We start from the raw sequence: 56,264 nt of genomic DNA on the forward strand, positions 1-56,264 counted from the left end.
TGTGGCTGAGCCAGGACACGGTCAACGACGTGACCCCGGCCATGCCGTGGGGCGCCCGGGACATGGAGCGGGTGAACTACGTGCCGACCCTGGCACCCGTCGACCCGGTGCTGGTGTCCGGGCTGGTCAAGGCGCTCAAGGACGCGGGCCCGAACTCGTATCTGATGATCAACGAGAGTCAGGTCACCTATCTGGAGCTGGACGCGGGCTACTCGGCGACCTGGAAGTCCCGGCTGATCCACAACCTGGACAACCGGCAGGAGCTGACGCAGGTCCTGGTCAACGACGACGTCACCGTGTACGCGCTGCGCAAGCAGCCGGCGGGCCCGGTGCCGGAGCCGAACCCGGGCCGGATCGGGCCGCAGGTGACGTGGACGTCGTGGTCGGTGGTCGGCGCACTGGCCGCCGTCGCGCTGGTCCTGCTGCTCACCGCGCGCGAGGTGGTCCGGGTCGCGGCGCGGCCGAGCACCAGGCAACTGCGCCGGCTGCAGGGCAGCTTCTGGTTCTCGCTGCCGCTGCTGGCGGTGCTGCTGGCCTCGCTGGTGCAGCGGTTCCTGACGATGAAGTGACGGGTACGGGGTGGTGGCTCAGCGGTCGAGCCACCGCACCTCGTACGCGTGCATGTCGAACCGCTTCCCGTCGACCTGGGCGCTGATCGTCCGGTCGAGGGTGTTGACCACGAGGACCGTCCTGCTGGTGGCCAGCACGCGCACGTTGGGCACGTCGTCCTGGGCGACGGACACCGTCTCGTACCGGGTGCCCGGCGGGAACGCCCGGTCGAACCGGGACACCAGGTCGTACATGGGGAGTTCTCTGCCCCCGTCGGGCGTGTCGGTCGGCGTCCACAGGCAGCCGGGGCAGTCGGTGCCCGTCTTCTCCTCCGGGTTCCAGTAGAAGCCGGAGTCGGCGCCGCCCTTGACCATGGCGATCATCCCGGTGGCGTGCACCGCGAGGCGGTGCGCCTCGGACCAGGTCCTGCGTTCGTCCTTGCCGTCGGCGGGCTCGACGTAGTACTCGGCCCACCACAGGGGCAGGTCATGGGTCTGCTGCCGTACCCACTCGCCCACCGCGGTGAGCTTGTCGGTGGCCGCGAACCCGTCGGGCAGCAGGTCGTCGTCGTTGGTGTAGCTGGAGCCGTCTACGACCACGAAGTCGGCGCCGGTCCTGTGGCTGTTCCAGTACGCGAAGGCGTCGAGGACCCGCTGGTCCAGGGCGCCCCAAGGGCCCTTCAGCGCGGTGGAGGCCTTCTGGTCGCGCGGGTCGAGGCTGTCCATGACCAGGTACGGGCCGCCGACCATGATGTCCTTGTCGACCTTCTTCAGCGCCTTGTAGACGAGGTTGTACATCGTCGTGTAGCCCTCGTAGTCCCAGCGGCCCTCGGCGTTGTTCCAGAAGCCCTTGAACTCGTTCCACACGATGAAGTGGCGTACGTCGGGATAGCGCCTGGCGACGGTTGCGGCGAGGTCGGCGAAGTCCTGGTAGTGGTCCGGGGTGGGCGCGGTCTCCAGGGCGGCCTGGCTCCAGTCGGTGTTGTCGACGCCGGCCCTGCCGCCCTTCATCCAGTCCGGCGAGCAGCACAGCGTGACCACGGGGGTGCCGCCGGACCTGCGGATGAAGTCGATCCGGCGGTCCATGGCACCGAAGTCGTAATGGCCCTTCACCGGCTCGGGGTTGTCGGCGCCCCAGCCCATGAGGGCCTGGTCCTGCGGCAGCCCGCCGTTCTGCGCGAGCAGCGCGGCGACCCGGTCGGTGGCCGCGTCGCTGCCCTGGTCGGCGCTGTACTGGGTGTGGGTGAAGCCCCAGCCCACGTACGGCTCCAGGCGCCCCGGCGGGATGGCGGGCGTGCCGTGGACCTTGTCGCCGTCGCGCGAGGTACCGGCGGTGCTTGCGCCGCCGGGCAGCGTGTTGATCAGGGTGACGATCAGGGCCACAGCGGCCACGCCCACCCCGAGCAGGGCGGTGAGCCGCCACCGCCGAGTCCCCGTATACCACTCATGACGTCCCATCACGGACAACAGTAACGGCGCAGACCACGTACGGGGCAGGTCTTGGGAACACCCGGGACAAGGGGTGGAAATGCCGTGCGCGGAGGGCATCGGTGCCGGATCATGGCGGCATGGCCGCGAACCCGCACGACGCTCTGCCGATCCGGCTCCACGTCGATGACTCCGACTCTCCGTCCGACGTCGTCGACGCGCTGTTCCTCGGCCGCTTCGCGACGGGCGAGCAGCCGTACTCGCACGCGGCGAACATCGACCGCGTGCGCTCCGGCGCGACCTTGCTGCCGGAGGGCGCCCGGGTGCTGCGGATCGCCCGCGACGACGACCGCAGCGCGACCCTCGCGGAGGGCGAGGGCTGGACCCTGCTGGTCTCCCGCTGGAACCGCGGTGCGGACGTCACGGTGACCGCGACCAGCGCCGAGCTGGCGAAGACGGTTCTCGACCGGGCCACCGACGGCGCGGCCGACGAGCCGGAACCGCAGCCGGAGAACGTGACCATGGGCTTCTGGTACGTCTCCCCGCGGCGCGGCCCGCACCGCACCACCCGCCAGATCTCCGCGGGCACCTGGGACGAGGTGCGTCCCAACTACACGGCCCCCGTGGCGGACGCGATGGACCGCCTGATGAAGACGACCCCGGAGGACATCGCGGGCCGGCTGCTCCTGCTGCACGGCCCGCCCGGGACCGGCAAGACCTCCGCGCTGCGCACGCTCGCCCGCTCCTGGCGCGACTGGTGCCAGGTGGACTGTGTGCTGGACCCGGAGCGGCTCTTCTCCGACGTCGGCTACCTGATGGACATCGCGATCGGCGAGGAGGACAGCGCGGGCAAGGGCCGCTGGCGGCTGCTCCTGCTGGAGGACTGCGACGAGCTGATCCGCGGCGAGGCCAGGCACACCGCCGGCCAGGCCCTGTCCCGGCTGCTCAACCTCACCGACGGCCTGCTCGGCCAGGGCCGCAACGTCCTGGTCGGCGTCACCACCAACGAGGACCTGGAGCGTCTGCACCCGGCCGTGGTCCGCCCCGGCCGCTGCCTGGCCCGCATCGAGGTGGGCCCGCTGACCCGCCGCGAGGCGGTGAACTGGCTCGGCACCGAGGAGGGCGTCGGCCGCGAGGGCGCGACCCTGGCCGAGCTGTTCGCACTGCGCCGGGGCACGGCACCGACGTCGGTCCCGGGGGCCCGGGACGGCGCGGACGCGGGGCTGTACCTGTAGCCGATCGCTTTCGGTGCTTTGATGGACGTATGACCCTGTTCGTCGGCACGTCCGGGTGGCAGTACAAGGACTGGCGGGGGGTCCTGTACCCGGGCGACTGTCCGACCCGGCTGTGGCTGGAGGAGTACGCGACGCACTTCGCCACGGTGGAGATCAACAACGCCTTCTACCGGCTGCCGACACGGGAGAACTTCGAGGCCTGGCGGGACCGGGTGCCGGACGACTTCGTGGTGGCGGTGAAGGCGAGCCGGTACCTCACGCACATCAAGCGGCTGAAGGACCCCGAGGAGCCGGTCCACCGCCTGATGACCCACGCGGCGGGCCTGGGCACCCGCCTCGGCCCGGTCCTCCTCCAGCTCCCACCCACCCTGCGCGCGGACCCGTCCCTGCTGGACACCTGCCTGGCCTGCTTCCCCTCCGGCACGAGAGTCGCGGTCGAGCCGCGCCACGACTCGTGGTGGACCCCCGAGGTGCGCAAGGTCCTGGAGTCCCGGGGCGCGGCCCTGTGCTGGGCGGACGTCCAGGCCCACCCGGTGACCCCGCTGTGGCGCACCAGCGACTGGGGCTACGTCCGCTTCCACGAGGGCCGGGCCCAGCCTTGGCCGCGCTACGGCAAACAGTCCCTGGAGACCTGGGTGGATCGCATCGCGACCACCTGGTCCGACGCATGTGAGGTCTATACGTACTTCAACAACGACCCCGGTGGGGCGGCGGTGGAGGACGCGGTGACGTTCGGGAGGGCGGCGACGAGAGCGAGCCTGACGGTGACACGAACGCCGGGCGCCCTCTCATCGCGCCGTTAGGCGATGTCCGCCGCAACGGTGCTCAGCCACGGCGGCCCTTCCCGGCGGTGCCGAATCCTGCTCAGCCCTCCCCGTAAGCCGCCCGCAGGGCGTCCCGCACCGCGGCCAACGCCTCGTCCTCGGTGAGCCCGAGCCGCCGAACCCGCTCCACGTAGGCCTGAGCGGCCAGCGACGCCTCACGCACCGCGGCCGAGCCGGCGGCTGCCACGAACGTGCCGTTGCGCCCCCGCGTCTCGATCACCCCGTCGCCCTCCAGCGCCCGGTACGCCTTGGCGACCGTGTTCACCGCGAGCCCCAGCGACTCGGCCAGCCCCCGCACGGTCGGCAGCCGGTACCCCACCGGCAGCACCCCGGACCGCGCCTGCTCGGAAATCTGCGCCCGCACCTGCTCGTACGGCGGCGCGCTGTCATCGATGCTGATCTTCAGGCTCACAAGGCCGATTGTCCCGTACCCACCGGAAAATCAGAGGCATCCCCCGCACATCTCCCCGTACGGTCCCTCCTCATGACTGTGATCGTGCGCGACCTGCAGCCCGACGTCCGAGCCGACGCCGAGGGCTATACCCGGGTGCGCCATCTCGCCCTGCCGTACATCCTGTTCACCCCGGAGTCCGTCCGCCACACCCTCGCCCACAGCCACCCCGACGCCCACTTCCGCGCGCTGGTCGCGGTCGAGGACGGTGAGGTGATCGGCACGGCCGGGGTCTCCCTGGCGCACGACAGCACGGAGCCGGGCCAGGGGTACCTCAACATCTACGTACGCCCGGACCGCGTCCACCGCGGTGCCGGCGGGCTCCTCGCCCGGACCGCCGAGGAGCATCTCGCCACCGTGGGCGCGACCAAGCTGTACACCTGGGTCCTCGACGAGCCGGCCCATCGCGCCTTCGCCGAACGGCGCGGCTACACCCGGGGCCGCCCCGCGCACTTCCTCCGTCTGGACCTGGCGCACGGCACCCTCCCGCCGCTCCCGGAGATCCCGCCGGGCGTGGAGCTGCGCACGGCCGCCGACTTCGCGGACGACCCACGGCCGCTGTTCGAGCTGGACGCGGAGACGGTGTCGGACGAACCCGGCGAGGTCAACGTCGAGTTCACGGACTACGACGCCTGGCTGGAGCAGACGTGGCAGCATCCGCTGCTGCACCCCGAACTGACCATGGCCGCGGTCGTCGACGGCCGCCCGGTGGCCTTCAGCGTGGCCTACACCGACGGCGCAACCCGGTACACCACCGCGATGACCGGCACCGCCCGGACCCACCGCGGCCGTGGCCTGGCCAAGCTCGCCAAGATCCACTCCCTGTACCGGGCGCGTGCCGCCGGCCTCACCGAGGCCTTCACGGGCAACGACGCCGGCAACGACCCGATGATCGCGATCAACAAGTGGCTCGGGTACGAGATCTGCGCGACGGAGGTGCGCTATGTCCGTGAACTCGGCTGAGACCGCTGCCCGGGTGGAGGTCGTCCTGGTCAAGGGCGGCCGTACGAAGATCCGTTATCCGGCGGAGCTGCTGGCCGACGACGGCGTCCGCGTCTCGGTCCGCGCCCCGTGGGCAGGTGGGGGCGTGCGCGACTTCGGCTTCGTGCGGTTCGAGGCGGGCGACGTGTTCACCGAGCACTACTGGCGGGACCGCTGGTACTCGGTGAAGGAGGTCCGGGCCGGGGACGGCACCCTCAAGGGCTGGTACTGCGACATCACCCGCCCGGCCGTCCTGTCCGGCACCGAGCTGGTCGTCGAGGACCTCGACCTGGACCTGTGGCGCTCCGCCGACGGCACGGACGTACGACGCCTGGACGAGGACGAGTTCGCCGAGAGCGGGCTGGCGGAGACGGACCCCGAGGCCGCGTCCGCCGCCGTGGCCGCCCTGGACGAACTGGAGGCACTGGCCCGCGGGGGCGGCTTCGAGAAGCTGCTCGCCTGACGCCCGCAGACCCCGCCGGCCCCGGCTGCACCGGTCTGCACCGTCTACACGGTCGCGACCACCGCATACCGCTCGTCGTCCACGACCTTCCCCCACAACACGGGATCGCCGGACAGTCGCTCCACGCGCACGTGCCCGGCAACGGGCGCCAGCAGGGCGGTGAGCCGGTCGGCGGGTATGCCGACCGGGGTGAGGGTCCCCCAGACGCCCTCGACCAGCACGAACCGGCCTCCGGGCCGCAGCAGGGTGCGCCAGTGCCGCAGGACGCGCGCGGGGTCGGGCAGCGTCCACAGCACATGCCGGACGAGGACGACGTCGTACCGCCGCTCCCCCACCGGCGGCGCGGCAGCGTCCCCGTGCAGGACCGTCGCGTCCCGTCCGGCGAGCTTGGCCCGGGCCCGCTCGACCATGGCCGGCGCGCTGTCGACCCCGGTCACCCGATGTCCCTGCTCGGTGGCGAGCAGCGACAGGCTGCCGGTGCCGCAGCCGAGGTCCAGCACGTCGGCGGGGTGCTCGGGCAGCCAGGACCGGAGCAGGGCCGCCCAGCCGGCCCGCACCTCGGGTGCGCGCAGGCCGTGGTCCGGCTCGTCGTCGAACGCGGTGGCCGCCGCGTCCCAGTCCACCTCGGCACCCACCGCAACCATGTGCTCACTCTCGTTCGTCATTCCCCCAGAGTGACACCCGCCACTGACAGTCCCGACGTGACAGCCGCCACTGACAGACCGGCACCGATGAGGAACTCTCGCCCGAAGGGTCTACCTCCGTGACGCCGCGGATCCAGGTGGGCACTGAAGGAGGCAGCCATGCGCCGAGTGACCGTGCAGAAGCCCCTGAAGAGGACGGACGGCCGCCGGATCCGCGAAGAGGCGGAGGAGCGCCCCGCGGGGCGTCCGGAGGTGCGCAAGGACATCGCACGCACCTGGTGGCCGGACAGCTGACCGGGCCGGCAGATTCCGGCGCCCGGTGTCAGACCAGTCGTTTCCGGTAGTGGATGCGGTCGTACGGCCCGTCCACGCGCCGCTCCACGACCTCGTAGCCGAACCTCGGATAGATCTTCTGGTTCTCCCACATCAGCGCGTTCGTGTAGAGCCTGACCTCGGGCAGACCGAGCGCACGCGCGCGTGCGTCCACGAACTCCAGCAGGCGCCGCCCCGCCCCCTTGCCGTGCGCGTCGGGATGGACGGCGATGCTGTCGAGAAACAGGTGGTCGTCGTGAGCGTCGACCACGACGAGCCCGACCACCGGCTCCCCGAACACGAACACCCGGCCCGCGGCCACGTCCGCCGCATGGTCCGCCTCCATGGGCTGCGGCACCACCCCGATGCGCTCGATGTAGCGGTGGTACGCCGCATCCGTCACGGCCTTCACGGCCGGCACGTCGGCAGCCCGGGCGGGCCGGATCTCGTCGTTCGTCATGGCGGGAACGCTATCCCGCCTCTCGCGACGGTACCGCCCGGCATTCACCCCTGAAGGGTGATGCTCACGGCCCGAAGCGGCGACGAACGTGGTTGGAGTAAGGCCGGCCAGACGTTCGGCAGGGAGTATCGGATGTCAACTACCCACGAGACCAGGCAGCTCGACGGGGTCCGCAACGCCCGCTACGGAGAGATCATCCTGATCAGCCCTGGGGAACGGGGAGAGCTTCGGGCCGAGGTGTACAACACCATGGGTCTCAACGACTGCCCGCCGGAGAAGTGGTCGGCTCTGGATGCAGTCAGCGTCGCCCGTGAAGCCGAGGTGCCTGCCGCTTGGTTGAACGGTCCACGGTTCTGGCTGATGGACCGCATCACCGCGTCCGGGGCCGGCGACATCCGCTCGTTCCAGGGGCTGGAGGCACGCCGGGTCGCCGAACTGGAGATTCCCGCGGGCTTGGACCTCAACAGCAGGGGAAATGAACGCTTCTACAAGGACCTGGTGGTCAACCGGGACAACGAATGGCTGTTCGCCGCGGGCAAGCCCGTCTATCAACTGCTCGATGCCGATGGCCGTACGTACGTGATGCAGGCGTACTCACACATCGTGGACGACACCCTCACCACGGACGCGCTTCCCAGGCTGGCGCACCGGCTACAACTCCCGGATGGATGGACGTACCGCGAGGACACCCCGGCACGCGACCTCTCGCTGCGTACCGTGAACGGAGAGGCGCACGTCCTGCAGGACGAGCTCGAGAACACCTACATGCTCTTGACACAGTGAGGTCCCCCCTCCTTCCTGAGCCCCCGGTTAGGCCCGCCTTAACGGCACCATAAGGATCTCCATCACCTGCCCCAGACAGGCGATTTCACGGTTTCTTGGGGCTAGCTTCTGATCGCCCCCACGGGATTCACCCCCACCCCCGAGGACCGTTCCTAGGAGTTCCCCATGCCCTTCCCCAAGCTCTCGACTTCGCTCGAGCAGGGGATACCCCAACGCCGTAAGGCTGCCCTCGTCGCCGCCCTCGGCAGCGCCGCGCTCGCGCTGTCCGCCGCGCCCGCCTCCGCGCACGGTTCGATGGGCGACCCGGTCAGCAGGGTGTCGCAGTGCTACGCGGAGGGACCGGAGAGCCCCGAGTCGGCCGCGTGCAGGGCCGCGGTCGCGGCGGGCGGTACGCAGGCGCTGTACGACTGGAACGGCATCCGCATCGGCGACGCAGCCGGACGGCACCAGGAGCTGATCCCGGACGGCAAGCTGTGCAGCGCGAACAACGAGGAGTTCAAGGGGCTGGACCTGGCCCGCGCGGACTGGCCGGCGACGAGCGTGCGCAGTGGGTCGTACACCTTCAAGTACCGGGTGACCGCCCCGCACAAGGGCACCTTCAAGGTCTACGTCACCAAGCCCGGCTACGACCCGGCGAAGCCGCTGGCCTGGGGAGACCTGGACCTGGAGCACCCGGTCGCGACGGCCACCGACCCGGTCCCCTCGGGCGGCTTCTCCACCTTCACGGGCACCCTTCCCGAGCGCTCGGGCAAGCAGCTGCTGTACGCGGTCTGGCAGCGCTCGGACAGCCCGGAGGCCTTCTACTCCTGCTCCGACGTCGACTTCGGCGGCGGTTCGGCGGGCGGCACCACCCCCGCTCCGAGCGCCTCCGCGCCCTCCGACGGGCAGATCGCGGACGGTGCCGACAAGTCGACGATCGAGCACCACGGGCACGGGGACGACGACGCGAGCACGTCCGCCGAGCCGGCCGCCGCGGCTCCGGCGACCCCGGCCAACGAGCCGAAGGCGGCCGGGACTTCGGAGAACCTCGCCGAGACCGGTGCCTCCACCGGCACCACGTACGTGGCGATCGGCGGCGCGGCGGCGCTGGCGCTGGGTTCGGCGGTGCTGTTCCTGTCGGTGCGACGGCGTGCCGCGGGCGGCCTGCACGGGCGGTGATCCAGGACTCCGGGGCCTGTCCGGCGGCTCAGGTCGGACAGGCCCCGGCGGCGCGTCAGCTGAAGGCCGACGCGCAGGTGGTGGCCTTGGCGTGGGCCGGGTCGAGGGCGTTGGCCACCTCGTGGAAGGCGATCCGGTCGAAGAGCCCGATCGCCACGTGCTCGGAGAGGTCGAGCGGGCACAGGTCCTGGAGCAGGACGTTGTGGACGTCCGAGCCGCTCAGGTACTGGTCGCGCCAGGGTGTGGCCACCTCGTCGTACTTGGTGGCGATGACCGTGTAGTGCACTCCGGGGACGGTGTCGCCGCCCGCGTTGAGCTTGGTGAGGAAGGCGGAGCCGGCGATCTGGTCGGCGAGGCCGGGGGTGGTGGCCTTGATCAGGTCCTCGGCGCCGGGGAAGTACGGCAGCAGGTTGGTGAGGCCGTTCAGGTCGGTGCCGTGGTTGTCGGGGGCGAGGCCGACGAGGGAGTTCACCTTCGCGGATCCGCCGAGGAACTTCAGGTAGTAGCGGGGCATCATGCCGCCCTGCGAGTGCCCGACCAGGTCGGCCTTGGCGGCACCGGTCGCGGAGAGCACCTTGTCGACGAAGGCGGACAGTTGCTCGGCCGACTTGTCGATGGGGCCGAGGCCGTAGAAGAGCGGGACGCCGGGCAGTTGGCCGTAGTCGAGGGAGTAGACGCAGTATCCGCGGGTCTTCAGATACGGTGCGAGGGACAGCCAGTTGTCGATGGAGTTGCCCAGGGTGCCGTGGACCAGGATCACCGGGCGGGGGTGGTCGGCGGAGGGCTTGCAGGAGTAGTTGTTCCAGCCGCTGCTGGGAGCGGCGTCGGCGGCGTGGGCGGTGGCGGCGGGAACGACGGCCACTGCGGCGGTCAGGAGCAGCGCTGCGAGGGGTCTGAACACTCGCGTCCAGGGCAGCATCGTGTGATCTCCTTGCGGCTCAAGGGAGGTGCGACGGCCTAACCCTGTGATCCGGATCACGAGGATGCTGTTCACTCGTCAAGTTACGGGCGAGTAGCGCAGCTGTGAAGTTACGCGTCAGTAAAAACTTCCAGTGATAACCAGCGGCTCGTCCAGCTACCGATGAACCGTCACCAGGCAGGCCTGATCGGACCGTAGGGCGCGATCCGCGTCAAACGCTCCCGCAACGCCCGCACTTCACCCTCGCCCAGCAGTTCGGCCCACGCGCCCACGACCTCGGCGGCCGCCTCCTCCGCGGCCCGGGTGCAGGCCCAGCCCTGCGCGGTGAGCACGATGAGCCGGGCCCGGGCGTCCTCGGGATGCGGGCGCCGCTCGGCGTACCCCTTGCGTACGATCTCGTCCACCAGCTGGCTGGCGGCCTGTTTGGTCACCCCGAGGTGCGCGGCGAGGTCGGTGACGGTGGCGCCGTCCGGCGCGAGCCGCGCGAAGGCGAAGCCATGCGCCGGCCGAATGTCCGTGAAGCCGCGGGCCACGACCCCGTCGTGGATGCGTTGCGTGAGGTCACCCGCGACGGCGAGCAGGGCGGCGGACAGGGCCATGGCTTCGGAGTTGTGCACGGAGGCATTGAAACACCCTTGACGGATCGGTCAAGCAGCTTGACCATGTAGTCAAGCTGCTTGACCAAATGAAACGGAGACCACCGTGCCCGTCGTCCGCTCGTCCGAGGCCGTGACCCATGAGATCCACGGCGCCCGCTTCGTCTCGTACGCGACTCCCCTCGCCGGGAGCAAGGAACTGTGCGCCTGGCGCGGCGAGATCCCGCCCGGCACCAAGGCACCCGCCCACACCGTCAACCGGGAGGAGATCTTCCACCTGCTCATCGGCGAACTGCTGATCACCCTCGACGGCCGCACCGAACGGATCTCCGCCGGCGACACGGTGATCATCAACCCCGGCGCGACCCTGGCCGTCGAGAACCCCACCGACCACACCGCGATCTCCTGGGTCACCACCTCCGTCGGCCTCACGGCGGAGCTGGCCGACGGCACGGTCCTCACCCCGCCGTGGGCCAACTAGTTCGCGTCTTTCGGATCAGGCCGGCTCAGCGGCCCACGGCCAAGCGGCCTCGCGGCCGGCCTCGATGAGGCCGACCATCCGGAACGCGGCGTCCGTGAGGCCGCCGAAGGTGTGCCGGTGGGGGCCCGTGGGGCCGTGGGCGGGCCGGTATCCCGCCAGGTTCCAGGTGTAGACCGGGATGTCGGCCGGGACCGGTTCGGCCGGCCCGCCCGGGCCGTAGGGGGCGGTCTGCTCGTCGGTGACGATCAGGACCCGGTCGTGCTCCCGGTAATGCTTGCGCACCGCCTTCGTGGTGTGGGTGCCTCCGAGACTGTGGAACCGTTTCAGCACCTCGAGCACCGGCTCGCCCGGCTCGAACGGCACCGCTGCGCTGCCCCAGCCGAACTCCACCAGATCCGCCTGCTCCGCACGCAGGGCCAGCGCAGTGCCGAACACGGCCGCCGCGTCCGCCCGAGTCAGCTTGGACCGCTCGGAGACGGTGTCCCAGAACATGGAGTCGGACCGGTCCACCAGGATCAGAGTCCGGCCGGGCAGGGGCGGTACGTTGGCCAGGGAGTGGACCAGCGCCCGTTCCAGCGCGGCCGCCCAGCGCTGCGACGGCGCGTGCTGGTGGGCGGCCAGGTAGCGGAAGGGGAACTGCCGGGACCGGGCGACCTCGGAGGCGTCCGAGAGCCGTGCGGCGACCCGGGCCGCGACTTCGTCCGAGACCCCCGCCTCGTCGAAGTTCCGCAGATTCCGCAGGAGCGCCATCGGCGCCATCGTGGGGATCACGGCTTCCCAGACGGCGGCGTCCATCGGTCCGTGGAGCCAGCCCGCCAAGGCTTCCCACGTCATGCCCGCCGCGGCCAGCCGCTCGGGGCCGCCCGGCCCGGTCACCACCGCCCGCCGCTCGTCCGCAGCCGACTCCATCAACGCCCGGTGGGCGGTCAGCAGGTGGTCGGAGACCGGCGGAACCGCCTGCTCCGGGTGGTGGCGGCGGTCCAGGGCGTACCGGAAGAGCGCGCCCTGCCAGGGCTTGTCCGGGTCGGGGGAGGCATGCACCAGGTTGAGCACATCGCCGAAGCGGAAGCCCTTGGACGCGGTGTCGTACTTGAGCAGGGACCGGGACGTGTACAGCCGGCGTACGCCGTCGGTGATGCCCCGCTTCACGGGCTGCGGCACGTTCCGCCCGTACACCGAGATCCAATAGGCGAGCAGCTCGCCGGGCTCGTCGGCGCGCTGGAGCACCGAGTCGATCACGGACCGATTGGACGGGCCTTGGGACGCCCCGGTCTTGAGCCGGGCCCGCACGTACGCGGCGGCGCCCACCAGGGATGCCGTGCGCATGTTGCCCTCGCCGCGAAGCCAGCGCAGCAGGCCTGCCGTCCACACGGGGTCCTGGACAGCGAGTTCACCGACGAGACGGGCGTACCGGTCGTCCCGCTCCTCACCGTTCTCGTAAAAGGTCCGCTGGGAGACGAAGTTGCCGACCGCAAGGAGGAAGAGTTCCTCGCGGGGCTCCCGGACGAAGGCCGGGCCACCCTCGTAGGTGCGGAAATCCGGCCTGGCGGGCCCGTGGTGGAGCCGTGGTGGGGGCAGGGAGCGGGCGGCCGCCGAGACGTGCGGGGCCACCAGCATCTCGGGCCAGATCTTGGAGACGCGTGGGGTGTGACGAGGCAGCGAATCCCCCCGGATTCAACGGATTGGACGGCCCCGGCCAAAAGGTCCGACGGGGCGAAGACGCCCGCGCCTGCCGAGATCAAAGGGGCGGCGGCGTCACTTGGTTGTCAGAAGGAAGGAGCCGCAGCCGAGCGCATCGGAGGCGCGGTCGCGATGCCAACCTACAAGGGTCACTGGGCCGCACACCAGCGATTAATACAGGCCCGTTCTCGGACTCCGGCATGGCCGCCATCGGCCGAGGGAGAGGTCCTGGCCCTTACCTGAGGGAGGTCACGCCGCCAGCGCCCCCGGCATCACCGCTCGTGGCCCGAACTTCGCCCGGGCCCGGTCCACGACCTCCTCGATGCGGCGGACCTTCTCGTCCACGGGGTCGAAGGTGAGCTGGTAGGAGGCCTGGCCGGCGGGGGTCAGGCCCTCGGCACGCAGGGTGAGCGCGCGGACCCGGGCGCGCTGGAGGCCGAGCGCCTCGTACATGCCGTAGGCCGTCCTCGTCAGGGACGCCGAGTGTGCGGTCGGTTCCTTGAGGGTGCGGCTGCGGGTGGTCGAGGAGCGGTCGGCGTAGCGCACGGTGAGGGTCAGGGTGCGGCAGACCTTCTCCACCGCACGCAGCCGGGCCCCGAGTTCCTCGGCGGCGGACAGCAGTGCCGTGCGGTGCCGGTCGGGGTCCAGCTCGTCCAGGTCGAAGGAGCGGTCGGCGGCGAGGGATCGGGAGACGGCGTTCGGTACGACCCGGCCCCGGTCGATGCCGCTCGCCTTCTCGCGCAGCTCGCGCCCCGCCTTCGCGCCGATCAGCCGCTGCAGCGTGGACAGGGGTGCGGCGGCGACCAGACCCAGCGTGTCCAGGCCGTACTCGCACAGGGTACGGGCGGTCGCCGTACCGACGCCGGGCAGCGCGGACACGGGCCGCTCGGCAAGGAACTCCGCGATGGCGGCCGGCTCCTCGGGCACGGCACAGGTCACCCCGGGACGGGCGTCGCGCAGCGCCACGCGGGCCAGCATCGGTCCCGGTCCGGCGCCGATCACACAGTCGACGCCGTACAGCGCGAGGGCCCGGACCCGGATCACCGAGGCCAGTTCCACACCGCTGCGCCCGAAGTACCGCTCGGCACCCCGGAGATCGGCCAGCGCCGCGTCCGGGGGCAGAGCCTCCACGACCGGGGTGAACTCCTCCAGCAGCCCGAGCAGCCCGGGCAGGGCCGCCTCGTACATCGGCGGCAGCTGGAAACGTACGCAGAGGATGGTCATCCCGCACTCCCCGGACTCTGGTGCCACAACTTCCGTACCGCTGAAGGCCCTTGTGAGGCCTCCTGGCCCGCGGGCCGCAGGTCGGCCCACGGATGCATCTCGTACCCGGTCGGCAGATGGATCCGGCGGCCACCCGTCGGGTCCGCCCCGTCCGCGCCGTCCGGCCCGGCCGCGCCTTCTGTGCCTTCCCGAACGGGCTCCGCCAGCCGGGCGGCCACCTCGTCGAGACCGCCCTCGGCGCGCAGTTCGACCAGTTCGGCGAGGTTCCAGGCGGCGGAGCCCACCACGCTCAGGCTGCGTGGGCCGCGCCGCTGCACCACTCCGCGCACCAGCAGCAGCCAGGAGTGGAAGACGGTGTGCGCGCAGGTGTCGTGCGAGTCGTCGAAGAAGGCGAGGTCGACCAGGCCCGTGCCGTCGTCCAGCGTGCTGAAGATGACCCGCTTGCCGGACCGGATCGGCGGGGTCTGGGTGGCCGCCTTGGCGCCCGCGACCAGCACCGTCTCCCCGTGCCGGGCCTCGCGCAGCCGACGCGCGGACACCACGCCCAGCTCCTTGAGGAACTCCCGGTGGTCGTCCATCAGATTGCGCGAGGCGTCCATGGACAGCACGCCCAGCTCGGCACTGAGCCGCTCCGCCGAGGTCAGGTCGGGCAGCCCGGCCGAGGCCGTCTTCCGGCCACCGGCCAGAGGGAGCTGACCACCGCCCCCGCCTCGGGCGCCCCGGTGCAGCTCGGTCAGATGCAGCTGCAGATCCCGCCGGTTGGCGCCGAAGGCGTCCAACGCGCCCACCTGTGCGAGCCGCTGGGCGAGGGGACGGCTCGGCCGCGCCCGCTCCCAGAAGTCGAGCAGCGAGGCGTACGGCTGCCCGTCCGCGATCCGCTTCGCCTCGGCTTCGCTGATGCCGTACACGTCACAGAGCGCGAGCCGCAGCCCCCACCCCCCGGATTCAGACACCAGTTCGATCCTGTGTGCCACCCCGGACACATTCACGTCCAGCGGCAGGATCGGCACTCCGCGCCGCCGCGCGTCCGCCAGCAGCAGCCGCTTCGGATACATCCCGGGATCATGCGTGAGCAGCCCGGCGTAGAAGGCGGCCGGGTGATGGGCCTTCAGCCACGCCGACTGGTACGTCGGTACGGCGAAGGCGACCGCATGCGCCTTGCAGAAGCCGTACGACCCGAACGCCTCGACGATCTCCCAGGTCCGCTGAATCGTTTCCGCGTCATATCCGTTGGCCGCCGCATGCTGCGCGAACCAGACCCGGATCCGCCCCTGCGACTCCGGATCGGACAGCCCGCGCCGCACCGCGTCCGCCTCGGCCCGGCCGCAGCCGGTCATGATGTCGACGATGTGGATGATCTGCTCGTGGAAGACGACGACCCCGTACGTCTCCTTCAGCGGCCCCTCCAGATCCGGGTGCGGATAGCGGATCGGCGCCCGCCCGTGCCGCGCCTCGATGAACGGCCGCACCATGTCGGCGGCGACCGGCCCCGGCCGGAACAGCGAGATGTCGACGACCAGGTCGTGAAAGGTGGCCGGCTGGAGCCGCCCCACCAGATCCCGCTGCCCGGGCGACTCGATCTGGAAGCAGCCCAAGGTCTCGGCGGACCGGATCAGTTGATACGTCGCCGGGTCACCTCCCTGCACGGCATCCAGATCGATCCGCTCCCCCGTCGCCCGCTCCACCTCGGCGACCGCGTGCGCCATGGCCGACTGCATCCGCACGCCCAGCACATCCAGCTTGAGCAGCCCGAGGTCCTCCACGTCCTCCTTGTCGAACTGCGACATGGGGAACCCCTCGCCGCTGGTCGGCATGACCGGCGTACGGGCGAGCAGCGAGGCATCGGACAGGAGCACCCCGCACGGATGCATGGCGATCCCGCGCGGCAGGGCGTCGAGGCCCTCGACCAGCTCCCACATCCTGCTGTACCTCGTACCTTCCCGCTGAAGCTCCCCCGCGAGCTGCTTCAGCTCGGGCAGCTCCTCCAGCGCGGCTCGGGCGTCCCGGGCCCGGATGTGCGGGAAGGACTTGGCGATGCGGTCGATGTCGGCGGGGTCCATGGACAGGGCGGCCCCGACATCACGAATCGCGTGCCGCACCCGATAGGTCTCCGGCATGGCGACGGTCGCGACCCGCTCGGTGCCGAACCGGCCGATGATCGCGCGGTAGACCTCCAGCCTGCGCGCGGACTCCACGTCGATGTCGATGTCGGGCAGGGCGAGGCGGCGCTTGGACAGGAAGCGCTCCATCAGCAGCCCGTGCTCGATCGGATCGGCGTGCGCGATCCCGAGCAGATGATTGACGAGGGAGCCGGCGCCGGACCCACGGGCGGCCACCCGAATCCCCATGCCCCTTACGTCGTCCACCACTTGGGCAACCGTCAGGAAGTAGGAGGCGAAGCCGTGATGGGCGATGATGTCCAGCTCGTCATGCATCCGCGCCCAGTACTCCCGGCGGTCGGCATAGCCGCGCAGCACCATCCCCGCGGCGGCCCGCGAGGCGAGCGCCCGCTGGGCGGTGCGACGCCCGGCACCGACAAGATGCGCCTCGGGGAAATGAACGCTCCCCATGCCGAGGTCGTCCTCGGGATCGACCAGGCACTCGGCGGCCGTGGCCCGGGTCTGCTCCAGCAGCCGATGAGCGGTGTCGCGCCGATAGCCGGCCGCCTCCACCACCCGCTCGGCGACCCGCAGCATGGCCTGCGCGTCCTTCAGCCAGGCCTCGCCCGAATCCAGCTCCTTGCGAGGATCGATCGGAACCAGACGGCGAGCGGCATCCAGCACGTCGGCGACCGGCCCCTGACCGGGATCGGCGTACCGAACCGCGTTGCTGAGCACGGGCCGGACCCGCTGCTCGGCGGCGAAGCCGACCGTGCGGGCGGCCAGCCGCAGAGAACCGGGCCCCGTACCTTCACGACCGTGCCAGACGGTCTCCAGACGCAGCGCGTCGCCGTAGACCTCACGCCAGGGAACGAGCAGCTTGGCGGCCCGATCGGGACGCCCCGCGGCAAGAGCACGCCCCACATCGGAGCCCGGCCCCAGCAGCACACTCACACCATCGCCGTGATTGCCGTCCCAGGGCAGCAAAGGCGCACCCTCACCCTCATGCGCCGCCGTGACGATCCTGCACAGATCGGCCCAGCCACGGGCGCCGTCCCGGGCAAGGAAGGTCACCCGGGCTGCCGACTCATCGACAAAGGCACCACCGCGCACCGGCGCACGCCGCCGCTCACGCCGCGCGTCCGCCGGCTCACCCACTGCGAGATTCACACCGAACAGCGGACGGACCCCGGCCTTGGTACACGCCTTGGCGAACCGCACCGCGCCCGCAAGGGTGTCGCGATCGGTGAGGGCAAGAGCGTCCATGCCCCGCTCCGAGGCACGCTCGGCCAGCCGCTCCGGGTGTGAGGCTCCATACCGCAGGGAGAACCCGGAGACGGTGTGCAGATGCGCGAAGCCCGGCACACGCACCTCCCGCACTCGTGAGCCCCAAACGACTCTCGAACATCTGTTCCCACCCCCACCATACCCCCATTCCCGAACAAGCGTGCGACATCCGTTCGGGCACCTCTCACCTGCACGGATGCCTGAAACGACGAAGCCCGCCCCACACCCGGGACGGGACTTCGACGAAGCAGGACTGGCTCAGGGAAGCGTCACACCGTAGTAGCTCAGCGCCTCGGTGACCGGCTGGAAGAACGTCGTACCGCCGGAGGTGCAGTTGCCGCTGCCGCCGGAGGTCAGACCGTAGGCCACGCTGCCCGCGTAGAGCGGACCGCCGCTGTCGCCGCCCTCGGCGCAGACCGTGGTCTGGATCAGGCCGCGGACGATGTCACCGCTGCCGTAGTTGACGGTCGCGTTCAGCGCGGTGACCCGGCCGCTGTGGGTGCCGGTGGTGGAGCCGCGCCGGTAGACGGTCGTGCCCACGGACGGGGTGGCCGCGCTGCTGATGGTCTGGTTGCCGACCGCACTCGGGTGCGCGATCGAGGAGTTGGTGTAGCGCACCAGCGCGAAGTCGTTGCCCGGGAAGCTGTAGCCGACGTTCGTGCCCAGCGTCGTGGTGTGGCCGGAGTTGCTGTACCAGGTCGAGGCGACCTCGCCGCAGTGACCGGCGGTCAGGAAGTAGTACGTGCTGCCGCTGCGCACGTTGAAGCCGAGCGAGCAGCGGTAGGAGCCGCCGTAGATGGCGTCGCCGCCGGTGATCAGCTTGTTGAACTTGCCGGACGTGTGCTTGATGGCCAGCGCGCCCGCGTTGCCGCCGGCCTGCCGCTTGATCTTGGCGATCTCGGCCTGGGAGACCGTGCTGTCGACGGTGACGACGACACGGTTGGTCTTGCTGTCCACCGCCCAGGCCGTGCCGGCGATGTCGGCCTTGAGGACGGAGTCGCTCGCCTTGGTGAGCTGGGTGGCGCTGAACGTGTGGGCGTCGCTGGCGTTCGCGGTGGGGGCGGCGAACGCGGCCGCGGCCAGGAAGCCGGTGGCCACGGCGATCAGCCGGGTCCGTCTTGCGATGCCGCTGCGGGGAGTGGTGCGCTTGATCCTCACGTTTCGTTCCCTCCCAGGGGAAGTCGGGGGCCCGCGTGGGGTCGGGGCCCGTGAGGCGCAGCCAGGGGCCGGTCCTGGGTTCCGAACACGTATGCCCCTGACAAGCGCTGAGGGGGAGTATTCGGCCGAACGGCCGGTAGGCACAAGAGTGCCTTTCGGCCGTCAACATTTGAACCACCCCTGCGCACCAGCCCCCTGACGTCAGCTCAGGACGCGTTCCCCCGCCTCGATCGCCACGTCCAGCCGGTTGCCCGGCGGCGGGAAGGGGCAGATGAAGTGATCGGCGAAGGCGCACGGCGGGAGCTGGGCGCGGTTGAAGTCGACCGTGGTACGCCCCTCGGCGTCCGGTGCCTGCGGGAACAGGAACCGGAAGCGGAAGCTGGTGTCGCCGCTGGTGGCGTCGCCGAACACCGCCCACAGCCGGCCGTCGCCCTGCTGCGCGACCTGGAGCGTGAGATCGTTTCCGGCCAGGGAGAAGGCGAGTTCCCCGGCGAGGGCGAGCCCGCGCTCCCGTCCGTCCGCGTTGCCGACCCGCACGGTGCGCGTGTCGTCGTACGGCGTGAAGCGCCCCGGCACCGACCAGCGCGGGTCGTACGGGGTGGCCTCGATGCCCCCGAAGGCGCGGCGGGCCTCGGCGGCGGGGTCGTAGACCCGTACTCCCCACACGTCCTCGCGGACCAGCACGACCAGCCGCTTCTCGCCCAGCGCGACCCGCGACTCGGCCTCCGGCCCGAGGTCGGCGGCGAGGTGGGCCTCCCCGGCGAAGGGCCTGCCGTCCAGGGTCAGCCCGTCGCCCTCGGCGGCCGCGAGCACCACCCCGTCACCATCCGCCACCCACGTCCCGGGAATGTCCGGAAGTCGCCCCTCCGGATGGTCCTCGACCCAGTGGGTGGCGGTCAGCGCGAGCGGCCCATAGGGCGCCGAGATCCTCTCCACGCGCTGCTCGTGCCACTGCTTCCAGGCAGCATCCGGTGCATCGCCGGTCATACGATCCATTCCTCTCCTACGCGCTCGACCCTCCCGCGGCGGGTCGGGCAGCCCGAGGGGTGAGCGCGGAGTTGCGCCCCGGTATTCCGTGCGGAACGAGGCAGGGCACCCGGGTTTCTACCGAACTCCCCCGCCTGTTCCTGCAGTTGTCTGCGCAAGGCGCCGACCTGCGCCGGGATCGGCGACCCGGTCCAGGGCCACATCGGCGGCAGCAGGGTCTGTCCCGGATCAGCCCACCGGAGCTGAAGAACTGACGTTCATTCACCCGTACGCTCCGGGCATCACCCATCCGCCTCCGAACATCATATTTCACTCACAGTCAGCAGCCGTACGAGTCAAGACCCTTGGGGCACAAGGACTCTCGACGGATCGTCTCTGCACCAGTACCGTCACAAACCCCCCGCGCGGCGTCTATCCACTTGGCGCGCCGTCCGCATCATGGATGACCATAGGGATGCGCAAGTAAGAAGGACCGCTGTGAGAGGAGGCGTCCATGGGATCGGTACGCAAGGCGAGTGCGTGGCTCGGCCTCGTCGACGACAACGATGACGAGCGCTACTACGACGACGACTACTCCGAGGGCGCCGAGCCCGCGGACGCCTGGGTCACGGACCCCCGGGTGAAGGTGGCCACGGACACGGCCGAGGAGAAGGGCCGCCGGATCGGCACGGTCACCCCGGACAGCTTCCGGGACGCCCGCGCCATCGGCGAGCTGTTCCGGGACGGGGTCCCGGTCATCATGAACCTCACGGTGATGGAGCCCGCCGACGCCAAGCGCGTGGTGGACTTCGCGGCCGGGCTGACCTTCGGCCTGCGGGGCACGATCGAGCGGGTGGCCAACCGGGTCTTCCTGCTGACGCCCGCGAACACGGAGATCATCAGCGGTGAGCCGGCGGCGCGCCGCGAGGACGGCTTCTTCAACCAGAGCTGAGGCAGGGCCGCTCACCGGCCCTGCCCCGGCCCCAAGGGGTCAGCGGAAGGCGTCGAGCCCGGTGAGCGCCTTGCCCAGCACGAGCTGGTGCATCTCGACGGTGCCCTCGTAGGTGAGCACCGACTCGAGGTTGGTCGCGTGCCGCATCACGGGGTATTCGAGGGAGATCCCGTTGGCACCGAGGATCGTCCGCGCCGTACGGCAGATCTCGATGGCCTCGCGGACGTTGTTGAGCTTGCCGAAGCTGACCTGCTCGGGACGCAGGCGGCCGGCGTCCATCCGCCGCCCCAGATGGTGGGCGAGCAGGATTCCCTTGTGCAGTTCGACCGCCATGTCGGCGAGCTTGGCCTGGGTGAGCTGGAAGCCGCCGATGGGCCGCCCGAACTGCTCCCGCGTCTTCGCGTACTCCAGGGCCGCCTCGAAGCTGCTGCGCGCCGCGCCCATCGCGCCCCAGACGATGCCGTAGCGGGCGTGCGACAGACAGCCGAGCGGTCCGCGCAGCCCGGTGACCTCGGGGAGTACGGCGGTGGCGGGCAGCCGTACGTCGTCCATGACGAGTTCGCTGGTGACCGAGGCGCGCAGGGACCACTTGTGCTTGATCTCGGGCGCCGAGAAGCCGGGGCGGTCGGTCGGTACGACGAACCCGCGGATGCCGTCCTCGGTCTGCGCCCAGACGACGGCCACGCCGGCCACGGAGCCGTTGGTGATCCACATCTTGCGGCCGTTGAGGACCCAGTCGTCGCCGTCGCGCTTGGCGTGGGTGCGCATGGAGGCGGGGTCGGAACCGTGGTCGGGCTCGGTGAGCCCGAAGCAGCCGATCACCTCGCCGGAGGCCATGCGGGGCAGCCACTCCTGTTTCTGCTCCTCGCTGCCGAACCGGTGGATCGCGTACATGGCGAGCGAGCCCTGCACGGAGACGAGGGACCGGATGCCCGAGTCGGCGGCCTCCAGCTCAAGACAGGCGAGGCCGTACTGCACGGCCGACGCGCCCGCGCAGCCGTACCCGGTGAGCGACATGCCGAGGGCGCCGATGCCGCCGAGTTCGCGCGCCAGCTCCCTGATGACGGGCAGCTCGCCCTTCTCGTACCAGTCGGCGACGTAGGGCAGCACGCGGTCGGCCGCCCAGCTGCGGACCGAGTCCCGTACGGCCAGGTCCTCCGGCTCCAGGAGGTCGTCGATCCCGAGCGGGTCGGCGGCGTCGAACGGGGGCAACTTCGCGGACATGGAACACCCTCCGGCACACTGAGGCACGGTGAAAACTAGCAACGCTAGTTACGCTGTGCGGCCGACGTTACGGCGCGACGTCCCGCACGTCCAGAGCCGCCACGGCGACCCTCGGCTTCTCGGCCTCCCGCGGGGACGGCAGCTCCACCTCGGCAGGCTCCTCCCCGCACTGCATGATCCGGGGCAGCCTGAGCGCCATCACCGCGCCCAGCAGCAACAGGCCCGCGCTCACCAGGAGGGTCACATGCAGTCCGTGCACGAAGGAGTCCCGGGCCGCCTGGCGCAGTGCGTCTCCCACGGGCCCGCCGAGCCGCCCGGCGACCTCGTAGGCCTCGCCCAGCGAGTGGCTCGCCGCGTCCGAGGCGTGCGGGGGCACGCCCGGCACCGACGTGAGACCGGGTGCGTAGGCCGCGTTCATCACGCTGCCGAGCAACGCGATCCCGATCCCGGCGCCAAGCTGGTACGACGTCTCGCCGATCGCCGCGGCCCCGCCGGCCTGCTCGGCCGGGGCCTCGCTCAGCATCGACTCGTACGCCCCGAAGAGGGTCGTCTCCAGGCCGAACCCGAGCAGGACGAAGCCGAACAGCAGCAGGCCCGCGTTGTCGGTCGCGCCCATCGCGGTCAGGGTCAGGACCGCCGCGGCGGTGAGGCAGAAGCCGAAGCACACCATCCGGCGCGGTCCGAAGCGGCGCAGCATCCGGGCGCCGGCGAGGCCCGACGCCATCGCCGCGACGGTCAGGGGCAGCAGCCTCAGGCCCGTCTCCAGCGGCGACAGACCGAGCACCAGCTGGAGGTACTGCGCGGCGATCAGCTCCAGGCCGACCAGCGCGAGCATCGCCAGCACGATGCAGCCCACCGAGGTGCTGAACGCCGGCCGCCGGAACATCCGCAGATCCACCAGCGGGTGCGGGCGCCGCCCCTGCCGTCGTACGAAGAGGAAGAGGAGCGCCGCGCCCACCAGCAGCGGCACCACGGTGAACAGGCCGGCGGGCGACTCACCGCCGCCGAGCCGCTTCACGCCCAGCACGACCCCGAACAGGCCGACCGCCGCCATCAGCGCGCCGACCACGTCCCACGGGCCGCTGCGGTCACCGCGCGACTCGGGCAGCAGCATCCGGCCGACCGGCAGGCTCACGAGCATCAGCGGGATGTTGACGAGGAAGACCGCGCCCCACCAGAAGTGCTCCAGCAGGAAGCCGCCGAGCAGCGGACCGACCGCCGCGCCGACGGCCGCGACCGCGCTCCAGATGCCGATGGCCAGCGCGCGCTCGCGCCGGTCCGGGAAGACCTGGCGGAGGATCGACAGGGTCGCGGGCATGATCATCGCGCCGCCGACGCCGAGCAGCGCCCGGGCGAGGATCAGCGTCTCGGCGGTCTGTGCGAAGGCGGCCACGGCGGAGGCGACACCGAAGAGGGCGTAGCCGAGGAGCAGGATGCGCCGGCGGCCGACCCGGTCGCCCAGGGTGCCGAAGAGGATCAAAAGGGAGGCGCAGACCAGCGGGTAGACGTCGACGATCCAGAGCAGCTCTATCGCGCCGGGCCTGAGGTCCTCGGTGACGGCGGGGACCGCCACGTGCAGCACGGTCGCGTCGAGGGCGACGAGCAGCAGGCTGACGCAGAGGACGACGAGGACGACCCAGCGGTTTGCACCGGCCCCGGTCGCCCGACGGCGCGGCCGTACGGCAGCCGTGGTCGTCCCGGACATCTACGTACCTCCCAGATGATCCCTCGCGGGCGGCGGATCGGCGGGGTGGGGACTCCCCGTCGTACGGCCGGAGAGGAGCGGTGTCTCCGGCCCGCGCAAACCCACGCGGGTGACTCGTCAGCGTACGCGAGTTCACTGCGGGGTCACGTGGCGGACCTCTCACACGCAGGACCGAACCCGTGTGGCGTACGCCACTGCGCCCGCTCTTGACCACGCCCCGGCGGGCGGTCCGGTTCCCCGTCCGGTCGATAATCGAGCCCGTGACCGATCTTGACACGCGCGCGGCACCGCCCCGCACCCCCGCTCTGCGCCGGGCGGCGCCGGCCCTCCTCGGGTACGCGGCCGTCCGCGCCCTGGGCCTGGTCGCGCTGGCCGTGTGGAGCGGCGCGCGCGACAAGAGCCCGTACACACTGCTGACCGCGCGCTGGGACTCCCTTTGGTACACCCGGGTCGCCGAGCTGGGCTACGGCTACGAGGTGCGGCTGCCGAACGGCGACATCCACTCCAACCTGGCGTTCTTCCCGCTGCTGCCCTGGCTGGAGCGGCTGCTGCACGCGGTCACGCCGCTGTCGTACGCGGACGCCGGCTTCGCCGTCAGCCTGCTCGCCTCGCTGGCGGCGGCCTGGGGGATCTTCGCGGTCGCGGAGTGGGTGTACGGGCCGAGGGCTGGGGTCTGCGCGGTACTGCTGTGGGCGGTGCTGCCGGTCGGGATCGTGCAGTCGATGGCGTACAGCGAGTCCTTGTTCACGGCGCTGGCCGCGTGGTCGCTGTACGCGGTGCTGACCGGCCGGTGGGTGAGCGCGGGCGCACTGGCCGCGCTTGCCGGGCTGACCCGGCCGGTGGGGCTCGCGGTGGTGGCGGCGGTGTGGGTGGCGGGCGTGATCTCGTTCGTGCAGGACCGAAGCGCGCCGGGCACGTACGGCGCACGCGGTACAACACGCGCCCCCTCTTTCACCACCGGCGCGCCCGTCTGGCAACGCGCCCTCGGCATGCTTCTCGCGCCCCTGGGTGCCGCCGGCTATGTCCTCTGGGTCGGTCACCACACCGGCAAAGGCCCGCTCGGATATCTCGATGTGCAGGCCGGGTGGCGCAACGGGTTCGACGGCGGGTACGCCTTCGCACGCTTCGTAGTCGACAAGTTCACGTCATTTCCGTCGGCTCTCGCCGGCGCGGGCCTGATCATCGGAGTGGCTCTGCTGATCTGGCTCTACGTGACCGGCGTACGCCAGGGCCAGCCCGTCACGCTGCTGGTGTACACGGGCGTCGTGCTGGCCCTCGCCCTGTGCGCGTCGAGTTACTTCGGGTCGAAACCGCGGCTGCTGATGCCGGCCTTCCCGGTGCTGTTCCCGCCCGCCCGCGCCCTGGCCCGGCTGCGAACGTCCAGATCGGCGCTGGTCACGGCGGGTGTGGCGGTGGTGACGGCGGCCTACGGGGCCTTCTGGCTGAACGGCTCGGGCCCCCCGTGATCAACTCCGGCGGTTCGATGAGCACCCCCTGAATTCCACCCCATGATTCGGTGAACGAATTCATAAGCGCCATAAAACCGGCCTCCCGGCATGATCAAAGGAATTGCAGGAAGCAGGCTCACAGGATTGCGGAATCCCAGGAATTCGGACCGCTCCTGAGAGGTTTCCCACATCACATCGTCATCACAAAGCCGCTGTTTCGACCGGGAACAGAGCTCACTCGCTGTAACGTCGATTGGGTGCGTACCGAACGAAACCTCACCCGGAGTCTGGACCGGGTGTTCGCCAGGCTGGACCGTGAGCCGGAACGACCGGCTCACATCGATGTGCCGAGGATGAGCCGGCACCGGGTCGTGCTGTTCACCGCGACCCTCGCCTTTTACCTGGCGATCGTCTGGGCCGTGGTGATCACCTCCTGGCTGGTCCGGCTCGACTGGCAGGTCATGTTCTTCCGGCCCTACCAGCAGTGGCCGCAGATCCACGCCTTCCTCGACTACTACGTGGTGCTAGGCCAGCGCGGCCCCACCGCCGTGATGGTCGCGGCCTGGCTCGGCTGGCGCTCCTGGCGGCAGCACACGCTCCGCCCGCTGCTGACCCTGGCCACCTCGCTGCTGCTGCTCAACATCACGGTCGGCGCCGCCAAGCTCGGCATGGGGCGGCTCGGTCCGCACTACGCGACCGTGATCGGCTCGAACGAGATGGGTCTGGGCGGCGATATATTTCCCAGCGGCCACACCGCCAACGCGGTGGTGACCTGGGGAATCCTGGCGTATCTGGCCTCCTCCCCGAGAGCGCGCCGCTGGCTGTCCGCGCTCTCCGCGGTCACCTCGCTCGGCGTCGGCCTCACCACCGTCTACCTCGGTACGCACTGGCTGAGCGACGTGCTGCTGGGCTGGGCCGCGGGCCTGCTGATCCTGCTCGCCCTGCCCTGGTTCGAGCCGCTGATCACCAGGGCCGAGACCGCGCTCTTCGACCTGCGCGACCGCTGGCGCGCCCGCGGCGACCGTACGGTGCCCGCGCCAGCCGTCCCGGTCACGCCCTCACCGGTGCTGCTCAAGCCGCGCCCCGCGCCCGCCGAGCAGAGCGTCGCCCCGGCGCGCGAGCCGGTGTCGCCGGTGCGCGGCTCCCGGGTCCCGATCCATCTGGCCCCGGGCCCGCACACGGCCCGTTCGGAGCGCACCCCGGTCACCCCGGCGGGCAGCCGCCGTCCGCCGCACGCCGACCGCATCCCGCGCGGCACCTCCCAGCCGGCCCGCCCGCTGACCGGCAACTGACGCTCCACCACGGCGGCGGGGCCGGTACGCACAGCCAACCCCCCGCCATGACGAAGGCCCCGCTCCCTGTTCCCGGGAGCGGGGCCTTCGTCGCAGCGGCCGGCGGGAGCGGGGTCAGCCCTTCCAGGCGCGGGCCACCCGGCCGTCCCGCACCTCGAAGTTGAGCCGGCCCACCCGGTACTCCATGGTGATGATCGTGCCCGGCGGCAGCGACCGTACCGTCGACCACCCGCGCTCCCGAGCGAGCCGCTCGGCGCGCGCGGCGTCGAGGCCGACGTACCCGTCCGGACTGTCCTGGGGCTCCGCTGGCGGAGTGGGAATCGGTGCCATGCGGCCACGCTAGGCCGCATCGGACGGCGACGGAAGCCGGTACCGGCGTACCGCGTCCCGGCGCTCTCCCGGTCCCTCTCCGGTCACACTTCTGTCACAGGTTCCCGACACTCGTTTCCGTCGCCGTGACATCAACTGCTGTCGCAGCAGGCATCACACGTACGGGGGTTTCCGTACCGCCCACCGGGGCAATCGAACAGAATTCCCGCGTGTCGGAGCAGCCCCTCGAATTACCCGCCGGAATACCCCTCGATGCGGATCTGAGTGGGTCCCGGGTGCGATTCCCCGCGGAATCCGGCGCCATGACCGGCGAGCTGACACCGCATAGGAAATTCACGGATTCAGCACACGACCGACGTACGCGTCAGTCCGTCCCGGATCCGCCCCGCGGCCCCGCCGCCCGCGCCAGTGCGGCGTCCAGCCGGTCCCGGACGCTCCTGATCACCTCGTTCAGCTCGACGGGCTCCAGCACCTCGAAGGGGAGGCCCGTCATCATGATGTGAATGACCATCACCTCGAGGTTCGGGGCACCGCTGCGCAGGATGCACGCGTCCTCTCCGTCGGCCTCCAGCATCCCCGCGGACGGCGAGATCCGCTCGGCCGCCGTCCGCAGCGGCGCCAGCAGCCGGACGGTGGACTGCGCGGCGTACGCGCTCGTGGAGACGCCCTTCGACACATAGGCGGCGAGATCCTCCGCGGGTGGCTCACGCGGGTCGAAGCGCGGGCCGTGCGGCGGCTTCGGCGTGATGCGGTCGACGCGGAAGGTCCGCCAGTCCGCCCGGTCCACGTCCCAGGCGACCAGGTACCAGCGCCGCTCGGTGCACACCAGCCGGTGCGGCTCGACGGTACGGCGGCTGACCGTGCCCTCGTGGCTCAGGTACTCGAAGCGCAGCCGCTCGGCGTCCCGGCACAGATGGGCGAGTTCGGTGAGCACGGCCGGGTCGACGGGGGCCGACGGCGGACCGGGGCGCAGCATCGGCACGGTGAAGGCGTTGAGGGCGCCAACCCGGCGGCGCAGCCGGTCCGGCAGCACCTGTTCCAGTTTGGCCAGGGCGCGTACGGAGGTCTCGCCGATGCCCTCGATGCCCTGTCCCGCCGCGGTGCGCAGTCCGACGGCGACGGCGACGGCCTCGTCGTCGTCCAGCAGCAGCGGGGGCAGTTCGGCGCCCACACCGAGCTGGTAGCCACCGCCGGTGCCGGGGCTCGCGTTGACCGGGTAGCCCAGTTCGCGCAGCCGGTCCACGTCCCGGCGGACCGTGCGCGGGGTGACACCGAGCCGCTCGGCGAGTTCGGCGCCGGACCACTCGCGGTGGGCCTGGAGCAGCGAGAGCAGGCGCAGCAGTCGTGCCGAGGTCTCCAACATGAGGCCGAGTCTGCCAGCCGATGCGGACAGCCGCTGTCCTCATTCAGGACAGCGGCTGTACCGGTCGGGCGCTCGGCACCCGTCGTCTGTCTCAGAGCGCGAGGTGCTGGCCGGGCACGATCAGGTTCGGGTCGCCGCCGATGACCTTCTCGTTGGCGGCGTAGATCCGCTGCCAGGTGGTCCCGTGCCGGGCGGCGATGGCGCTCAGGGTGTCGCCCTCGCGGACGGTGTAGTCACCGCGGGAGGCACTGCGGTCGGTGTGGCCCGTCGCGCGTTCCGGCGCCTTCGCCGGTGCGGACCTGGCCGGGGCGGCGGACTTGGACGGGGCGGACTTCGTCGTCGCGCTGCTCTTCGAGGCGCTCGTGCCCGAGGTGTTCGTGCTCGGGGAGCCGGCCGCCGGTGCCGAACCGGAGGCTCCGGCCCGCGCCGAGCAGACCGGCCAGGCGCCCCAGCCCTGGGCGTGCTGAACCTTGGTGGCGACGGCGATCTGCGCGCTCCTGGAGGCCTGGTCGGCCGTCGGGGCGTAGGCGGTGCCGCCGTACGCGCGCCAGGTGCCGGCGGAGAACTGGAGCCCGCCGTAGTAGCCGTTGCCGGTGTTGATGTGCCAGTTGCCACCGCTCTCGCACTGGGCGATGCGGTCCCACACTCCGTTGTCCGCCGCGGCGGCGTTGCCGGTCGCGGCCAGCAGCCCCAGCGGGGCCAGCAGCGCCGCCCCGGCGAGGGCGGCCGTCGTACGGCCCTTGCGGGCGCTGTCGTGACGAGCGGTGTTGCGGGTGGTATCGGCACACTCGGACATGTAATTCCCTCTCCACGAACCCGGGCTCCCCCAGGCGGAGCACGCCTCCCCGCGTAGGACCGCGGTTCGTCGCGCCCGCCCCGTCCGCCGCGGCCGGTACCTGATCGTGCTCTGCCTGGTGCCGGCCGGCGGACGTACCCGAGCGGTGCTCGCTGCACACGGCGGAGGAATGTAGGGAGATCCGGCCGCCGATATCAACCAACTCCCTGTCATTCCAGGCCAGTTCGCCGTTACCCTGGGTATCGGCGATTTTAGGCCAGCCCTTTCATCCGCCGATTTCATGATTTTTCGACCACCCGCTCAGGCGATCCGTGACCCACTTCACCCATTCAAGTTCCTTGACTGCGCGAGGAGTTGACGGGGAGTGGCCGATTCCGTGCAGACGGTGACCCTGTGCGGTGGTTGGTTCGATTCCGTTATCCCCTGGGCGTGACCACCACCACAGGACGCCCGTTGTCTTCTTCATGAGCCCGGAACCCCGGGGCTCAGGGGCCGGGAGCCACCCGGCCGACCCAGCACCGCATCCCGATGGGAGCCACCGTGCCGCGCATGCTCGACGTCAGTGACGCCGTACGCGCCGAGATCGGCGACGAAGAAGCCGACCGGCTGCTCGCCGGAGAGAACGCCCCGGGCAGTTACGACTGCACGTCCTGCCGCACCCCGGGCGACTCCGAGCAGGAGCGCACCAGCACCGTTCTGTTCGTCGGCGACGAGACCGCCGTGCTCGCCTTCGCCCACGCCAGCTGCCTGCCCTCGCAGGTCGTCCAGGTCACCGAGGAGCAGCTGCAGGGCGCGGTCCGCTCCATCGGCGGCAGCGCCGCCGGTGTGGGCGAGCCGCACCGGGCCGTGCCCGAGCAGGCCGTGCTCGGCGTGACCAGCGGACTCGTCCTCGTCGAGGGCGAGTTGCACCCCGCGCTCGTGGTCGAGCCGACCGCGCCCATCGTGCGCCCCGGCTCCGTCGCGGCCGGTGACGACTTCCTTCCGCTCCTCATCGAGCAGGGCTTCATGCCGCTGACCGAGCTGGCGACCGTTCCGGCGGTGCTGCACGGCTGGTCGGTGCTGCTCGCCGTCGGACAGCTGCACGCGGTGCTGCAGCCGGGCACCAACGGAGGGCAGCCGGTGGCCTGGTGGCAGGCGCATCAGCCGCTGCAGGTGACGGACAGCTGGCGGGCCGCCGCCAACAAGCACCAGCAGGTGCTGATGTTCGCCGCGCCGGTGGGGTCCATCGGGCGGCAGCCTCGGGAGGACCTGCTGCGGGAGGCGCTGGACAAGGCCGCGGCGAACGGAAAGCTGGTGGCTGCGGCGATGCCTCTCGCGGGTACCTGACAGTCGTCTGAGGGCCGGGGGCTGCGGGCAGTTCGGCGGCCGCGGGTGATTCGTGGCTTGTCACGCCCCTGAATGCCGTACACCGGCCGCATCCCTTCAAGGTTGCCGTCGTTTGGACATACGTGCACGCATACGACGCTTCCTCCCGCCGGTCCGCCTTCCCCTCCGTTCCGTCCGCGCGGACGGGGCAGGAGGGGGTCGGTAGGTCATCGGCCACGCCGATCTACGACTCGCTCTACGCGGAGTGGGTCAAGACCTTCCGTACGCTCCCGGGTGACCGCAGCGGCGAGGAGGGGCTGGACTTCACGGCCTTCGGGAACATGCCGCACGGCACGGGCTCGTACGGCGGACACCGGCCGGGGTCGTTCAGCAGCTCGTACAGCGCCTACAGCGCGGGGGCCTACAGCGCGCGGCAGCAGTCGCAGTGGCAGCGGATCGGCACCCTCGGGCGGCAGCAGGACACCGGGATGCACCATGTTCCGGCGGGGCTGCCGCCTGCTCCGCGCCGGGGTCTGTGACGTACGTACGTACGGGCGAAGGGCGGCTCCTGGCACAGGAGCCGCCCTTCGTGATGTGCCGTGGAGGTACTACTTCTTCTTCGTGCCGCGCTTCTCGCGCACCCGCACCGAGATGTGGATCGGGGTGCCCTCGAAGCCGAACTCCTCGCGCAGGCGTCGCTCGATGAAGCGCCGGTAGCCCGCCTCGATGAAGCCGGAGGCGAAGAGGACGAACCGCGGCGGCTTGGTGCCGGCCTGGGTGCCGAACAGGATGCGCGGCTGCTTGCCGCCCCGGACCGGGTGCGGGTGGGCCGAGACCAGCTCGCCGAGGAAGGCGTTCAGACGGCCGGTGGGCACGCGGGTCTCCCAGCCGGCGAGCGCGGTCTCGATGGCCGGGACCAGCTTCTCCATGTGACGGCCGGTGCGGGCCGAGACGTTGACGCGGGGTGCCCAGGCGATCTGGGCCAGCTCGGTCTCGATCTCCCGCTCCAGGTAGTAGCGGCGCTCCTCGTCGAGGGTGTCCCACTTGTTGTAGGCGATGACCATCGCGCGGCCGGCCTCGACGGCCATGGTGATGATCCGCTGGTCCTGCACGGAGATGTTCTCGGAGGCGTCGATCAGGATGACCGCGACCTCGGCCTTCTCCACGGCCGCGGCCGTGCGCAGGGAGGCGTAGTAGTCGGCGCCCTGCTGGAGGTGGACGCGCTTGCGGATGCCGGCGGTGTCGACGAACTTCCAGGTCACGCCGCCCAGTTCGATCAGCTCGTCGACCGGGTCGCGGGTGGTGCCCGCCAGCTCGTTGACGACGACGCGCTCCTCGCCGGCCACCTTGTTCAGGAGGGAGGACTTGCCCACGTTCGGGCGGCCGATCAGGGCGATGCGGCGCGGGCCGCCGACCGCGGCGCCGCCGAAGGTCTGCTCGGGCGCGGGCGGCAGGGCCTCCAGGACGGCGTCGAGCATGTCGCCGGTGCCGCGGCCGTGCAGGGCCGAGACCGGGTGGGGCTCGCCGAGGCCCAGGGACCACAGGTAGGCCGCGTCGGCCTCGCCGCTCGGGCCGTCGACCTTGTTGGCGCACAGCACGACCGGCTTGCCGGCCTTGCGCAGCAGTCGTACGACCGCCTCGTCGGTGTCGGTGGCGCCGACCTTGGCGTCCACGACGAAGACGACCGCGTCGGCCGCCTCGATCGCGTACTCGGCCTGGGCGGCCACGGAGGCGTCGATGCCGAGGACGTCCTGCTCCCAGCCGCCGGTGTCGACGACCTTGAAGCGGCGGCCCGCCCACTCGGCCTCGTAGGTGACCCGGTCGCGGGTGACGCCCGGCTTGTCCTCGACGACCGCCTCGCGGCGGCCGATGATCCGGTTCACCAGGGTCGACTTGCCGACATTGGGGCGGCCGACGACGGCGAGCACGGGCAGCGGACCATGGCCGGCCGCCTCGATGGCGCCCTCGACATCCTCGATGTCGAAGCCCTCTTCGGCGGCGAGCTCCATGAACTCCGCGTACTCGGCGTCGCCGAGCGCCCCGTGCTCGTACTCGTGCTCGGCCGAGCCGTCGGGCTGGATCTGGTCGTTCATGAAGTCCGTACCTCGTCGTTCATCGTGGTGATCGGTGGAGCGGCCCGTCAGGGGGCTGATCCACTACTCAAGTGTCGCCTAGCGCCCGGTCAGGCGCCTGGCGTTTTCCAGGTGGCTGGTGAGCTGCTTCTGGATGCGCTCGGTCGCCTCGTCCAGCGCCCTGCGCGTACGCCGTCCGCTGCCGTCGCCCGCCTCGAACGGGTCGCCGAAGACGACGTCGACGCGGGAGCGCAGCGGGGGCAGTCCCTTCATCAACCGTCCCGGCTTCTCGGAACTTCCCAGCACCGCCACGGGCACGATCGGTGCCCCGCTGCGGACCGCGAAGTAGGCGAGCCCGGCGCGCAGCGAGGCGAAGTCGCCCTCGCCCCGGGTGCCCTCCGGGAAGATGCCGAGCACTCCCCCGTTGTCCAGGACTCCGAGGGCGTCGCTGATCGCCGTGCGGTCGGCGGAGGTGCGGTCCACCTTCAGCTGGCCGATGCCGGTCAGGAACGTGCCCAGCGGACCGACGAACGCCTCCTTCTTGATCAGGAAGTGCGTCGGCCGGGGCGACACGCCCATGACCATCGGGCCGTCGATGTTGTGGGAGTGGTTGACGGCGAGGATCGCCGGGCCGCTCGCGGGCACCCTCCAGGCGCCGAGCACGCGCGGCTTCCACAGCCCGTTCATCAGGCCGACGCCGATGCGCCGCCCGACCTCGGCGCCCCGCTCGGACGGGAGGCTCACTTCCCGGCTCGCTTCTCCTCGACCAGGGTGACGACGCACTCGATGACCTGGGCGAGGGTGAGCTCGGTGGTGTCGACCTCGACGGCGTCGCCGGCCTTGGCGAGCGGCGAGGTCTTGCGGCTGGAGTCGGCCGCGTCCCGCTTGATCAGCGCCTCGCGGGTGGTGTGGACGTCCACACCCTTCAGCTCGCCGCTGCGGCGGGCCGCACGGGCCTCCGGCGATGCGGTGAGGAAGATCTTCAGGTCGGCGTCCGGCAGCACGGTCGTACCGATGTCGCGGCCCTCGACCACTATGCCGTACTCCGCGCCGGCGGCCAGCGAGCGCTGCAGCTCGGTGATCCGCGAGCGCACCTCGGGCACCGCGCTGACCGCGCTGACCTTGGAGGTGACCTCCTGGGTGCGGATCGGGCCGGCCACGTCGACGCCGTCGACCGTGATGGTCGGGGCGGCCGGGTCGGTGCCGGAGACGATCTCCGGCTTGCCGGCGACGGCCGCGATCGCGGTCGGGTCCTCCAGGTCGATGCCGTTGCTCACCATCCACCAGGTGATCGCCCGGTACTGGGCGCCGGTGTCCAGGTAGCTCAGGCCGAGCTGCGCGGCGACGGCCTTCGACGTGCTCGACTTGCCCGTGCCGGAGGGGCCGTCGATCGCGACGATCACGGGCTTGGCGGTCGGGGCGGCGCCGTTTTCCACGGGAGGGCACCTTCCTGGTGAAGGGTGGTGGGTGGGTGTGGGACGCGAGGGCGTCCCGCACAAGGTTACTGGCTCCCGGGAGGCGCCCTCACCGGGCTTTACTGCCGCAGGGCCCAGCCCCGCTCCCGCAGGGCTTCCTTCAGGACCGGTGCGGCCTTCGGCTCGACCATGAGCTGGACCAGACCGGCCTGCTGTCCGGTCGCGTGCTCGATGCGTACGTCCTCGACGTTGACCCCGGCCCGTCCCGCGTCCGCGAAGATGCGGGCCAGCTGGCCGGGCTGGTCGTCGATGAGGACGACGACGGTGTCGTACACGCGCGGCGCGCTGCCGTGCTTGCCCGGGACCCGCACCTGCCCCGCGTTCCCGCGGCGCAGCACGTCCTCGATGCCCTGGCTGCCCTCGTGCCGCTTGTCCTCGTCGGAGGACTGCAGGGCGCGCAGGGCGCGGACGGTCTCGTCCAGGTCGGAGGAGACGTCGGCGAGGAGGTCGGCGACCGGGCCGGGGTTGGCGGAGAGGATGTCGATCCACATCCGGGGGTCGGAGGCGGCGATCCGGGTCACGTCGCGGATGCCCTGCCCGCACAGGCGTACGGCCGCCTCCTCGGCGTGCTCCAGGCGCGCGGCGACCATGCTGGAGACCAGGTGGGGCATGTGGGAGACGAGGGCGACGGCCCGGTCGTGCGCGTCGGCGTCCATGACGACCGGCACGGCCCGGCAGTGCGAGACCAGTTCCAGGGCGAGGTTCAGCACCTCGGTGTCGGTGTCCCGGGTCGGGGTGAGCACCCAGGGGCGGCCCTCGAAGAGGTCGCCGGTCGCGGCCAGCGGGCCGGACTTCTCCCGGCCGGACATGGGGTGGGTGCCGATGTAGGAGGAGAGGTCGAGGCCGCGGGCCTCCAGCTCGCGGCGCGGGCCGCCCTTGACGCTGGCCACGTCGACGTAGCCGCGCGCCACTCCCCGGGCCATGGCGTCCGCGAGGACCGCGGCCACGTGGGCGGGCGGGGCGGCGACGATCGCGAGGTCGACCGGGCCCTCGGGGGCCGCGTCGGTGCCGGCGCCGAGCGCGGCCGCCGTACGGGCCTGCTCGGGGTCGTGGTCGTCGAGGTGGACGACGACGCCCCGCTGGGTCAGGGCGAGCGCGGCGGAGGTGCCGATGAGCCCGGTGCCGATGACGAGTGCGGTCCTCACTGGGCGATGTCCTTGCGCAGAGCGGCGGCGGCGCCGAGGTAGACGTGGGCGATGTCGGCGCGGGGCGTGTCCGACTCGATGTGCGCGAGCACCCGGACGACCCGGGGCATGGCGCCCTCGATGTCCAGCTCCTGGGCGCAGATCAGCGGGACGTCGACGATGCCGAGCTTGCGGGCGGCGGCCGCCGGGAAGTCGCTGTGCAGGTCGGGGGTGGCCGTGAACCAGATGCTGATCAGGTCGTCGGTGGTGAGCCCGTTCCGCTCCAGGACGGCGGTGAGCAGGGCGCCCACCTGCTCGTCCATGTGACCGGCGTCGTCCCGCTCCAGTTGGACGGCCCCCCGGACCGCTCGTACCGCCACGGCGCTGCTCCTTGCTGACATGCGTATCGGCTCTTGGTCCGTCCAGCGTAGTCAGAGCACGCAGGCAGGGTGCGCGGCGCCCGCGGGCTGAGACTCGTTTCCTTCATCTTGGACACCCTTCAGGCAAAGATGCCGCACGGAAATTCGATCCGCCTGGCGTGAGCGGCGCGCGTACGCTCCGGGGATGCAGCCCGAGGACCTCGTACGCGACCACACGATCTACGCCTGTGTCATGGGATCGCGGGCCTTCGGCCTGGCCACGGACACCAGCGACACCGACCGCAGGGGCGTCTTCCTCGCCCCCACCCCGCTGTTCTGGCGGTTCGAGAAGCCGCCGACGCATGTGGAGGGACCGGACGAGGAGCAGTTCTCCTGGGAGCTGGAGCGGTTCTGCGAGCTGGCCCTGCGCGGCAACCCGAACATCCTGGAGTGCCTGCACTCCCCGCTGGTGGAGCACGTGGACGACACCGGCCGCGAGCTGCTGGCCCTGCGCGGCGCCTTCCTCTCCCGGCGCGCCCACGACACCTTCACCCGCTACGCCCTCGGCCAGCGCCGCAAGCTGGACGCCGACGTGCGTACGACGGGCGCCCCGCGCTGGAAGCACGCGATGCATCTGCTCCGCCTGCTGATGAGCGCCCGCGACCTGCTGCGCACCGGAGAGCTGCGGCTCGACGTCGGTGGCCTGCGGGACCCGCTGCTGGCGGTGAAGCGGGGCGAGGTCCCCTGGACCCGGGTCGAGGCGTGGATGGTCCGGCTCGCGGACGAGACCGAGCAGGCCCTGCACCGCACCCCGCTGCCGCCGGAGCCGGACCACGCGCGCGTGGCCGACTTCCTGTACCGGGTGCGCCGTGCGTCAGCCTGCTCGCCTGACGCGCACCACGAAGTCGTGCAGGGCGTCGTGCGCGCTGGGCGCGTCGGGCAGAGCTGAGGCGGCCTGCGCCGCGTCGAGCACGGCGTGCAGCCGCTCCACGTCGGCCTCCACGCGCGCGTGCTCGACGTCGGCGGTGCCGTGCTCCTGCTCCGCCTTGGCGGCTATCAGCTCGGGCAGGTAGCCGGGCGCGTCCACCTGCTCCAGGAGCGTGGGCAGATGGGCCTGCACCTCGCCGCTGCGCATCAGGTGGACGCCGGTGAGCAGCACACGGAACGTGTAGAGCAGCGGCTTGAGTTCGCCGGTCTTCTCGAACAGCCGCCACTGGGTCACCGCGAACCCGCGGTAGTGGTGGGCGTGGTGGCTGGTGAGCACGCCCGGCACCAGGGCGATCAGCTCCCGGTGCTCCTCGGTGGTGTGCGCGACCAGGGGCGAGAGCAGCTGCTCCAGCACATAGCCGTTGCGCCGGAGCATCAGCCGTACGAACTTGCGCACGTCATGGGTGACGAGGTCCATCTCGACGCCGAACCGCACCCACGCCCGCGACCGCGTCTCCTCCGGCTCGCGCAGCCCGACCAGGTCGGCGGTGGGCAGCAGGTGGGCGCCGCGCAGGTCCAGGTCGGAGTCCTGGGACGGGAAGCCGTAGAGGTGGGCTCCGGAGACGGTCGCGAACAGCAGCGGGTCGGGCTGTTCGGCGATCACCGGCGTCAGGTCCATGTCGAGTTCGTCGATCATGGGCCTAAGCGTCCCAGAGCGCCCCCAGGGCCAACAGGTCCCCCCGGTACTCGATCCGGTCGGCCCACTCGGTGGGCCAGGCGTCCGCACCAAGCCAGGCGCCCGCGAAGGCGCCGGTGAGGCAGGCGATCGAGTCCGAGTCGCCCGAGGAGCAGGCGGCCCGGCGCAGGGCGGTGACGGGCTCGTCGGGGAAGAGCAGGAAGCACAGCAGCCCGGTGGCGAAGGCCTCTTCGGCGATCCAGCCCGCTCCGGTGGCCAGGCACGGGTCAGTCTCCGGGGAGACGGTGCGCACGGCCTCCTGGACGCGGTCGAGGATCTCCAGGCACTCGTCCCAGCCGCGCGCGATGAAGTGCTCGGGGCCGGGGTCCTGGGAGCGGGTCCACAGGTCGCCGAGCCAGGTGTGGTGGTAGCGGCTGCGGTTGTCCTGGGCGTACGAGCGCAGCTGTCCGACGAGCCCGGCCGGGTCGGTGCCCCGGGCGAGCAGGTGGACGGCGCGGGCGGTCAGGTCGGAGGCGGCCAGCGCGGTGGGGTGTCCGTGGGTGAGCGCGGACTGCAACTGGGCGGCGCCGGCGCGCTGTTCGTCGCAGAGGCCGGGGGCGAGCCCGACGGGGGCGACGCGCATGTTGGCGCCGCAGCCCTTGGAGCCGATCTGGCTGGCGTCCTGCCAGATCCGGCCCTCCTCCTTCAGCAGGCTGCAGGCGGTCAGGCAGGTGCGGCCGGGGGCGCGGTCGTTCTCCGGGGACTGGTACCAGTCCACGAACTCCTCGCGCAGCGGCCGCGCCAGCCGCCTCGGCGCGAGCACCCCCCGGTCCATGGCGGTCCTGAGCGCGCGGCCGACGGCGAGGGTCATCTGGGTGTCGTCGGAGACGAAGGCGCGCTGCGGCAGCTGCATCTCCCGCCAGGGTCCGCACTTGGCGAGGATCGAGGGCACGTCGTTGAACTCGGTCGGGAAGCCGAGGGCGTCCCCGAGGGCGAGTCCGGTCAGGGATCCGGAGGCGGGGCGCTTGCTCGCGTGGAAGGTGGTCATGCGGGGCGTCCTTCCCGGGACGGTCGAAGGAGAGGCGGGTGCAGGGTGGTGGCGGTGCCCGCGCGGTAGAGCGCGGCCGGTTTGCCGCGGCCACCGGTCAGCCGGGCGGCGCCGGGGACGGGTTCCACGAATCCGGGGGTGGCAAGCACCTTGCGGCGGAAGTTGGGGCGGTCCAGGGCCGTGCCCCACACCGTCTCGTAGACCTGCTGCAGCTCGCCGAGGGTGAACTCGGGCGGGCAGAAGGCGGTGGCGACGCAGCTGTTCTCCAGCCGGCCGCCGATCCGCTCGTGGGCGTCGGCCAGGATCCGGTCGTGGTCGAAGGCGAGCGGCCGGGCGCAGTCGTACGGCAGCCAGCGGCAGCGTGCATCGAGTCGACATAGCCCGATCGTGTGATGGTCGGCCTGCGAGCTTGCGGCGTCACAGGCAGGTCAGGCTAGCGTAGCTACGCGATCTGGGACGCCGGGTGCGGTGCCAGCGTACGGGGCCCCTGCTCCACCAGAGAGATGGTTCAGGGCCTCCCCGTCGCCTCCGTCCGCATCCTCTGACCAGGTCGTAAGGGACTCCGCCCGCCCGGTTCGGACCACGGACGCGATCCGTGTCGCCGCCCGGGATGCGAAAGCGGACGACCAGTGCGCCCAAGACCGTTTGGGGCGTGCCAGTGCGCGGACCGGGTCCGCGCACTGCTCAGGAACGGTTCGTAGGCGTGCTTGTCAACACGCCGTGTGCCGCGCGTGCGGTCCTGCCCGCCCGCCCCCTTCATGGCCACCACGGCCATGCCGCAAGGCTGTGAAGGGGGCGGGCGATGCTGCGCAACCCCTCAGCGCCCCCTGGAGCCCCGTTCGCGGATACGCCGACGGCCGGTCCCGGGGAACCCGGAACCGGCCGTCAGAACGCCACGCAAGCGCCTCCTAGAGGTCGACCTCCTTCATGAGCATCCCGACCTCGGTGTTGGACAGGCGGCGCAGCCAGCCGGACTTCTGGTCGCCCAGGGTGATCGGGCCGAAGGAGGTGCGCACCAGCTTCTCGACCGGGAAGCCGGCCTCGGCGAGCATGCGGCGCACGATGTGCTTGCGGCCCTCGTGCAGGGTCACCTCGACCAGGTAGTTCTTGCCGGTCTGCTCGACGACCCGGAAGTGGTCCGCGCGCGCGTAGCCGTCCTCCAGCTGAATGCCGTCCTTCAGGCGCTTGCCGAGGTCGCGCGGGATCGGACCCACGATGGCGGCGAGGTAGGTCTTCTTCACGCCGTACTTCGGGTGGGTCAGCCGGTGCGCCAGCTCGCCGTGGTTGGTGAGCAGGATGACGCCCTCGGTCTCGGTGTCGAGCCGCCCGACGTGGAAGAGCCGGGTCTCACGGTTGGTGACGTAGTCACCGAGGCACTGGCGGCCCTCGGGGTCCTCCATCGTCGAGACGACACCGGCGGGCTTGTTCAGCGAGAAGAACTGGTACGACTGGGTCGCGACGGTCAGGCCGTCGACCTTGACCTCGTCCTTCTCCGGGTCGACGCGGCGGCCCTGCTCCAGGACGATCTCGCCGTTGATCTCGACGCGGGCCTGCTCGATCAGCTCCTCGCAGGCACGCCGGGAGCCGTAGCCCGCGCGCGCGAGGACCTTCTGCAGCCGCTCGCCCTCCTGCTCGGCGCCCGGGAAGGTCTTGGGCAGCTTGACGTCCTTCTTGCCCGCGTACCGCTCGCGGTTGCGTTCCTCGGCGCGTGCCTCGTACTCACGGGAGCTTCCCGGAGCCGTCCGCCCGCCGCGCTGCTGGGCCTGCTTGGGGCCGCCCTTGGCACCGCCGCGCGCGGAGCCGCCGCGCCCGGACTTGGGACCGTCCTGGGTGGCGCCGGGGCCCACGTCGTAGCGGCGCTCCTCGGGGCGGGGCTTGCGGGGACGGCCCTGCCCCTGCCGGTCGTCCCTGTTGTTGCCGGCACCGCGGTAGTTACCGCGCCCGCCGCTCTTTCCGCTGCCGCTGCTTCGCATCAAAGTTCCGTCTTAGTCGTCTGCGTCCTGACCGCCGGGCGCGTCGGGCGCGTCCGGGTCGAACGACGGTACGCCCTCCTGGGTCTCGGCCTCGATCGCCTCCGCCTCCGGCAGGAAGGGCGCGAGCTCCGGGAGCTCGTCCAGGCCGCGCAGGCCCATCCGCTCCAGGAAGTAGTTCGTCGTCCTGTACAGGATCGCACCTGTTTCGGGTTCCGTGCCCGCCTCCTCGACCAGACCGCGCTGCAGGAGGGTGCGCATCACGCCGTCGCAGTTGACTCCGCGCACGACGGAGACGCGGCTGCGGCTGACGGGCTGGCGGTAGGCGACGACGGCCAGGGTCTCCAGTGCCGCCTGGGTGAGGCGGGCCGTCTGGCCGTCCAGCACGAGCCGCTCGACGGCGGGGGCGTACTCGGCGCGGCTGTAGAAACGCCAGCCGCCCGCGACGAACCGCAGCTCGAAGCCGCGGCCCTGCACGGTGTAGTCGTCGGCCAGCTCCCGCAGCGCGTCCGCGATCTGCCGCTTCGGCCGTTCCAGGATCCTGGCCAGGTGCTCCTCGGTCGCGGGCTCGTCCACGACCATGAGGACCGCCTCCAGGGCGGGCTTGAGGTCGAGATCGGCGACGGTACGGAGTCCCGCCGGCAGTTCCGCGGTCTCCTCGCTCATGCCTTCTTCTCCTCCTTGGGCTCCTCGGGCGGCCGGTCGAACTCGTCGGTGACCATCGGCGCCGCGTCCTCGTCGCCGCCGGTCCAGCGCACGAGCAGGTCGCCGAGCGCGGTCTCCTGCTCCAGGGCCACAGCCTTCTCGCGGTACAGCTCCAGCAGCGCGAGGAAGCGGGCCACGACCGTGAGGGTGTCGTCGGTGTCCTCCACCAGCACGCGGAAGCTGGCCTCGCCGAGTTCCCTGAGCCGCGCGACCACGATGCCCGCCTGCTCCTGCACGCTGACCAGCGGGGCGTGGATGTGGTCCACGTACACCTGCGGCTTGGCCTTGGGCTGCATCGCCTTGACGGCGAGCTTGGCGAAGCCCTCGGGGCCGATGCGGATGACGACCTCGGGCAGCAGCTCGGCGTGCTGGGGCTCCAGGCCGACGGTACGCGGGTAGCGGCGGGCCTCCTCGTCCAGGCGCTGGTTGAAGATGTCGGCGATCTGCTTGTACGCGCGGTACTGCAGCAGCCGCGCGAACAGCAGGTCCCTCGCCTCCAGCAGCGCGAGGTCGGCCTCGTCCTCGACCTCGGCGGCGGGCAGCAGCCGGGCCGCCTTGAGGTCCAGCAGGGTGGCGGCGACGACGAGGAACTCGGTCGTCTGGTCCAGGTCCCAGTCCGGCCCCATGGCCCGGATGTGCGCCATGAACTCGTCGGTCACCTTGGAGAGCGCGACCTCGGTGACGTCCAGCTTGTGCTTCGAGATGAGCTGGAGCAGAAGGTCGAACGGCCCCTCGAAGTTGGAGAGCCGCACCTTGAAGACACCGTCGGAGGGGGCGGCGTCCTCGGCGAGCGGCTCGCCGGCCCCACGCCCACCCGACAACTCCGCCCGGCCTCCGGCCACCGGTTCCGGTACGAGGGCGGTGTCCGCCCCGCGCCCAGGTGCCACTGCCCCAGAAGTCAGCGCCCCGGGCTCGGACTCGACAACGGCCGGCGAGGCCACCGCCCCCGGCTCCGGCTCCGGCTCCGGCTCCACTCTTGCCTGCGAAGCCACGGCCTCGGGCTCGGCAGCTTCCAGCAGCGCTACGGCCTCAGGCACAGCGGCCGCCCGCGGTGCTGCAGCCTCGGGCTCGGGCTCGGGCTCGGCAGCCTCCAGCGGTGCCGCGGGCGGCGGCGATGTGGACTCGGGCGGTTCGGGGCGCGTGGTCCCTGGGCCCCGTCCGAGCGCACGTCTGCGGCCGGCCGCTGGGCCGGGGGCGGGGGCGTCGTTCGAGGTCATGGCCGTCGCAGGCTACCGCTTACCGCCCGCGACGCCGACTACCGACCCCGCAGCCGCCGTACCAGGATGCTCGCGTCCCCTCGGGACTCCAGGTCGGCCAGGACGACGGCCACTGCCTCGCGGACGATGCGGCCACGGTCGACGGCCAGCCCGTGCTCGCCTCTCAGGACCAGTCGCGCGTGCTCGAGGTCCATCAGCTCCTCGGCGGAGACGTACACGGTGATCTTCTCGTCGTGCCGCTCACGCCCACTGGGCCGCCGGGCCGCCGCCCGTCCCCGCTTGCGGGGTTGCTCGGCGGCGGCAGAACCTTCCTGCGCGGCCTGTCGCCGGGCCGGCCGCGTGCGGGACTCGCCGGCCTCGGCCGGTTCCGCCCCCGCCGCGGCATGCTCCGCGCCCTCTCCGTCACCGCCCTGGACGGGCACCGACGGCGGCGCGTCCTCGGCGGCGGCCGCCTCGTCGCTCTCCCCCGCTGGAGCCGGCACCCGGGCCTCGCCGTTGGCCGCGCGCCGGGGCGTGGACGGCTGGAGTGCCATCCCCCCTGTCGTGCGGAACAGTTCGTCGGCCCCGGGCAGACTCACTCGGCGTGACACCGGGCGAGCACCTCCCTGGCGAGCTGGCGATAGGCGGCGGCACCGACGGAGTTGGAGGCGTACGTGGTGATCGGCTCACCGGCGACCGTGGTCTCCGGGAAGCGGACCGTGCGGCCGATGACCGTGTGGTAGACGTGGTCGTCGAACGCCTCGACCACACGGGCCAGCACCTCGCGGCTGTGGACCGTGCGCGAGTCGTACATCGTGGCCAGGATGCCGTCCAGTTCCAGCTCGGGGTTGAGCCGCTCCTGGACCTTCTCGATGGTCTCGGTGAGCAGCGCGACACCGCGGAGGGCGAAGAACTCGCACTCCAGGGGGACGATCACCTTGTGGGCGGCCGTCAGCGCGTTGACCGTGAGCAGGCCGAGCGAGGGCTGACAGTCGATCACGATGTAGTCGTAGTCGGGCAGCAGGGGCTTCAGGGCCCGCTGCAGCGTCGACTCGCGCGCGACCTCGGAGACCAGCTGGACCTCGGCGGCCGACAGGTCGATGTTGGACGGCAGCAGGTCCATGTTGGGGACCGCCGTCTTGAGCAGGACCTCGTCCGCGGACATGCCCCGCTCCATGAGCAGGTTGTAGACGGTGAGGTCCAGCTCCATCGGGTTGACACCGAGACCCACCGACAGCGCGCCCTGCGGGTCGAAGTCCACGAGCAGCACGCGCCGGCCGTACTCCGCGAGCGCGGCACCCAGGTTGATGGTCGACGTCGTCTTGCCGACGCCGCCCTTCTGGTTGCACATCGCGATGATCTTCGCGGGGCCGTGGTCGGTCAGCGGGCCCGGGATCGGGAAGTACGGCAGCGGGCGTCCGGTCGGGCCGACGCGCTCACGGCGCTGACGGGCAGCGTCGGGCGCGAGCGTGGCCGCGTACTCCGGGTCCGGCTCGTATTCGGCGTCGGGGTCGTAGAAGTGCCCCTCGGGCAGTTCGTCGTAGTCGGCGAAGCGGTTGTGGGGCGCGCCACTTCCCTCGCCGGCCATGGCGTTCACGTGATGGCCATCCATGCTCTGGTGTGCTGTCCGGGCGGTCTGCTGACCCGGACTCTGGTGGGCTGCGAAGGTGCGCACAGCTACGGAGCCGACAGCCTCGAATCCCGCGGAGCCCTGGCCCCGTACAGGCATTCCTGGTTGACCACCCCCGGGAGAAAATGTCGACTCATTCACAAGTCGTCTTACCTCCTTGGTGACCAGGAAACTTCTAGACAAGGTCAGCGTGGCACCATGCCGACGGTTGGCGACTCTATGGCGTGTCGGCGGTCCGCAGCAACACAATCCGCCGGACCCGGCAGGATGTGTCGGCAATGAAACATCCCGCTGTCAAGGGCGTACGGCCGTCGCACAGCAGGTTTCACCGGTGTGCGAATCGGTCGAAGGGTTACGTTCGAGGCGAGTTGACCGAGAGCCGCAAAGTGACCATACACACATCCGGCCGGACCTTGTCGGGCAAGGTCCGGCCGGGTGCGCGGCGTTGACGATGTGTGTTGACGAATCGCCTTTTACCTGTCGGTGACTTAGCGACTCACCAGGTCACAGGCTCAGCCGAGCAGGGTCTCCAGCTCGACGTGCTCCAGGCCGTGGGCCTCGGCGACCTCCTTGTAAACGACCTTGCCGTCATGGGTGTTGAGACCCTTGGCGAGCGCGGCGTCGCGGCGCAGCGCCTCGACCCAGCCGTTGTTGGCCAGCGAGACGATGTACGGCAGCGTCGCGTTGGTGAGGGCGTTGGTGGAGGTGTTCGGCACCGCGCCCGGCATGTTGGCGACGCAGTAGAAGACCGAGTTGTGGACCTGGAAGGTCGGCTCGGCGTGCGTGGTGGGACGCGAGTCCTCGAAGCAGCCGCCCTGGTCGATCGCGATGTCGACAAGGACACTTCCGGGCTTCATGCGGGACACCAGCTCGTTGGTGACCAGCTTCGGGGCCTTGGCGCCCGGGATGAGCACGGCGCCGATGACGAGGTCGGCGTCCAGGACGGCCTTCTCCAGCTCGAAGGAGTTGGACATGATGGCCTTGACCTTGCTGCCGAAGACCTTGTCGGCCTCGCGCAGCTTGTTGATGTCACGGTCGAGCAGGGTCACGTCGAAGCCCATGCCGACGGCGATCTGGGTGGCGTTCCAGCCCGAGACACCGCCACCGATGACGACGACCTTGGCCGGGGTCACGCCCGGCACGCCGCCCGGCAGCACGCCGCGGCCGCCGACCGGGGCCATCAGGTGGTAGGCGCCGACCTGCGGGGCCAGCCGGCCCGCGACCTCGGACATCGGGGCGAGCAGCGGCAGCGCGCGGTTCGGCAGCTCGACGGTCTCGTAGGCGATGGCCGTGGTGCCGGACTCGATGAGCGCGTCCGTGCACTCCTTGGAGGCGGCCAGGTGCAGGTAGGTGAAGAGGATCTGGTCCTTGCGGAGGCGGTGGTACTCCTCCGCGATGGGCTCCTTGACCTTCAGCAGCAGGTCCGCGGCGGCCCAGACCTCGTCCGCCGTCTCGAGGATCCCGGCACCGGCGGAGACGTACTCGCTGTCCGTGATGGAGGAGCCGAGGCCGGCGCCCCGCTCGATGACGACCTGGTGGCCGTTGCGCACCAGCTCGTGCACACCGGCGGGGGTGATGGCCACCCGGAACTCGTTGTTCTTGACCTCGCGGGGGATGCCGACCTTCACGTCGATCACGGTCCTTGGCTCAGAGGGTATGGGGGGTGCGTTACAAGACATACCCAGGCATGCAGGGGCATACCGGGAGACACCGCAGGAGAGCGAGCGGCAGAGCCAGTTTAATGAAGGTGTTCCGAGTGTCTAGCCTTTCATTGCATCAATCTTCGCTGGATGCACTACGGATTTCGCAGGCGTCAGCGTCCTGATCCGGGCCGGAGTCCTCCTCCGGGTGCTCCTCGTTCAGCATGCGCTCTGCCGTCGCGCGGTGCAGGCGGGCGGCCGTGGGGTCGCCGAGCCGGTCCAGGGTGTCGGCCAGCCTGAGCTGCAGCGCGGCCTGCAGCCGGACCTCGTCGGCACGCCGCGCCCACTCCACCGCCTCCTGGCAGGTGCGCAGCGATTCCTCGGGCCGCCCCGCGTACTCCTGGACCCTGGCCAGTTCGCTCAACGCCCGGGCGTGCGCGGCGACATCACCGTCCTTGCGGTACCCGGCGACGGCCGCCCGCCAGTTCCTGAGCGCCTCGCCGTAGCGGCCCGCGTAGGTGTGGGCGGTGGCGATCCGGCCGTACAGCCGGGCGGCCTCGGTGCGCTCGCCGCGGGCCAGCCGCTCGGCGAGAGCCCGGCCGAACCAGTCGGCGGCCCGGTCGTAGTCCCCCAGCTCCTGGTACGCGCCGCCTACGGATTCCATCGCGCGGCGGGTCGCGTACGGGTCGTTCGCCTCGCGTCCGGCGTCCAGGGCGGCCCGGTAGCGGGCCAGCGCGTCCCGGGTGCGGCCGGTCTGCGCGTCCAGATCGCCCAGGTTCAGCAGGGCCGCGGCCCGCTCCCGGTGCAGCCCGCGCCGCTCGGCGACATCCAGGACCAGACCGTGGACGCCGTACAGGTCGGGCGCGGACGCCTGCGTGCCGAAGTGCGCTGCCATGGCCCTGACCAGCTGGGACATCAGCCGGCGGGCGAGGGTGTCCAGCTCGCCGTCGGCCACGGCCACGCGGACGGCGGCCAGCAGGGCGGGCCGGCGCACCCGCAGCCACTCCTCGGCGGCCCGGGGGGTGGGGAAGCGCATCGCCTTGGGCATCTCCTGCAGCTTCTCCCGGGCCTGCGGGCTGTCCGTCTCGGTGATCGCCCGGCACGACTGCAGCAGCCGTACGGTCCGCTCCAGCATGCGGGCGCGGGCCAGCTGCAGCTCCGCCGGGCGCTCCTGGCTCTCGGCGAAGGAGCGCAGCAGCGGGTGCAGACAGCCGGGGATGTCGTACTCGGGCAGCGGGGAGTCCACCGCGCGCACCAGGCCGAGCAGGACGAACTCGTCCAGGGCGGCGCGGGCCGCACCCACCGAGCAGCCGGCCAGGGCCGAGGCGGTGTGCGGGTCGATCAGGCCGGCCGGGGCCAGCGAGAGCAGTCGCAGTATCCGGGCCGCGGGGCCCGCCAGCTGGTCGTGGACGAGCCGGAAGACACGGGCCAGCGGGGTGCTGTCGGCGCCCTCGGCGCCCGCGAGGGCGTCGGTGTGCATCCGCTTGGCGAGGTCGGAGACGGCCGCCTGGGGCCGGGAGGCGAGCCAGCCGCCGGCCAGGGTGAGCGCGGCCGGATGGCCCTGGCACGCCTCGGCCAGGCTCTCGGCGGAGCGCGGGTCGACGGTGATGCGGACCGAGCCGGTGTAGCGGGTGAGGAGTTCCACCGCGGACTTGGTGTCGAGGCCGCCCAGGGTGCAGGGGCGGACGTCCGCGATGCCGGTGAGCGGGCCGCCGGAAACTGCGACCACCAGGCAGTCCGGGGCGTCCGGCAGCAGCGCGTCGACCTGCTCGGCACCGGCCGCGTCGTCCAGCAGGAGCAGGACCCGCCGCTCGGCGAGGGCCGCGCGCAGCTCCTCGGTCAGGTCGTCCTCGGCGGCCCCGGGGGGTGCCTGCACGTCCAGCGCGGCGAGCAGCTCGCGGGCGGTGCGCTCGATCGGTACGGGGGTGCCGTCGGGCTCGCTGAGCCGGGCCCGCAGCACTCCGTCGGGGTAACGCTCGGCGACGTGTCGTACGAGTTCCTCGGCGAGGGCGGTCCGGCCGGAGCCGGGGCGGCCCGCGATGAGGAGCACGCGCGCGCGGGGTGCCTTGCGGCCGGAGAGGGTGTCCAGGCCTGCGCGCTCGATGTCGGCGCGCAGTCCCTTCAACTCCCGTGTGCGGCCCAGGAAATGGTCCGCCGTGACCGGGTGCGCCGACAGCCGCCCGCCGCCTGTGTCCACCGCCTGATCCGTCACGGGCCACGCTCCCGTCCCACCGCACGAGCAAGCCCGCCGGATCTTCCGGTACGGGCGTTTTCCAGAGCCTAGTTCACGCTCTGCGACGTTCCGGGAAGAGCACGGCGGGCACGTCCCCCGATCGGATCAGGCGATCGTCACACCAATGCGCGGACGGGTGGGTTCAGGACTCGAAAGGGCGCGCGGGCCACGGCGCGTCGGCCGGGCGCAGCGCGTCGAGACCCTCCCCGCCGCGGGCCGCGACCAGGGAGAGGACGCCGACGACGAGGCAGTTGTTGTGCACGTCACCGGCGAGCACCAGGCGCACCAGCTCGTCGACCGGCACGCGCGCGTACTCCATGTCGATCTCCTCGTGCTCCGTCTCGAAGCGCTCCCCCTCGGCCTCGGACAGATCACGGGCGAGGAAGATCCGTACGGCCTCGTCACAGCCGCCGGGGGTGGTGTACACGTCGGTCAGCACCCGCCAGTCCTCCGCCTTGACGTGCGCCTCCTCGTACAGCTCGCGCTGGGCGCCGTGCAGCGGGTTCTCGCCGGGCACGTCGAGCAGGCCGGCCGGGATCTCCCACAGCTTGTGCCGCACCGGGTGGCGGTACTGGCGGATGAGCAGGACGCGGTCCTCCTCGTCCAGGGCGAGCACGGCGACCGAGCCGGGATGCACCTGGTAGTCGCGGCGGACCACGGAGCCGTCGGGCATGACCACGTCGTCCGTGCGGACGGAGGTCTTGTTGCCCCGGAAGGGGGTCTCCGTCGCCCGGATCTCCCACTCCTCGGGGGTGTCCTTGATCGTCATGCCCTGTCCTCCCACACATGCTTTCAAAAAGACCGGCCAAAAAGACCGGCACAAGTGAAACCGGGGTGCGCACCTTTGAAGGTATGCACCCCGGCCACCGTACAACTGGTGTGTTACTTGGAATTCTTCCGCTCGACGGCGGCCTTCACCAGGCCGGCGAAGAGCGGGTGCGGACGGGTCGGCCGCGAGCGCAGCTCGGGGTGCGCCTGCGTGGCGACCAGGTAGGGGTGGGTGTCGCGCGGGTACTCGACGTACTCGACGAGCTTGCCGTCCGGCGAGGTGCCCGAGAAGAGGATGCCGGCCTTCTTCTCCAGCTCCGCGCGGTAGGCGTTGTTCACCTCGTAGCGGTGACGGTGCCGCTCCTCGATGTACTCCTTGCCGTCGTACACCTCGCGCACGATGGAGCCCTCGGCCAGCTTCGCCGGGTACATGCCGAGCCGCATCGTGCCGCCCATGTCGCCCTCACCGGCGACGATGTCCATCTGCTCGGCCATGGTGGAGATCACCGGGTGGGCGGTGGCCGGGTCGAACTCGGTGGAGTTGGCGTCCGGGATGTCGGCCAGGTTGCGCGCGGCCTCGATCACGATGCACTGCAGGCCCAGGCAGAGGCCGAGCAGCGGGACCTTGTTCTCGCGGGCGAAGCGGATGGCGCCGACCTTGCCGAGCACACCGCGGTCGCCGAAGCCGCCGGGGATGCAGATGGCGTCGACGTCGCCGAGCTGCGCCTTGGCCCCGGCCGGGGTCTTGCAGTCGTCCGAGGTGACCCACTTGATCTTGACGCGGGCCTTGTTGGCGAAGCCGCCCGCGCGCAGCGCCTCGGTGACCGACAGATAGGCGTCGGGCAGGTCGATGTACTTGCCGACCAGGGCGAGGGTGATCTCGTGGTCGGGGTTGTGGACGCGGTCGAGCAGGTCGTCCCACGTCGTCCAGTCCACGTCCCGGAAGGGCAGGTCGAGCTTGCGCACGACGTAGGCGTCCAGGCCCTCGGTGTGCACGACCTTCGGGATGTCGTAGATCGAGCGGGCGTCCGGGCAGGCGACGACGGCGGCCTCGTCGACGTCGCACATCAGCGAGATCTTGCGCTTGATCGCGGTCGGCACCTCGCGGTCGCAGCGCAGCACGATCGCGTCGGGCTGGATACCGATGTTGCGCAGGGCGGCGACGGAGTGCTGCGTCGGCTTGGTCTTCAGCTCGCCGGAGGGGCCGATGTACGGCAGCAGCGAGATGTGGACGACGAAGACGTTGTCCCGGCCGACCTCGTGGCGGACCTGGCGGACGGTCTCCAGGAACGGCAGCGATTCGATGTCGCCGACCGTGCCGCCGACCTCCGTGATGACGACGTCCACCTCGTCGGTGGCCATGCGCCGGATGCGGTGCTTGATCTCGTTGGTGATGTGCGGGATGACCTGCACGGTGTCGCCCAGGTACTCGCCGCGCCGCTCCTTGGCGATCACGGTGGAGTAGACCTGACCGGTGGTGACGTTGGCGGAGCCGTCCAGGTCGCGGTCGAGGAAGCGCTCGTAGTGGCCGATGTCCAGGTCGGTCTCGGCGCCGTCGTTGGTGACGAACACCTCACCGTGCTGGAAGGGGTTCATCGTGCCCGGGTCGACGTTCAGGTACGGGTCGAGCTTCTGCATCACGACGCGCAGGCCACGGGCCTTGAGCAGCATGCCCAGGCTGGAGGCGGTGAGGCCCTTGCCGAGCGAGGAGGCGACACCCCCGGTGACGAAGATGTGCTTGGTCGTCGTAGATTTCGGCGGCATGGCCAAGAGGGGGCTCCCGTGGTCGCTGTCTGTGCTGTGCGGCTGCCGCCCGGTGATTTCCGGAGGTGCCGTCGCTGCGGTTCGGGGGTTTGTCGCCCACCGGTCCACGGGCTACCAGCGTATCAGCGCCTGGACGGGATGGCTTCCGGCCACGCTCCGCGCTCGCGCCGGCACGGGACGGCGCCACATGCGTATACACAGGTGCACAGTGGTCACATCGATATAACCCGCTGGTCACTCGTTCGGCCCACACGGGTTGCCCGGAGCGGGACGCAGATCATCTACGTGCGTCGTATCCTGCTCGGACACTCACTGCCGAGCCGGGCCGGACCGACGGCACACCCCCGCCTGCATCACCCGGAACAACGAGAGCGCGGCAGTTCGTTGAGCAAAGACTGTCGTGTTGCCTCAGGGCTCGGCGGGCTGCTTTGCTTCACCGCTCAACGACGCACAACAACGACCCCTTGACCGCACTAGCGACAGCCCCCCTGTGCGGGGGTGACGTGGCCGTTCGACTGGAGTTGCACGTGGCCGGGCGCATCGAAGACTACGCACTCATCGGAGACATGCAGACCGCGGCACTGGTCTGCCGGGACGGCACGGTCGACTGGCTGTGCCTGCCCCGCTTCGACTCGCATGCCATCTTCGCCGGCCTGCTGGGCACCGAGGAGCACGGTTTCTGGCGGCTCGGCCCCGCGCACGCGGCCGACGCGCAGCCCCCCACGGCCGCCCGGCGCAGCTACCGCGGCGACTCGCTGATCCTGGAGTCGGAGTGGGACACCCCGCGCGGCACCGTGCGCGTGACGGACTTCATGCCCCCGCGTGACGGCGCGCCGCAGCTGATCCGGATCGTGGAGGGCGTCACCGGCCGGGTGCCGATGCGCTCCGCGCTGCGGATGCGGTTCTCCTACGGCCGGGTGGTGCCCTGGGTGCACAAGCACGAGGGCCGGACGGTGGCGGTCGCCGGACCCGACTCGGTCTGGTTCGACACGGAGGCCGAGACCTACGGAAAGTCGCTGACCACCTACGCCGACTTCACGGTCGCCCCGGGTGACCGGATCGCGTTCACCATCTCGTGGCAGCCCTCGCACAAGGAGCCGCCGCCGCTGCCGGAGCCGGAGCAGTCGCTGGCGGCGACGGAGGACTTCTGGCGCGAGTGGGTCGAGCACTGCACGTACCACGGTCCGTACCGCGAGGCGGTGATCCGTTCGCTGATCACCCTGAAGGCCCTGACGTACGCCCCGACGGGTGGCATCGTCGCGGCCCCCACCACCTCGCTCCCCGAGGACATCGGCGGCGTCCGCAACTGGGACTACCGCTACACCTGGCTGCGGGACGCGGCGATCACCCTGTCCTCGCTGCTGCGCACGGGCTACCGCGAGGAGGCCCGGGCCTGGCGCGAGTGGCTGCTGCGCGCGGTCGCGGGCGACCCGGAGAACCTGCAGATCATGTACGGCATCGCGGGCGAGCGCGAGCTGGGCGAGGCCGAGCTGGACTGGCTGCCGGGCTACGAGGCCTCCGCCCCGGTCCGGGTCGGCAACGGCGCGGCGCACCAGCTCCAGCTGGACGTGTACGGCGAGGTCACCGAGGCCCTGCACCTGGCGCACATGACGGGTCTGGCCCGCAACGACTACGCCTCCCTGCTCCAGCTGAAGCTGATCCGCTACCTGGAGGACCACTGGCAGGAGCCGGACGAGGGCATCTGGGAGGTGCGCGGCCCGCGCCGGCACTTCGTGCACTCGAAGGTGATGGCCTGGGTGGCGGTGGACCGCACCATCAAGCTGATCGAGTCCGGTGACGCGGACGGCCCGCTGGAGCGCTGGAAGGAACTGCGCGACGACATCCACCGGGACGTGTGCGAGAAGGGCTACGACCAGGAGCGCAACACGTTCACCCAGTCCTACGGCTCCAAGGAGCTGGACGCCGCGCTGCTGCTGATTCCGCAGATGGGCTTCCTGCCGCCGGACGACAAGCGGGTGATCGGCACCATCGAGGCGATCCAGCGCGAGCTGTCCACCTCGGACGGGTTCATCCTGCGCTACCCGACGGAGGGCGCGGACGAGGGCGTCGACGGCCTGCCGGGCGACGAGGGTGCCTTCCTGGCCTGCTCGTTCTGGATGGCGGACGACCTGGCGATGATCGGCCGGGTGGACGAGGCCCGCAAGCTGTTCGAGAAGCTCCTCGCGCTGCGCAACGACCTCGGTCTGCTCGCCGAGGAGTGGGACCCGCGGCTGCAGCGCCAGGTCGGCAACTTCCCGCAGGCCTTCAGCCATGTTCCGCTGATCGACACCGCGCTGCGGCTGACGGCGTCCGGGGCGTACGGAGGCTGAGCGGAGCGTTTCGGGACAGGGATGAACGCCCTGGTCCCGGGCGGGCGTTGGAGGCCGCCCTTGTCAGCGTGCCGTTTCGGTGGGCGTCGGCGTCGAGGTCCCTGCCGTGAGTGAATCCCTGCGCATAGGGTGGAGCCGGTAAGTCCGCCGCCATGAGAGGTCTGTGATGCCCGAGCTCCCCTCGGACCCCGCCGTCGCACAGTTCGGCCCCCAGGGGCTGCGCCGCATCAGCGTGCCTGCCTCGTACGGAACCGTGCCGGCCTCGGCCCGCACCCACCTCGCGCAGGTCGGTGTGCCGCTGCACGTCGGCCCGTACTTCATCGCGGCGGACGACACCGACGGGCCCACCCTCGGGATGTACACCGGCCACCGTGGCGTCGCCCTGCAGGGCGACTGGGCGGAGTGGGTGCGCATCGGCACCGACCGGCTGGCGAACCTGTGTGTCCGCACCGACGGCTCCGTACAGGCCCTCTTCCTCGGTCGCGGCGAAGCCGCCCTGTTCGTCAACTCGGACATCGCCGCCTTCACCCACTGCGCCGCCGTCCTGGACCGCGCCCTCCCGGTGATCGCCGCCTCCGACGGACTCCAGTCCGCCGCCGAGACGTTCGCCGCGCTGGTCCGGGAGATCCGGCAGATCGACCCGGCGGCCGTCGCCGACCGGGAGAACTGGTGGTCGCGGGTGCTCGACGACGTCCGCCACACCCTCAGCTTCCCCTTCTCGTCGGCCTTCGAGTACGTCGACAAGGACGGCGCGAAGCAGATCGTCACCGCCCAGACCGGTCCCGGCCGCCTGCACCCCGAGGAACTGCTGTGGCAGCAGCTCTCCTCCGCCGGGGTGGAGCCCGAGCAGGTCCGCCGCGTCTACTGCGAACTGGAACCGTGCATGATGCCGGGCCACTACTGCTCCGCCTGGCTCCAGGCCGTCCTCCCGCATGCCGAGTTCACGCACAGCTTCGACTACGGCGACACCGCGGAGTCCCGCGAGGAGGGCCTCAAGGAACTCATCACCTACGCCGCGCAGCAGGCCCGGCAGTGATGCGCCGCCCGGGTGCCGCAGGAGCAGAGGGGGGTTCATGACCGCCGATCCCGCCCAGCGCTGGTTGCGGCCCGCTTCCGGGCGGGAGCCCGCCGCGGCCGCCCTGCTCGCCTGGCTCGGCGACCCCCGCGCCCCAGGCCTCGCCGTGATCACCGGCGCCGAGGGCAGCGGCAAGTCGCGGCTCCTCGCCTGGTTGATCGGCCACGGCACCCGGCCCGGCACCGTCAGCGAACGCCGCATCCACGGCTTCGTACCGCTGCCCGGCCAGACCGCGACCACGGCCGCCTGGATGCTCGGCGAACAGTTGTCGATCGCCGCCCGCTCCCCGGGCGACCTGCTGGCCGCGCTTGCCGCCGACCGGCGCCGCACCGTCATCGCGCTGCCCGAACTGCACTCCGCCGAGCAGCCCGGCTCCCTGGTCGAACTCGCCCTGGACATGGCCTCGTTGGAGCACGTCCGGGTACTTGTCGAGGTCCGCTCCGGTACGGAATGGGAGCAGGCGCTCACCGCCGGACACTGCGCCCGCATGGACCTGGACGAGCCCCGGTGGACCGACGAGGCCCTCCGCGCGTCCTGGGACGCGGCCCACCCCGTCGGCCCGGCCGGGCTCGCGGGGCAGGACCCGGAGCCGGAGGAGCCGTTCGACCTGGACGATCCCGCCTCGGTCTGCGCCGCCGACCCCTGGAGCGTGACCACCGCGTACGAACGCTCCGCGGAGAGCCACGGCGGACTGCGCGCCGCCTGGCTGCGGGCCGGCGCCTCCCTGACCCGCGAGCAGCCGGCCGCCGAACGCGCCCTGGTCCTGCTCACCGCCCTCGGTGACGCCGGTGATCCGCGACTGCCCGCCGCCCTCGACTCCGCTGCTCAAGACGCCTCCTGGGCCGTCGTCTGGCACCGGGTGCGCGGCGACGTCACCCCGCCGTGGCCCGGCCCGGTCCGCTCCCTGGCGGCCGGTACCGGCCCCTTGGCCGGGCAGCTCGTCGTCGCCGACCACCAGGGCACCGTGCGCGTCCTCGACGCGGAGAGCGCCCGCTCCGCCGGACGTCTGCCGCACTCTGCGCCCGGCGTCCGCGCCATTGCCGAGCACGGCGACGGCACCGTCAGCGTCCTCGACGAGCACGGCCTTCTGCACGCCCAGCGCGCCGCCGAGTCCGCAAAGCCCAAGGGGCTCGCCGCCCTCCTCGACGACGGCCTCTCCGTGCAGGAGCAACTCCGCAAAGCCGTACAGGAGTACACGCAGCGTCAGCAGGAGACGGTCACCGCGCTGACCGGCGTCGGGGACCGTGTCGTCCTCGGTGACGCCGCTGGAACGGTGCACGTGGTGACCGTCGGCGCCGAGCCGCGTACCTCCACTCTGCACCGGGGGCGCGTCACCGCGGTCGCCGGGACCGCCCTGCCCGTCTCCGCGGCGGGTGACACCGTCCTCCTGATGTACACGGGCGGCGCCGACGGCACCGTACGCGCCTGGGCCCCCCACACCGACCCCATGCCCGAGCCGGTGGCCGCCCGCAACTGCGCCGTCAACGCGGTGGCGGTGGCGACGACCGACGCCGGGCTCGTCCTCGCGATCGCCTGGGCCGACGGCCTCGTCGAACACCGCGCCCTGGACGACGACCGGCTGCGTACCTTCCACCCCGGCAGCCAGGCCCACGCCCTTGCCTTCACGGCGGAAGGGGACCTGGTGGTGGGGACGGACGAGGCACTCGTGCGGATGCGGGGGCGGTGACGGCTGCCGCGCGGTGAACGGCGGACACGTCAACTCCGTTGCCGTTCCTGTCAGATTGACCTCTTGTCACAGAGCTGTGACGCGGCCCGTTTACTCTTGTGCACCTGACAACCTGCCCGTTAGCTGGGGGCAGGAGATGCAGCAGTCGACGGGGGACGGAGCACGCGGCCATGGGTCTGGTACTGCCGAGCATCATCGACGAGGCACTCGACCTCATCGGGGTCAACTGGCCCAATGTGGACGAGGACGACTACTTCGAAATGGCGACGTCCATACGGGACTTCGCCGACGAGTTCGAGGGCCACGGCGGTGACGCACACCAAGCCGTGACCCGCATCCTCAACTCCTCCGAGGGCTGGGCCGTGGAGTCCATACAGAGTCACTGGTCGCACGTGAAGACCAGTCACCTGGAGAAGATCCCCGAGGTGGCACGGCTGTTCGCGGACGCCTGCGACGGGGTCGGCCAGATCATCCGCGGCATGAAGGTCAAGGCGGGCGTCGAACTCGGTGTACTCGCCGGCACCATCGTCGCCGAACTCGCCGCCACCCCCCTGACCTTGGGCATATCCGCCGCGGCCGCCGCCGGTGAGGTCGCGCTGATGCGCACCATCGTGAAGCGGCTCATCGACGAGGCGGTCGATCACATAGTCGACGCGCTCATCGCGAAGGTCACCGAGCCCGTCACCGGCAAACTCCAGGAACTCATCTCGGACATGGTCCTCGACCTCGCCGAGGGAGCCTTCCACCCCGGTGCCAACCCGGGCGGCATGCAACTTGCCTCCGCGGGCGGTGACAGCGGCGGCTCCGGCAGCGCGGGCAAGAAGACGGTCATCGACCACGCCGAGTTCGAGGACGGCGCCGGCAAGGTCTCCCGCAAGGGCACCGACATGGGCACCCAGTCCCAGATCCACCTCGGCAAATCGAAGCACACCTTCGGCAGGACCAAGGGCAAGGACGTTTTCACCAAGGCCTTCGATGGCATCCTCGAGGATGCCATCGAAGGCATGGAGAAGGCCGCCAAGAAGGTGACCCACCACGTCACCGACACCTTCCCGGAACGTGTGAAGGGCGCCTCCCGGCACCAGAAGCGCAAGGACCACGACGTCGGCGAGGAGGCCGACAAGGTCGACGTCAAGAAGGCCAAGCATGAGGGCGACACGCCCATGTACCTTCTCAGTGACGACGGTTCGATCCGCCAGCTGCACCACGACGGGACCACCAGTCCCGTCCATCACAACGACTCCTCCGGGGTGAACAACGTACTGGGCGACAAGGCCTGGTACCCGTGGAACAACAAGGGGGAGAAGCAGCGCCCGGACAAGCCCAGCAAGGGCGAGACGGTCGACTCCAAGAAGGTCGCGCCCGGCTCCACCGAGCTGGCCCGCGCCACCCAGCTCGGCCGCTACGCCAACCGCACCGAACGCCCCGGCTCCTACATCTCCGGCGGCAACTACGCCTCGGCGCTGTACGACG

The 56,264-nt window shown here is 71.2% G+C and carries 51 protein-coding genes and 1 pseudogene (2 of these 52 cut by a window edge); 19 read left to right on the top strand and 33 right to left on the bottom strand.

Annotation, left to right across the window (positions count from 1 at the left end):
• Positions 1 to 569: the 3' end of a lipopolysaccharide biosynthesis protein gene (locus ACFYZZ_RS41175; protein WP_389187893.1), read on the top strand. Its footprint begins 3,247 nt before the window's first position; only the last 569 of its 3,816 coding nucleotides appear in the window; its start codon lies off the left edge, out of view; the stop codon is at positions 567 to 569.
• An 18-nt stretch (positions 570 to 587) separates the two neighbouring features.
• Here ACFYZZ_RS41175 and ACFYZZ_RS41180 read toward each other — a convergent pair whose 3' ends face one another.
• Positions 588 to 2,006: a xylan 1,4-beta-xylosidase gene (locus tag ACFYZZ_RS41180; RefSeq protein WP_389187896.1), complete on the bottom strand. Its 1,419-nt coding sequence runs from the start codon at positions 2,004 to 2,006 to the stop codon at positions 588 to 590.
• Between the two features lie 110 nt (positions 2,007 to 2,116).
• Here ACFYZZ_RS41180 and ACFYZZ_RS41185 point away from each other — a divergent pair, with 110 nt between their 5' ends.
• Both ACFYZZ_RS41185 and ACFYZZ_RS41190 read left to right on the top strand, forming a co-directional pair.
• Positions 2,117 to 3,211, top strand: coding sequence for a DUF5925 domain-containing protein (locus tag ACFYZZ_RS41185; protein ID WP_389187899.1), 1,095 nt, complete (start codon positions 2,117 to 2,119; stop codon positions 3,209 to 3,211).
• Positions 3,212 to 3,240: 29 nt separating this feature from the next.
• Positions 3,241 to 4,014, top strand: coding sequence for a DUF72 domain-containing protein (locus ACFYZZ_RS41190; RefSeq protein ID WP_389187902.1), 774 nt, complete (start codon positions 3,241 to 3,243; stop codon positions 4,012 to 4,014).
• Between the two features lie 61 nt (positions 4,015 to 4,075).
• Here ACFYZZ_RS41190 and ACFYZZ_RS41195 read toward each other — a convergent pair whose 3' ends face one another.
• A complete protein-coding gene (locus tag ACFYZZ_RS41195; protein WP_389187905.1) occupies positions 4,076 to 4,447 on the bottom strand; it encodes a GntR family transcriptional regulator in 372 nt (123 codons plus the stop codon).
• A gap of 72 nt (positions 4,448 to 4,519) precedes the next feature.
• Here ACFYZZ_RS41195 and ACFYZZ_RS41200 point away from each other — a divergent pair, with 72 nt between their 5' ends.
• Both ACFYZZ_RS41200 and ACFYZZ_RS41205 read left to right on the top strand, forming a co-directional pair.
• Positions 4,520 to 5,449 (top strand): GNAT family N-acetyltransferase, encoded by a 930-nt coding sequence (locus tag ACFYZZ_RS41200; protein ID WP_389187908.1) that lies wholly within the window; start codon positions 4,520 to 4,522, stop codon positions 5,447 to 5,449.
• Positions 5,430 to 5,930 (top strand): DUF402 domain-containing protein, encoded by a 501-nt coding sequence (locus ACFYZZ_RS41205; protein WP_389187912.1) that lies wholly within the window; start codon positions 5,430 to 5,432, stop codon positions 5,928 to 5,930. The genes ACFYZZ_RS41200 and ACFYZZ_RS41205 overlap by 20 nt, the downstream gene beginning before the upstream one ends.
• 44 nt (positions 5,931 to 5,974) lie before the next feature.
• On the opposite strand, the gene ACFYZZ_RS41210 is transcribed toward ACFYZZ_RS41205, so the two are convergent.
• Positions 5,975 to 6,595, bottom strand: coding sequence for a class I SAM-dependent methyltransferase (locus tag ACFYZZ_RS41210; RefSeq protein ID WP_389187915.1), 621 nt, complete (start codon positions 6,593 to 6,595; stop codon positions 5,975 to 5,977).
• A gap of 138 nt (positions 6,596 to 6,733) precedes the next feature.
• Here ACFYZZ_RS41210 and ACFYZZ_RS41215 point away from each other — a divergent pair, with 138 nt between their 5' ends.
• A complete protein-coding gene (locus ACFYZZ_RS41215; RefSeq protein WP_386574576.1) occupies positions 6,734 to 6,868 on the top strand; it encodes a hypothetical protein in 135 nt (44 codons plus the stop codon).
• Between the two features lie 28 nt (positions 6,869 to 6,896).
• On the opposite strand, the gene ACFYZZ_RS41220 is transcribed toward ACFYZZ_RS41215, so the two are convergent.
• Positions 6,897 to 7,346 (bottom strand): GNAT family N-acetyltransferase, encoded by a 450-nt coding sequence (locus ACFYZZ_RS41220; protein ID WP_389187918.1) that lies wholly within the window; start codon positions 7,344 to 7,346, stop codon positions 6,897 to 6,899.
• Positions 7,347 to 7,406: 60 nt separating this feature from the next.
• On the opposite strand from ACFYZZ_RS41220, the gene ACFYZZ_RS41225 reads away from it, so the two are divergent.
• On the top strand, positions 7,407 to 8,129 hold the full coding sequence (locus ACFYZZ_RS41225; RefSeq protein WP_389188056.1) for a hypothetical protein: 723 nt from the start codon (positions 7,407 to 7,409) through the stop codon (positions 8,127 to 8,129).
• A gap of 204 nt (positions 8,130 to 8,333) precedes the next feature.
• Positions 8,334 to 9,287, top strand: coding sequence for a lytic polysaccharide monooxygenase (locus ACFYZZ_RS41230; RefSeq protein WP_389188058.1), 954 nt, complete (start codon positions 8,334 to 8,336; stop codon positions 9,285 to 9,287).
• 55 nt (positions 9,288 to 9,342) lie between these two features.
• On the opposite strand, the gene ACFYZZ_RS41235 is transcribed toward ACFYZZ_RS41230, so the two are convergent.
• Both ACFYZZ_RS41235 and ACFYZZ_RS41240 read right to left on the bottom strand, forming a co-directional pair.
• Positions 9,343 to 10,206: an esterase/lipase family protein gene (locus ACFYZZ_RS41235; RefSeq protein WP_389187921.1), complete on the bottom strand. Its 864-nt coding sequence runs from the start codon at positions 10,204 to 10,206 to the stop codon at positions 9,343 to 9,345.
• A 170-nt stretch (positions 10,207 to 10,376) separates the two neighbouring features.
• Positions 10,377 to 10,823: a MarR family winged helix-turn-helix transcriptional regulator gene (locus ACFYZZ_RS41240; protein WP_389187924.1), complete on the bottom strand. Its 447-nt coding sequence runs from the start codon at positions 10,821 to 10,823 to the stop codon at positions 10,377 to 10,379.
• Positions 10,824 to 10,908: 85 nt separating this feature from the next.
• Between ACFYZZ_RS41240 and ACFYZZ_RS41245 the strand changes: the two genes are divergently transcribed.
• The gene (locus ACFYZZ_RS41245) at positions 10,909 to 11,283 is read left to right on the top strand and encodes a cupin domain-containing protein (RefSeq protein ID WP_389187927.1); all 375 of its coding nucleotides are present in this window, start codon (positions 10,909 to 10,911) and stop codon (positions 11,281 to 11,283) included.
• A 15-nt stretch (positions 11,284 to 11,298) separates the two neighbouring features.
• On the opposite strand, the gene ACFYZZ_RS41250 is transcribed toward ACFYZZ_RS41245, so the two are convergent.
• From ACFYZZ_RS41250 to ACFYZZ_RS41270, 5 genes are all read right to left on the bottom strand, one after another.
• On the bottom strand, positions 11,299 to 12,900 hold the full coding sequence (locus tag ACFYZZ_RS41250; protein ID WP_389187930.1) for a TROVE domain-containing protein: 1,602 nt from the start codon (positions 12,898 to 12,900) through the stop codon (positions 11,299 to 11,301).
• Positions 12,901 to 13,212: 312 nt separating this feature from the next.
• Positions 13,213 to 14,187 (bottom strand): hypothetical protein, encoded by a 975-nt coding sequence (locus ACFYZZ_RS41255; protein ID WP_389187933.1) that lies wholly within the window; start codon positions 14,185 to 14,187, stop codon positions 13,213 to 13,215.
• Positions 14,184 to 17,651, bottom strand: coding sequence for a DNA polymerase III subunit alpha (locus ACFYZZ_RS41260; protein ID WP_389187936.1), 3,468 nt, complete (start codon positions 17,649 to 17,651; stop codon positions 14,184 to 14,186). The genes ACFYZZ_RS41255 and ACFYZZ_RS41260 overlap by 4 nt, the downstream gene beginning before the upstream one ends.
• 180 nt (positions 17,652 to 17,831) lie before the next feature.
• A complete protein-coding gene (locus tag ACFYZZ_RS41265; RefSeq protein ID WP_389187939.1) occupies positions 17,832 to 18,731 on the bottom strand; it encodes a S1 family peptidase in 900 nt (299 codons plus the stop codon).
• Between the two features lie 201 nt (positions 18,732 to 18,932).
• Entirely contained in the window at positions 18,933 to 19,718 is a 786-nt protein-coding gene (locus tag ACFYZZ_RS41270) for a DUF1684 domain-containing protein (protein ID WP_389187942.1), read from the bottom strand.
• 493 nt (positions 19,719 to 20,211) lie between these two features.
• On the opposite strand from ACFYZZ_RS41270, the gene ACFYZZ_RS41275 reads away from it, so the two are divergent.
• Positions 20,212 to 20,649 (top strand): cell division protein SepF, encoded by a 438-nt coding sequence (locus tag ACFYZZ_RS41275; protein WP_386574537.1) that lies wholly within the window; start codon positions 20,212 to 20,214, stop codon positions 20,647 to 20,649.
• A gap of 39 nt (positions 20,650 to 20,688) precedes the next feature.
• Here ACFYZZ_RS41275 and ACFYZZ_RS41280 read toward each other — a convergent pair whose 3' ends face one another.
• Entirely contained in the window at positions 20,689 to 21,873 is a 1,185-nt protein-coding gene (locus tag ACFYZZ_RS41280) for an acyl-CoA dehydrogenase family protein (RefSeq protein WP_389187945.1), read from the bottom strand.
• 67 nt (positions 21,874 to 21,940) lie between these two features.
• Positions 21,941 to 23,578, bottom strand: coding sequence for an MFS transporter (locus ACFYZZ_RS41285; protein ID WP_389187948.1), 1,638 nt, complete (start codon positions 23,576 to 23,578; stop codon positions 21,941 to 21,943).
• Between the two features lie 260 nt (positions 23,579 to 23,838).
• On the opposite strand from ACFYZZ_RS41285, the gene ACFYZZ_RS41290 reads away from it, so the two are divergent.
• Complete coding sequence (locus ACFYZZ_RS41290; protein WP_389187951.1) at positions 23,839 to 25,044, top strand: mannosyltransferase family protein; 1,206 nt, start codon at positions 23,839 to 23,841, stop codon at positions 25,042 to 25,044.
• Between the two features lie 239 nt (positions 25,045 to 25,283).
• Positions 25,284 to 26,318, top strand: coding sequence for a phosphatase PAP2 family protein (locus tag ACFYZZ_RS41295; RefSeq protein WP_389187954.1), 1,035 nt, complete (start codon positions 25,284 to 25,286; stop codon positions 26,316 to 26,318).
• A 114-nt stretch (positions 26,319 to 26,432) separates the two neighbouring features.
• Here the strand turns inward: ACFYZZ_RS41295 and ACFYZZ_RS41300 are convergent, their stop codons facing one another.
• The 3 genes from ACFYZZ_RS41300 to ACFYZZ_RS41310 form a co-directional block, all read right to left on the bottom strand.
• Positions 26,433 to 26,648 (bottom strand): I78 family peptidase inhibitor, encoded by a 216-nt coding sequence (locus ACFYZZ_RS41300; RefSeq protein WP_389187957.1) that lies wholly within the window; start codon positions 26,646 to 26,648, stop codon positions 26,433 to 26,435.
• A 364-nt stretch (positions 26,649 to 27,012) separates the two neighbouring features.
• Positions 27,013 to 28,011: a helix-turn-helix transcriptional regulator gene (locus ACFYZZ_RS41305; protein ID WP_389187959.1), complete on the bottom strand. Its 999-nt coding sequence runs from the start codon at positions 28,009 to 28,011 to the stop codon at positions 27,013 to 27,015.
• Positions 28,012 to 28,102: 91 nt separating this feature from the next.
• Positions 28,103 to 28,807 (bottom strand): transglycosylase family protein, encoded by a 705-nt coding sequence (locus tag ACFYZZ_RS41310; RefSeq protein WP_389187962.1) that lies wholly within the window; start codon positions 28,805 to 28,807, stop codon positions 28,103 to 28,105.
• A 540-nt stretch (positions 28,808 to 29,347) separates the two neighbouring features.
• Between ACFYZZ_RS41310 and ACFYZZ_RS41315 the strand changes: the two genes are divergently transcribed.
• On the top strand, positions 29,348 to 30,133 hold the full coding sequence (locus ACFYZZ_RS41315) for a hypothetical protein (RefSeq protein WP_389188061.1): 786 nt from the start codon (positions 29,348 to 29,350) through the stop codon (positions 30,131 to 30,133).
• A gap of 122 nt (positions 30,134 to 30,255) precedes the next feature.
• Positions 30,256 to 30,651, top strand: a complete 396-nt coding sequence (locus ACFYZZ_RS41320) for a hypothetical protein (protein ID WP_389187965.1) — start codon at positions 30,256 to 30,258, stop codon at positions 30,649 to 30,651.
• 69 nt (positions 30,652 to 30,720) lie between these two features.
• On the opposite strand, the gene der is transcribed toward ACFYZZ_RS41320, so the two are convergent.
• From der to aroH, 5 genes are all read right to left on the bottom strand, one after another.
• Positions 30,721 to 32,205 (bottom strand): ribosome biogenesis GTPase Der, encoded by a 1,485-nt coding sequence (der, locus tag ACFYZZ_RS41325; RefSeq protein ID WP_386574526.1) that lies wholly within the window; start codon positions 32,203 to 32,205, stop codon positions 30,721 to 30,723.
• Between the two features lie 78 nt (positions 32,206 to 32,283).
• Complete coding sequence (locus ACFYZZ_RS41330) at positions 32,284 to 32,871, bottom strand: lysophospholipid acyltransferase family protein (RefSeq protein ID WP_389188064.1); 588 nt, start codon at positions 32,869 to 32,871, stop codon at positions 32,284 to 32,286.
• Between the two features lie 53 nt (positions 32,872 to 32,924).
• A complete protein-coding gene (gene cmk, locus ACFYZZ_RS41335; protein WP_389187967.1) occupies positions 32,925 to 33,620 on the bottom strand; it encodes a (d)CMP kinase in 696 nt (231 codons plus the stop codon).
• A 98-nt stretch (positions 33,621 to 33,718) separates the two neighbouring features.
• Positions 33,719 to 34,804, bottom strand: a complete 1,086-nt coding sequence (locus tag ACFYZZ_RS41340) for a prephenate dehydrogenase (protein ID WP_389187970.1) — start codon at positions 34,802 to 34,804, stop codon at positions 33,719 to 33,721.
• Positions 34,801 to 35,163 (bottom strand): chorismate mutase, encoded by a 363-nt coding sequence (gene aroH, locus ACFYZZ_RS41345; protein ID WP_389187973.1) that lies wholly within the window; start codon positions 35,161 to 35,163, stop codon positions 34,801 to 34,803. The genes ACFYZZ_RS41340 and aroH overlap by 4 nt, the downstream gene beginning before the upstream one ends.
• 184 nt (positions 35,164 to 35,347) lie before the next feature.
• On the opposite strand from aroH, the gene ACFYZZ_RS41350 reads away from it, so the two are divergent.
• A complete protein-coding gene (locus ACFYZZ_RS41350) occupies positions 35,348 to 36,091 on the top strand; it encodes a DNA polymerase beta superfamily protein (RefSeq protein ID WP_389187976.1) in 744 nt (247 codons plus the stop codon).
• Here the strand turns inward: ACFYZZ_RS41350 and ACFYZZ_RS41355 are convergent.
• From ACFYZZ_RS41355 to ACFYZZ_RS41410, 12 genes and pseudogenes are all read right to left on the bottom strand, one after another.
• A complete protein-coding gene (locus ACFYZZ_RS41355; RefSeq protein WP_389187979.1) occupies positions 36,017 to 36,766 on the bottom strand; it encodes a DNA polymerase beta superfamily protein in 750 nt (249 codons plus the stop codon). The genes ACFYZZ_RS41350 and ACFYZZ_RS41355 overlap by 75 nt on opposite strands.
• A gap of 4 nt (positions 36,767 to 36,770) precedes the next feature.
• Complete coding sequence (locus ACFYZZ_RS41360) at positions 36,771 to 37,793, bottom strand: ADP-ribosylglycohydrolase family protein (protein ID WP_389187982.1); 1,023 nt, start codon at positions 37,791 to 37,793, stop codon at positions 36,771 to 36,773.
• Positions 37,790 to 38,158, bottom strand: a pseudogene (locus ACFYZZ_RS41365) (NUDIX hydrolase); the annotation flags it as partial. The gene ACFYZZ_RS41360 and the pseudogene ACFYZZ_RS41365, both read right to left, overlap by 4 nt.
• A gap of 543 nt (positions 38,159 to 38,701) precedes the next feature.
• Positions 38,702 to 39,766 carry a pseudouridine synthase gene (locus ACFYZZ_RS41370; RefSeq protein WP_386574520.1) on the bottom strand — a complete coding sequence of 355 codons (1,065 nt, stop codon included), beginning with the start codon at positions 39,764 to 39,766 and terminating at the stop codon, positions 38,702 to 38,704.
• A gap of 12 nt (positions 39,767 to 39,778) precedes the next feature.
• On the bottom strand, positions 39,779 to 40,429 hold the full coding sequence (scpB, locus tag ACFYZZ_RS41375) for an SMC-Scp complex subunit ScpB (protein ID WP_389187985.1): 651 nt from the start codon (positions 40,427 to 40,429) through the stop codon (positions 39,779 to 39,781).
• The gene (locus ACFYZZ_RS41380) at positions 40,426 to 41,685 is read right to left on the bottom strand and encodes a segregation and condensation protein A (RefSeq protein WP_389187988.1); all 1,260 of its coding nucleotides are present in this window, start codon (positions 41,683 to 41,685) and stop codon (positions 40,426 to 40,428) included. The genes scpB and ACFYZZ_RS41380 overlap by 4 nt, the downstream gene beginning before the upstream one ends.
• Before the next feature lie 38 nt (positions 41,686 to 41,723).
• Positions 41,724 to 42,275, bottom strand: coding sequence for a hypothetical protein (locus ACFYZZ_RS41385; protein ID WP_386574516.1), 552 nt, complete (start codon positions 42,273 to 42,275; stop codon positions 41,724 to 41,726).
• On the bottom strand, positions 42,260 to 43,393 hold the full coding sequence (locus ACFYZZ_RS41390; RefSeq protein WP_386574515.1) for a ParA family protein: 1,134 nt from the start codon (positions 43,391 to 43,393) through the stop codon (positions 42,260 to 42,262). The genes ACFYZZ_RS41385 and ACFYZZ_RS41390 overlap by 16 nt, the downstream gene beginning before the upstream one ends.
• Before the next feature lie 413 nt (positions 43,394 to 43,806).
• Positions 43,807 to 44,931, bottom strand: a complete 1,125-nt coding sequence (ald, locus tag ACFYZZ_RS41395; RefSeq protein ID WP_389187992.1) for an alanine dehydrogenase — start codon at positions 44,929 to 44,931, stop codon at positions 43,807 to 43,809.
• 139 nt (positions 44,932 to 45,070) lie between these two features.
• Entirely contained in the window at positions 45,071 to 47,146 is a 2,076-nt protein-coding gene (locus ACFYZZ_RS41400) for a tetratricopeptide repeat protein (RefSeq protein ID WP_389187995.1), read from the bottom strand.
• 163 nt (positions 47,147 to 47,309) lie between these two features.
• Complete coding sequence (locus ACFYZZ_RS41405) at positions 47,310 to 47,936, bottom strand: NUDIX domain-containing protein (RefSeq protein ID WP_386574511.1); 627 nt, start codon at positions 47,934 to 47,936, stop codon at positions 47,310 to 47,312.
• A 113-nt stretch (positions 47,937 to 48,049) separates the two neighbouring features.
• The gene (locus ACFYZZ_RS41410; RefSeq protein ID WP_389187999.1) at positions 48,050 to 49,699 is read right to left on the bottom strand and encodes a CTP synthase; all 1,650 of its coding nucleotides are present in this window, start codon (positions 49,697 to 49,699) and stop codon (positions 48,050 to 48,052) included.
• 527 nt (positions 49,700 to 50,226) lie between these two features.
• Between ACFYZZ_RS41410 and ACFYZZ_RS41415 the strand changes: the two genes are divergently transcribed.
• From ACFYZZ_RS41415 to ACFYZZ_RS41430, 4 genes are all read left to right on the top strand, one after another.
• On the top strand, positions 50,227 to 52,029 hold the full coding sequence (locus ACFYZZ_RS41415; RefSeq protein ID WP_389188067.1) for a glycoside hydrolase family 15 protein: 1,803 nt from the start codon (positions 50,227 to 50,229) through the stop codon (positions 52,027 to 52,029).
• A 166-nt stretch (positions 52,030 to 52,195) separates the two neighbouring features.
• Positions 52,196 to 53,065 carry a nucleic acid/nucleotide deaminase domain-containing protein gene (locus ACFYZZ_RS41420; protein WP_389188002.1) on the top strand — a complete coding sequence of 290 codons (870 nt, stop codon included), beginning with the start codon at positions 52,196 to 52,198 and terminating at the stop codon, positions 53,063 to 53,065.
• 37 nt (positions 53,066 to 53,102) lie between these two features.
• On the top strand, positions 53,103 to 54,791 hold the full coding sequence (locus ACFYZZ_RS41425; protein WP_389188005.1) for a hypothetical protein: 1,689 nt from the start codon (positions 53,103 to 53,105) through the stop codon (positions 54,789 to 54,791).
• 170 nt (positions 54,792 to 54,961) lie between these two features.
• Positions 54,962 to 56,264: the 5' portion of a nucleic acid/nucleotide deaminase domain-containing protein gene (locus ACFYZZ_RS41430; protein WP_389188008.1), read on the top strand. It continues 386 nt past the right edge of the window; 1,303 of the gene's 1,689 nt are visible here — the first part of the coding sequence; its start codon is at positions 54,962 to 54,964; its stop codon lies beyond the right edge, outside the window.

Source organism: Streptomyces sp. NPDC001816, from assembly GCF_042892235.1.
Classification (GTDB): Bacteria; Actinomycetota; Actinomycetes; order Streptomycetales; family Streptomycetaceae; genus Streptomyces.

Excerpts from the sequence above, each read along its gene's own strand:
- ACFYZZ_RS41180 (WP_389187896.1), bottom strand. The coding sequence starts at position 2,006 with ATGGGACGTCATGAGTGGTATACGGGGACTCGGCGGTGGCGGCTCACC.
- ACFYZZ_RS41185 (WP_389187899.1), top strand. The coding sequence starts at position 2,117 with ATGGCCGCGAACCCGCACGACGCTCTGCCGATCCGGCTCCACGTCGAT.
- ACFYZZ_RS41190 (WP_389187902.1), top strand. The coding sequence starts at position 3,241 with ATGACCCTGTTCGTCGGCACGTCCGGGTGGCAGTACAAGGACTGGCGG.
- ACFYZZ_RS41200 (WP_389187908.1), top strand. The coding sequence starts at position 4,520 with ATGACTGTGATCGTGCGCGACCTGCAGCCCGACGTCCGAGCCGACGCC.
- ACFYZZ_RS41205 (WP_389187912.1), top strand. The coding sequence starts at position 5,430 with ATGTCCGTGAACTCGGCTGAGACCGCTGCCCGGGTGGAGGTCGTCCTG.
- ACFYZZ_RS41210 (WP_389187915.1), bottom strand. The coding sequence starts at position 6,595 with ATGACGAACGAGAGTGAGCACATGGTTGCGGTGGGTGCCGAGGTGGAC.
- ACFYZZ_RS41215 (WP_386574576.1), top strand. The coding sequence starts at position 6,734 with ATGCGCCGAGTGACCGTGCAGAAGCCCCTGAAGAGGACGGACGGCCGC.
- ACFYZZ_RS41220 (WP_389187918.1), bottom strand. The coding sequence starts at position 7,346 with ATGACGAACGACGAGATCCGGCCCGCCCGGGCTGCCGACGTGCCGGCC.
- ACFYZZ_RS41225 (WP_389188056.1), top strand. The coding sequence starts at position 7,407 with ATGCTCACGGCCCGAAGCGGCGACGAACGTGGTTGGAGTAAGGCCGGC.
- ACFYZZ_RS41235 (WP_389187921.1), bottom strand. The coding sequence starts at position 10,206 with ATGCTGCCCTGGACGCGAGTGTTCAGACCCCTCGCAGCGCTGCTCCTG.
- ACFYZZ_RS41250 (WP_389187930.1), bottom strand. The coding sequence starts at position 12,900 with ATGCTGGTGGCCCCGCACGTCTCGGCGGCCGCCCGCTCCCTGCCCCCA.
- ACFYZZ_RS41255 (WP_389187933.1), bottom strand. The coding sequence starts at position 14,187 with ATGACCATCCTCTGCGTACGTTTCCAGCTGCCGCCGATGTACGAGGCG.
- ACFYZZ_RS41270 (WP_389187942.1), bottom strand. The coding sequence starts at position 19,718 with ATGACCGGCGATGCACCGGATGCTGCCTGGAAGCAGTGGCACGAGCAG.
- ACFYZZ_RS41275 (WP_386574537.1), top strand. The coding sequence starts at position 20,212 with ATGGGATCGGTACGCAAGGCGAGTGCGTGGCTCGGCCTCGTCGACGAC.
- ACFYZZ_RS41280 (WP_389187945.1), bottom strand. The coding sequence starts at position 21,873 with ATGTCCGCGAAGTTGCCCCCGTTCGACGCCGCCGACCCGCTCGGGATC.
- ACFYZZ_RS41285 (WP_389187948.1), bottom strand. The coding sequence starts at position 23,578 with ATGTCCGGGACGACCACGGCTGCCGTACGGCCGCGCCGTCGGGCGACC.
- ACFYZZ_RS41300 (WP_389187957.1), bottom strand. The coding sequence starts at position 26,648 with ATGGCACCGATTCCCACTCCGCCAGCGGAGCCCCAGGACAGTCCGGAC.
- ACFYZZ_RS41305 (WP_389187959.1), bottom strand. The coding sequence starts at position 28,011 with ATGTTGGAGACCTCGGCACGACTGCTGCGCCTGCTCTCGCTGCTCCAG.
- ACFYZZ_RS41310 (WP_389187962.1), bottom strand. The coding sequence starts at position 28,807 with ATGTCCGAGTGTGCCGATACCACCCGCAACACCGCTCGTCACGACAGC.
- der (WP_386574526.1), bottom strand. The coding sequence starts at position 32,205 with ATGAACGACCAGATCCAGCCCGACGGCTCGGCCGAGCACGAGTACGAG.
- ACFYZZ_RS41330 (WP_389188064.1), bottom strand. The coding sequence starts at position 32,871 with ATGAACGGGCTGTGGAAGCCGCGCGTGCTCGGCGCCTGGAGGGTGCCC.
- ACFYZZ_RS41350 (WP_389187976.1), top strand. The coding sequence starts at position 35,348 with ATGCAGCCCGAGGACCTCGTACGCGACCACACGATCTACGCCTGTGTC.
- ACFYZZ_RS41355 (WP_389187979.1), bottom strand. The coding sequence starts at position 36,766 with ATGATCGACGAACTCGACATGGACCTGACGCCGGTGATCGCCGAACAG.
- ACFYZZ_RS41360 (WP_389187982.1), bottom strand. The coding sequence starts at position 37,793 with ATGACCACCTTCCACGCGAGCAAGCGCCCCGCCTCCGGATCCCTGACC.
- ACFYZZ_RS41370 (WP_386574520.1), bottom strand. The coding sequence starts at position 39,766 with ATGCGAAGCAGCGGCAGCGGAAAGAGCGGCGGGCGCGGTAACTACCGC.
- scpB (WP_389187985.1), bottom strand. The coding sequence starts at position 40,429 with ATGAGCGAGGAGACCGCGGAACTGCCGGCGGGACTCCGTACCGTCGCC.
- ACFYZZ_RS41380 (WP_389187988.1), bottom strand. The coding sequence starts at position 41,685 with ATGACCTCGAACGACGCCCCCGCCCCCGGCCCAGCGGCCGGCCGCAGA.
- ACFYZZ_RS41390 (WP_386574515.1), bottom strand. The coding sequence starts at position 43,393 with ATGCCTGTACGGGGCCAGGGCTCCGCGGGATTCGAGGCTGTCGGCTCC.
- ACFYZZ_RS41405 (WP_386574511.1), bottom strand. The coding sequence starts at position 47,936 with ATGACGATCAAGGACACCCCCGAGGAGTGGGAGATCCGGGCGACGGAG.
- ACFYZZ_RS41410 (WP_389187999.1), bottom strand. The coding sequence starts at position 49,699 with ATGCCGCCGAAATCTACGACGACCAAGCACATCTTCGTCACCGGGGGT.
- ACFYZZ_RS41420 (WP_389188002.1), top strand. The coding sequence starts at position 52,196 with ATGCCCGAGCTCCCCTCGGACCCCGCCGTCGCACAGTTCGGCCCCCAG.
- ACFYZZ_RS41425 (WP_389188005.1), top strand. The coding sequence starts at position 53,103 with ATGACCGCCGATCCCGCCCAGCGCTGGTTGCGGCCCGCTTCCGGGCGG.